The organism is Hymenobacter negativus (assembly GCF_016056375.1).
GTDB lineage: Bacteria > Bacteroidota > Bacteroidia > Cytophagales > Hymenobacteraceae > Hymenobacter > Hymenobacter negativus_A.
The window spans coordinates 1-56,277 of the sequence record NZ_JAEDAE010000007.1; the positions used below are offsets into that span (position 1 = coordinate 1).

Consider the following 56,277-nt stretch of genomic DNA (forward strand, 5'->3'; position numbering starts at 1 on the left):
GGAATAACCGATGCGGCCCCGGCTCCGGCCGGCGACTACACAAAAAAGGCCTTTCCCGCGCGGGAAAGGCCTTTTTTGCGTTAAAACCGGCGCATTGCCACAACCTGCACACCGGCATTGGGGTTAAACCAGCCGGCTACCACCTGTTGCTTATTATGGAATTGGAATACGATGTGTTGATTATTGGCGCGGGCAGCGCCGGGCTGTCGGCGGCCCTCACGCTGGGGCGCTGCCTGCGGCGGGTACTGGTGGCCGATGGCGGCCCGCCGCGCAACGCGGCCTCGCCCGGCGTGCACGGCTTTCTCACCCGCGACGGCATTCGGCCGGCCGAACTGCTGCGCCTGGGCCAGGAACAATTAGCGCCCTATGAAACCGTAGAAGTGCAGTGCCTCCACATCGATGCGCTCGCGCGGCAGGGCAAGGGCTTTCGGGCCGTTGGCCACGGCACTGCCGACGATACGCCCATCACCGTGACGGCCCGGCGGGTGCTGCTGGCCACGGGCGTGAGCGACATTTTGCCGCCGCTGCCGGGCTTCCGTGAGCTGTGGGGGCGGGGGGTGCTGCACTGCCCGTATTGCCATGGCTGGGAAGTGCGCAACCAACCGCTGGCCGTGTATGGCCAAGGCCGCACCGTGACGGGCCTGGCCCTGCTGGTGAGCCGCTGGAGCCGCGACGTAATGGTGGTGACCGATGGCCCCGGCCACCTCACGCCCAATGCCCGCCGCCGCCTGCGCCGCGAAAAAATCAGCATTCGGGAGGAGCCCATCACCCGTCTCATCGGGGCCAAAAACGGCGACCTGCGCTGCATCGAATTCGCCAACGGCGACCAGCTGGAGCGGGCCGCGCTATTTCTGCACGCACCCCAGCACCAGCGCACACCGCTGGCCGCTAACCTGGGTGCGCGCCTCACCAGCAAGGGCGCAGTGTGGGTCGATTCCAAGCTTCATACCTCAATCCCTGGCTTGTACGCGGCCGGCGACACCAAACCTGGTACCCAGCAAGCCCTGCTGGCCGCTGCCGACGGTAACCACGCCGCCATCGTCATCAACGAAAGCCTGACGCGGGAGGAATGCCCCCGATAATTGTAAATGGTTAATTGTTAATGGGTGACGTGTATTAGCCGCCACCCATTAACAATTAACCATTTACCACTAAAAAACTACTTCACCATCTGGCCCAGCACGACCAGGGCGGCGCGGGCGCGGGTTTTCACCGTGGCCAACGGGATGCCGAGCTGCTCAGCCGCTTCTACCTGAGTGCAGCCGCCGAAATAAAGCAGGTCAATCACCTCGCGCTGTTTGGGCTTGAGCTTGAGGGTGAGCTCGCGCAGGCCAATGTGCTCGGGGTTGAAGGAGGCCGGGGCGTGCGCCCGTTGCGCCCCGCCCACTTCCAGCGGCTTAGTGCCGCTGTTGAAACGGTGCCGGGGGCTGCGCATGGCATCGATGGCCTGGTTGCAGCACACCCGCACCATCCAGGTAAACAGGCGGCCGCGCGTGGCATCGTAGCGGGCTATGCTAAGCCAAACCTTGAGCAAGCCTTCCTGCAGTACATCCTGCGCCAGCGTCTCATCGCGCACCAAGCGGTTGATGACGGTCAGGAGGTTGCGTGAATACTGGTCGTGTAAGGTCCGCAGGGCTTGCTCGTCGCGCGCTAGCAGGCGTTGCACAAGAATCTCTTCGTCCGTTGCCGGGAGCAACGTCGGAGTGTTAGTCATACAGGGAAAAAATGAAGATGCCTGGCTAATAGCTTAATAACCGCAGTGCGGGCCAGCCACCGGAGGAGAGATAAGCGGGAAAGAACAGTAGTGTATACGTAATAAAGAGGAGCTTAGGGGTGATGAGTTGGTAATAAATAAAGAGCTAATAGGTAATTGAGTGAGAACCTACGGTGCATTCCCAAAACCGGATTGACCTAGCGGAGCTTAAAAGTGGGCTGGGGTGCTTTAACCGGAACCAATGGGAATGGATAACATTGTGATTTGTAGCGGTTCGAACTGCCAGCATTCCGCAGTACAAACTACCATCGCAACCCAATGGTCGACGGGCTACATAAGAAGGCCAAAGCGGGTGGCCTAAATTTCCAGCCGTTGCCTAAGCTCCTCCGTACACCTTGCTACATCGCCGCTTACTTATGTCTCCCACCATCATTGCCCTGCACTACTGGGCCGGCTCCGGCCGCGAGTACGACCTGCTGCGTCCGTTGCTACCCCAGGCCAACCTGCTGACGCCGGACCTGCCCGGCTTCGGTGCGCAGCCGGTGCCGCCGGGGTTCGACTACTCGGTGCGGGCCTATGCCGACTGGATAGCGGCCTACACTCAAGAGCAAAAAGTGACGGATTTCACGCTCATCGGGCACAGCATGAGCGGCAAGATGGCTTTGGCGCTGGCCGCCCGCCAGCCGGCGGGCCTGCGCCGGCTGGTGCTGCTCTCGCCCTCGCCGCCGGCCGGTGAGCCCATGTCGGACAAAGACCGGGCCGCCTTGCTGGCCGCCTATGGCAAGCGGGAGGAAGCCGAAAAGACCTTCCATAAAATTACCCGCCAGCCCCTACCTGCCGCCGTGCGCTCCCAGGTAATTGCCGATAACCTGCGCAGCACCGAAGCCGCCTGGGCTACCTGGCTGTTGCAAGGGGCTCGCGAAGACATCAGCGCCCTGATGCCGCAGCTGCGCGTGCCATGCCACCTGCTGGTGGGCGACGGCGACACGTCCATCACGCCCGATTCGCAGCGTCGCCTCACGCTGCCGCTGCTGCCGGCCGGTACCCCGTTTGAAGTGGTGCCAAATACCGGTCACCTGCTGCCGCTGGAAGCCGCCGCCGAGGTGCGGCGGGCGCTGGGTTGAGAACAACGGATATTCCGACCAAAGGGAGGAATCTGAGCAAAACCATTAAATAGGAATGCTCAAATTCCTCCCTTTGGTCAGAATGACGCTTTGGGTTGGATTCAGCTTTCTACTCCAGCGCCCGGCTGCGGAACAGCAGGTAGCCGAGGTGGCCGTAAATACCAAACCGCTCGGCGGGGTCGTCGTAGAAGCGGGCGTGCAGAGCCAGCGGCCCCACCGGCGTCTGGAAGATGAGGCCGGTGCTGGCTGTCACGCGGGGCCGGTCGAAGCCCGACTGGCGCACGGCTTGCTGCAGGTCGCCCTGTTTCAGGGGCTGGCCGTTGAGGTGCACATATAGCTCGGTGCGCCACTCCAGCTTTTTGAGGAAGGGCTGGGTGTAGCGCAGGCCCACGGCCGCGTAGCGCGCCGAGCGGTAAGAGTCCAGAAACAGCGTGCGCGAATCGGGCAGCGGTGCAAACACCGGCGCCATGGTTTGCGACGAGCGGTAGTTGGTGAACGTGGGCTGGCTGCTGGCCATCAGCTCGCCAAAATAGCCCCAGGCGTGGCGGTCGCCTTTTAGCGTGAAATAGCGCTCCACGGTGGCCCGGAACTGCAGCCACTCGCGGTGCTGCGAGCTGCCCGGCTGCTGGGCCGTGGAGCCCGGCGTGTAGTCCGACGAGCCCGTGACGCCGCGCAGCGTGTACACGTAGCGGTGGCCACTGGTGGAGTACTGTTTGCGGTTCAGGGTGTTGCGGGCCAGGCGCAAGGCTGCAGTAGCACCGCGAAACACGGTGGCATCGAGCACGTCGGAAGTGTTGATTTCCTTGGAATTAGTGTACTCGTCTTTGGTTACGAAGGTAGCCAGGTCGAGCAGCAGCCGGCTGCGAAACGTGGGGCTGACGCCAAACTGCCCGCCCAGCTTGGTGTCCTGCTGCCGCACCTGGGTGTTGATAACATCGCGCCCCAGCACGCCGCCCGTGTTCTGGTAATCCCACTGATTGTACGTGATTTCGGGCTCGAAGAAAAAGGGTATCCGCGCCGGAACATTGATGCGAAACGAGCCGTGCGCGCCGTTGTAAAAGCGGCCCAGGCTCACGTCGGCAGAGGCGGTGTAGAGCAGCCGGCGCAGGTAGCGGAATTCGAGCCCGAAAAACAGGTTGTCGATGGGCCGGTTGCTGAGCACGAAGCCGACCTCGGTGCTCACGTTGTTGTTGCGCTGGGCATCGACGCTGAAAATGTAGCCCTTGCGCGCTGCATCGTAGCGAATGCGCGGGTAGATGTTCTTGAAATAGTCGTCGGCGGCCAGTCGGTAGTAGCCTTCCTCGATGTCATCGAGCGAATACTCGCGGCCCGAACGCGGAAAGAAGCGGGCGGCGTAGTCGTTCTGGTCGGGCCGCAGGCCGCGCACCTGCACCTCAATAAAGCGCGGCTTGGGCGCCAGGCCCTGAAACGCCAGCCGCCGTTGCTGCAAGCTCGTCGAATCGACGCGTCGGCTGATGCGGGCCTTGATTTTTTCCATGTTGCGGCGTGCGGCCGTGTCACCTTCGGCAATGAAGTCCTTCACCCGGTCGAAATCGCCCACGCCCATGCCGTCCAAGTCGGGCTGAATGTAGATGCCGTTTTTGCCTACGCTGCCCGTGTCGGCCACACTGGTGCCCAGGAAGGCCACGGTGCTGGCCAGCAACTGGTCGTCGTTTTTGGGGTATTTCTTGAAGGCCACGTCGCCCACGTTCACCCCGATGATAATGTCCGGGGCGAAGGTTTTCTTCATGGTGTTGGTGGGGAAGTTGTCGTACACCGCGCCGTCGTAGTAATACTTGCCGTCGAGGTTGCGGATGGGCCGGAACGCCAGCGGAAACGACATGGAGTTGCGAATGGCATCGGACAACGTCCCGCTTTTCTGCTCCACCACCTGCCGCGTAAATACCTCCGAGGCCATGCAGCGGAAGGGCACGAACAGCTTATCGAAGTCGTAGTTGGCGCTGGCCGAGGCCGGGGCCAGCAGGCGGGCCAGGGCCAGGTTCAGGTTCAAATCGTTCACTAGGTTGGTGCTGATGCGGGCCTTGAACGTGGAATCGATGGCAATGCCCAGGCGCAGGGCCGAAGGCGAGGGTTCGGCAGTGAGGAAGTTGAACGTTTTGCTTTCCAAAGGCTTGCCCGACGTCCAGCGCTGGAATTCGGGGCTGAGTACAATCTGCTCAATCTCCTCGGGCGAGTAGCCGGCTGCGTACATGCCGCCAATCACCGCGCCCATGCTCGTGCCCACGATGTAGTCGATGGGAATGTGGTTTTTCTCCAGCTGCTTGAGCACGCCCACGTGCGCCAGGCCTTTGGCCCCGCCACCGCTGAGCACGAGGCCCACTTTCTGGGCCGAAACAGTGAAAACAGAAAATGCCGCCAGCAGCAAAGCCAGTGGTAAACGAGTGCAGAAGTGACGCATAGAAGGCCGTAAATAACCAGCGCCAGAACTGCGCCGCTGCCGCTGGTACGCCGGGCCGGGCCGCCGGGTTTTTTCGGGGCCGGCGGCCGATGGTTTCACGTCCTTTACCGTCGAGTAAAAGCGTTATAATTAGGCGGTATGGCAAGAGTTTTCATTCCGATGTAGGAGGGGCCTGGGTCAAAACGTGCAAACGACTTACTCCAGATTCCTCCTGCGCCGGAACGACAAATGCTACGCCGCCTGGTAGCCAATGCCGCGCACGGTTTGCAGAAAATCGGGCGGGGCAAAACGGGCCAGGGCCTTGCGCACGTTCATGATGTGCACGTCGATGTAGTTAGAGCCCTCCGTGCCCTTGCCGATGTGTGCGCCCAGCTGCTCGCGGGTGAGGGGCTGGCCCCGGTGCCGCAGCAAGTGGTGCAGCAGGTCGAACTGCGAGCGGCTCAGGTCCACGGCATCCGAACCGTGGCGCAGGCGGCGGGCGGCCAAATCCAGCTCAAACCCGGCCCCGAAGCGGATGCGCGGCCGGGGCCGTCCAAACCGCTGACGGGCAATGCTGCGCAGCCGCCGCTCCAGCTCAAGCAGCGAGGTGGAGCGGGCCACGCAGTCGTCGGCCCCGGCGGCGAAGCCGTGCAGGCGGTCCTGCACCGCATCGGTGGCCATGAGAAGGATAAAGGAAGCCCGCGTGCCGCGCCGCTGGGCTTCGTAAAGCAGCGTCATCCCGTCGCCGTCGGGCAGGTTTTGGGCCAGCAGCACAAATTCGTAGTGGCGGGCGGCCAGCTTGGCCGTGGCGGCGGCCAGGGTAGGGGCGAGGTCGGTGACGTAGCCGGCGCGCTGCAAAAACCGCTGCACGGAATTGCGGCGCGTGTCGTGGGCTTCGATGATGAGAATAGCCATGCCGCGCTTAGTTGGTGGAAGTGGCCAGCACGCGCACCTGGGCATGCATGCCGGGTTTGAGCAGGTGGCCGGGATTGGGCAGCGTGCAGCGCACCTTCATCACCTTGCTGTCGTGGTCAAGCACATGAAATACCTGATTGATGCGCCCTTGCAGGGGTTGGTCGGGGTAGCTCAGCGTGGTAATTTCCACGGCCTGGCCCCGGCGTACCTGCGCCAGGTCCGACTCGAACACGTTGGCCATCACCCACACGCTGTCGAGGTTGGCCACGGTGAAGGCAGCCGGCACGTTGGCGGCGTTGAAGCGCAGGCCCGCCGCCAGGTTTTTCTCGATAACGTAGCCCGCTACGGGCGCTTTCAGCTCGTACTTTCCGCCCTGGGCCATGCCGTAGGTGTCGAGCTGGCGGTGGTTGCGGGTGGCGGTGCCGGTGGCGCGGGCTAGCTCGGCGCGGGCCCGGAATACGTCCTGCTCGGCGGCGAGGCCGTTTTGGAGCAGCTCTTCGGTCACGGCCAGGTTCTTGCGGGCCACGGCCAGCTCGGCGGTGCCGGCGGTGCTTTGGTTTTGCAGCTCCGCAATTTCAGCGCTTTGCAGCACGGCCAGCACCTGGCCCTTTTTCACTTCGTCGCCCAGGTCCACGCCCACGCGCAGCACCTGCCCGCCCACGCGCGGAAACACCCGCGCCGTGCGGTTGGCATCGGCCGCAATTTCCCCGCTCAGCACGAGTCCTTCCGGGGCGGCTTCGGTGGCAGTTTTCAGTTGGGTTACGACGGCCTGCGGCGCGGGCTCATCAAGGACATCCGCATCGGAAGGGGTGCAGGCAGTGAAAAACAGCAACCCCAGTACAGCCGTGAAAGCAAAGGCTTTTTCGGAATAATGGGCGCCCCGACGGGACGCGGGTGACTGGTTTGGTAGCTTCATGGCAGTGCAGCAGTTAGTGAATCTGCTGCAAGGCTACCGGCAGGTCATTAGAATACGATTAGAAAACAGGAACGGGATTTTTAAGCAGAACGTCATGCCGAGTGCAGTCGAAGCATCTCTACCGCGTGACTAATTGATTTTAGTACTGCGGTAGAGATGCTTCGACTGCGCTCGGCATGACGTCTGGTTATTCAAAAAACCGCGCTACGCAGTGGGCAGGCGCACCAGCGCCGTGGTGCCGTGGCCCAGCTGCGAGGTCAGCTCCAACTCTCCGCCGTGCTGCTCAATAATTTTGCGGGCCAATGGCAGGCCCACGCCGTGCCCGGCCACCGGCCGCGCGTTGCCGGCCCGGAAAAACGGCTGGAACACCTGCGGCAAATCCGTTTCTGCAATGCCAATGCCCTCGTCCCGAATGCGCAGGCGCACGCCGCCGGGCTCGTATTCCAGGTCGACGGCCACGGGCCGGGGCTCCGAGTATTTCAGGGCGTTTTCGAGCAGGTTGACAAGGGCGCGGCTGAGCAGGGCGCGGTTGCCGGTAAGCTCCAGCTGCTCGGGCTCGGCGGGGAGACAGCCGGTGTGCAGGTGCAGGCGCGGGCGCTGAGCCGGGTCGATGGCGGCGCAGGCTTCGGCCAGCAGCTCGTCTACCCGGATGCGGGTGTCGTGCTCGGGCAGCGGGGTTTCGGCCTGGGCCAATTCCAGCAGGTGGTTGAGCAGGGCATTGAGCTGAGTGAGGTCGGTGAGCAGGGCGTGCAGCGCGGCGCGGTAGGCGGCGGGCTCCCGCTCGCGGGCCAGCGCCAGCTGCGCCTCGCCGATGCTGGCGGCCAGCGGCGTGCGCAGCTCGTGCGAGGCGTTGCGCACAAAGGCGCGCTGGCCGTCGAAGCTGCTTTCGAGGCGGTCGAGCAGGCGGTTGAAAGTGTGGGCCAGGCGCGACAGTTCGTCGCGCTCGCGGCCCGAGAGGTTTTCGGCCACGCGCCGGTGCAGGTCGTGGGCCGAGATGCTATCCATCTGGTCGTTCAGGGCCGCGATGGGGGCCAGCGCCCGCCCCGCGAACAGCCGCCCGGCCCCGTAAATCAGCAGCAGGCTAAGCACGAAAATCGTGGCCATAATCGTGGCCAGGTATTGTAGCCTGGCCTCGCCGCGGATGTTTTCGGCCCCGGCCACCACCACGTACTGGCCCTGGTTGTCGCGGTAAAAAATGCCCACCGCTTCGCGCGAGCCATCCTCAAAATACTCCTCGTGGCCCTGCCGAATGCGGGCCAGCACGTCGGGCGGCACCTCCAGGCGGGCATCCTCCCGCACAAAGCGCACCTCGTCCCGGGCATCGTAGAGTTGAATAATCTCCTCCGGCAGCGTGCGCTGAAACTGTTTCTGAAACGCCTGGAACGCCGAACTGCGCAGCTCATCCTTTTCCAGGTAGATGTAGGCCGCCACCACCGCCCGCTCGCGCAGGCGCTGCCGGAAATCGCGCCGGCTGTAGTCGGCTTGGAGCAGAAAAGCCGTGGTGAGCACCCCTAACAGAATAAAGGCCACCACGCCCACGAAGAGCCAGGTCAGGCGGTTGCGGATGGTCATTGAGAAGGGTTGAGGGTTAAGTTTTGAATTTATCTGTCATTCTGAGCGCAGCGAAGGATGACAGACGGATGGCAGGCAAATCCAAACGTTCACAAAAAAGCTACTCCTGCCGCAGCACGTAGCCCGCGCCCGTCACGGTATGAATGAGTTTGGTGGGAAAGCCGTGGTCTACTTTTTTGCGCAGGTAGCTCACGTACACATCAATCACGTTGCTGCCCGCGTCGAACGACTCGTCCCAGCCGTGCTCCGCTATTTCGCCGCGGCTCAGCACACGGCCGGGGTGGCGCAGCAGCAGCTCCAGCAGGCTGAACTCGCGGGTGGTGAGGCGCAGCGGCTGCCCGGCCCGCGTCACGGTGCGGCTGGCGGTGTCCATCAGCACGTCGGCGAAAGCGAGTCGGGTGCCGGGTGCCTGCCCGCTGCCGCGCCGCGTGAGGGCGCCCACCCGCGCCACCAGCTCAGCAAAGTCGAAGGGTTTCACCAGGTAGTCGTCGGCCCCGTTGCCGAAGCCCTGCAGCTTGTCGGTGGTGGTGCCCAGGGCCGTGAGCAGCAGCACCGGCACCCGCGCATCCTGCGCCCGAATGGCAGCCAGCACTTCCAGCCCGCTGCGGTGGGGCAGAATCACGTCGAGAATAATGAGGTCGAAGGGCTGGGTGAGGGCCAGCTCCTGGCCGCGCTCGCCGTCGGCGGCTACGGTCACGGTTAGTTGTTCTTCTTCCAGGCCCCGCTTGATGAGGGCCGAAAGCCGGGGGTCGTCTTCAACCAGCAGAATGTTCATGGGCGAAAAAAAGGAAGTGGCAGAAATCCCAAAGGTCGACAGCGAATCATTACGCCGGGAAACCTACCGCCACCACCAGCCGCTGCTGTTGCTCCTGAAATGCCAGCTGCAGGCCCAGGCCGAGGGCCAGCCGCCCGGCTATCCAAAGCCCCAGGCCAGTGCCGGGGGCCAGCGGGTCGGCCTGGTACCAGGCGGTAGTAAGCTGAGCCAGATGCTCACCCAGCGGGGCCGCCAGCTCGTTTTCGATGTTGATAACGGGACCACGGCCTGCTTCAGCAGCTTGCAGGCGCAGCGCCACGCCGGTGCCGGGCCGGGCGTGCTTGCGGGCATTGTCGAGCAGGTTCAGCAGCATCGTGATGAGTTGGTCGGTATCGGTTTCGGCCGTGAGGGCGGCCGTGAGGGCGTCATCAGGCAGGTCAATAGTGAGCGTGCGCCCCGCCGCCCGGAAACGCGGCAGCTCCCGGTCGGCCAGCGCCAGCAGCAGCTCGTCAAGCGCTACGGGCTGCTTACTAACCGGCAAATCGGCCCCGTTGCCCAGCCGGCCCACCAGCAGAAAATCATCCACGAGACGACCCAGGCGGGCCAGCTCGGCGTCGTGGCCGGCCAGGGCGGCGCGGGTGGCAGGCGGCAGGCTGGGGTCGCGCCCGCTCACGTCGAGGCCGGTTTGCAGGGTGGCCAGGGGGGTGCGCAGCTCGTGAGCGGCGGCGGCCAAGAAGTTGGCCTGGGCCGTGGCCTGCCCGCGCAGCCGAGCCAGCAACTGGTTCAGGGTTTCGGCCAGCTCCTGCACTTCGTCGCCAGTATCGGGCACGGGCAGCGGCGCAATGTCCTGGGCCTGCTGAATGCGGCGGGCTTGCGCAGCCATGCGCCGCAGGGGCCGCAGCACCACGCCCGCCACCAGCAGCGCCAGCGCCCCGGCCAGCCCGGCGCTGCCCAGCAGCCCCAGGGCCAGCGTGCGCCGCACCCGGGCCAGGGCCTTTTCGAGGGGCGCAGCGGGGTGGGCCAGCCACAGCGTGAGGCGGCCGGTGGGCTCGGCATTGTCGGCCCCCGGGCCGGGAGGCGCGGCCAAGCGGGCCACAGCCACCACGCGGCCGTGCTTCAGCTCATGGCCCGGCGCCGCGGGCCGAGGCAGCCCGCCGGTATCGCCAGCCAGCCAGCGGGCCGAGCGAAACAGTTCGCGGGGTGGCTGCCCGGGTTCTTCAAACACCAGCCGCATGGTTTCACCGGTTTGGTCAGGCAGGGGCAGGGTGGGCTCGGGGTCGAGGCTGACGCGGCTGAGCAGCTGGCTGGCGCGCAGGCGCAGGCGGTCGTCGTCGGCGCGGGCCAGGAGGCGGCCCAGGCTGCGGTACTGGTAGCTGCCCGCCGCCAGCGTGGCTAGCCCAAACACCAGCCCAAACACCAGCAGCAGCTGCCCGCGCAGGCCCAGGCGGAAGCGGCGGGGTTTTGGTGTGGGGGAGGAGGTAGGCATGGATTGGGCGGGGTAAATTTTGGTTGTCATCCTGAGCACAACGAAGGGCCTTCTCATGTTCGCGCCGTTTGCTTTACTGCAAGCTGTTCAATCGTGAGAAGGTCCTTCGCTGCGCTCAGGATGACAGATGTAAGTGTATGGTAATGACTATCCCGCTGCCCCCGGCTCGCGCAGCCGGTAGCCCTGCCCAATTACCGTTTCCAGCAGCGCTGGCGCGGGCGCAAAGTCCCGGTCGAGCTTACGGCGCAGCTGCGAGATGTGCACCTCAATCACGTTCGAGCCCATGTCGTAGTCCACGTCCCACACCTTTTCGGCCAGGCGGGTTTTGCTCACCAGGCGGCCGGCGTTGCGCAGCAGCAGCTCCAGCACCGCAAACTCGCGGTTGGTCAGACTCAGGGTTTTGCCGGCGCGCGTCACCACCCGGCCCAGTGGGTCGAGTACGAGGTCGGCCAGGCGCAGGGCTTCGGCCCCGGCCGGCCCGGCAGTTTTGCGGCCGATGATGTGCAGACGGGCCAGCAGCTCATCAAACGCAAAGGGCTTACGCAAATAATCAACGGCCCCGGCTTCGAGGCCCTTCACCACGTGCTGCGTATCGGTGAGGGCGCTGAGGATGAGCACGGGCGTCTGGATGCCGAACTCGCGCAGGTTGCGCAGTACGTCGAGGCCGCTCTGGCCGGGCAGCATCAGGTCGAGCAGCACAGCATCGTAGGGCGTGGTGGCGGCTTGCTCCAGGCCCTCGGGGCCGGTGGCGGCCACGTCGGCCACGTGCCCGGCCTGCGTAAGGCCCTGCTGGATGAAGCCCGCCAGCCGGGCTTCGTCTTCGACGATGAGAATGCGCATGAGTAGAAAGGGGAGAATGAAACCGTGGGCGTACTACGCAAAAACATCATGCTGAGCTTGTCGGGGCATCTCTACCGTGGAAGTAATTATTACTCTCGTGGCAGAGATGCTTCGACAAGCTCAGCATGACGGGTTGATATAATCAATCAACAAACCCTCAAACGCTACCGCACCAGGTACTTCACGCCACCGAGCGCCAGCGTCTGGGCATGCACCACGCGGGGGGCAGTGGTGCCGGCCACGCGGGCCTCGCCGGGCTGGGCAGTGCGCAGGTTGCCGGTGGCTTCCAGCGCCGCGCCCACCGTCAGCTTATCGCCGAGCTGCTCGAGGGCGTGGGGCGGCAACTGCACCACGGTCTGGTCGCTGAGCACCACGCCGCGGATGCGGCCTTTGGGGTCTCGCCGCAGCTCCTTGATGCTGCCTTTGGCGGTGGCTGTTTCGGGGGTGGGCGGGGTGGTGGGGCGCACGGGCGGCGCATCGTTGATGGTTTGGCCGCCGCTGGTCAGGCTCACGAAGCGGAAGTGGCTGCGGCCGTCGGGGCCGGTGTGGCGCACGCCGCTCACCGTCACGGCGCTGCCGGCTTTGGCAGCGGCCTGCAGCTGCTGGCCCAGGTGGCGCGGGAAGCGCACGGTGTCCACGGCGCCGGATTCAGGCTTCAGGATGAAGGCGTCGTATACCTGGTCGTCGTTGTTGGCCACGTAGCTGCTCAGGGTGCCGCGCACGTCGGTGATGGTTTGCAGGCCGCCGCGCTCGCCACGGGGGCCGCCGTGGGGGCCTTTGGGGCCGTGCTCGCCGCGCGGGCCACGGGGTGGGCGGGGGCCGTCCGGGCCGTCGGGGCCTTCACCCTCGGCGGGCGGCGGGGGCGGGGTGGCCAGGTTGCCGGCAGTGGCTTTGGCCGATTTCGAGGTTTTGGTTTTGACTTTGGTTACGGTCTGGGCATCGGCCTGAAGGTGACCGGCGAGCAGAGCGGCGGCCAGCAGGGCTACCGAATAAAAGGGCTTGTTCATGGGATTATCGAAAAAACTAGGAGGCATGAAAAGTTGCGTTGTCAGCGTCGGCGAACTCCGGTTGCTCTTCCGACGATACAAAATTTCTACCGCGCCCTGAAGCCGGCCTGAAGGTCACATTAATTTTTCTTCAGGTGAATAATCAGCAGCTCACACCGCCAAAAATCGGTTGGCATTTTTCTTTCAATATATTTATCTCCAGCTACCTGCGTCGCGCACCGTCGCACCCAACCTGTGCCATTCCTTCATTCCACAACCCATGAAACAGTTCTCCTCTTTGCTGGTCATGCTGGCCGCTGGCTTGTGCGCCACCACCGCCCGGGCGCAGGCCTACCGGCCTTTCCGCTTCGGCCTCAGCTACCAGCTCAGCGCCACCACGCCCGGCGATACCACGCACGTGCTACGCCTGGTCAGCCGGCAAGCGCAGGGTTCCGATTCCCTTTTCATGTTCGATAAGCGCACCAGCCGAGGACGGGGGCTGCCGCAACAGGGCAACTGCGGCTACTACGTGCAGCGCAACGACAATCTATTCGGTACATCCCTGACGCAGCGGCCCGGGGCCGAATACGTCCTCACGGCCGCCAACGGCCGCACCTTCACACTGCGCCCCCGCACCGCGCTGAACCAAGCTTGGGCTGCCACCACTGCCGGCCTCACGGCCCGCGTCACGGCCCGCACATTGGGCACGGTGCTGGGGCAACCCGATTCGCTGGCCACCATCACCTTGTCGGACGGGGCTGTTATCACGCTCGGCAAGCGCCTGGGCTGGGTAAGCGGCCCGGCGCTGGGGCACTACCTCAATGCGCGGTTGCCGCAGGCCACCCTCACGCTCACGGCCCTGCCGGAGCTGGGCCTGGGCACCAATCAGCTGGGCGCTTTTGCCGTGTATGATTTCCAGCCCGGCGATGTATTTCTACGCAAAAACGTGAACCAGTACGCGCTGGGTCCCGGGGCAATATGCCAGACCCAAATCTGGACCCGCGACAGCATCATCAGCCGCACCCTCAGCACCAGCGGCGATGCGCTGGACTACCAGCTGCAACGCCGCACGCTCACCCGCAACTGCTCCGGCGCGCCCGTGCTGAGCGCCCCAGTGGTGCAAACCCTGCACATCACACGCACCACCGACCACCTCGACCGGCCCACCGGATTCTGGGAAGGCACGCCTTCAGCGGGCACGGGCGGCCTGGTGCACCTGCCCGCCTGGCGCACCGCCGACTACAACGGCCGCCTCGTGCAGCACCATGCGCATTATATGCAGTGCGGAACGCCCACCGCCGACAGCACTTCGCTGCTCAACGGCAGCAACCTCGATGCCGGGTATTCCGTGCGCACGGCCGCCGGCCTGGGCCAGACGCAGGAGGAATATACCAGCTTCACCATCGAAACCACCACGCTGCTCGGCTACCGCAAGGGTACCGAAATCTGGGGCCAGCTCACCACTTTCGCGCAGCTGCTGCCCGTGCGCGCCAGCCGCCCGGCCAGCACTACTGTCGCTTTTCCCAACCCTTTTGGCGCCGAAATTCAGGTGGCCTTTGCCTTGGCCAGTCCGCAATCCGTGGGCCTGACGCTGCACGATGCGCTGGGCCGCCAGGTGCGGGAAATAGCCGTCGCGCCGCAGCCAGCCGGCGCGCGGCAACTTACCCTACCCACCGCCGGGCTGCCGGTGGGCGTGTATAGCCTTCATCTGCGCTTTGCCGGCGAAGGCCGCACCGAAGTGCTGCGGGTAGTGAAAGCCGAATAGCGCTACCGGTTTACCACTTTTTGAAAATAACATACACGGCCGCTACCAGCAGGATGAAGCCCACGATGTGGTTCCAGCCCAGCTTGTCGGTCTTGAACACGAACACCGCGCACAGCGTGAACACTGTGAGCGTAATCACCTCCTGAATCACCTTGAGCTGGAACAGGCTGAACGGACCGCCGTTTTCCTCAAACCCCAGCCGGTTGGCTGGCACCTGAAACACGTACTCAAACAAAGCCAGTCCCCAGCTCACCATAATGACACCAAACAGCCCCAGTTTGGCAAACCAAGCCATTTTTTTGAACAAATGCAGGTGCCCGTACCAGGCAAACGTCATGAACAGGTTGGAGATGGTGAGGAGCAAAAGGGAATAAACGCCTTTCATGTAGCGGGTTGGTGAGGTGGTGAATTAGTGAGATAAGAGATGTTTGAACGTCGTGCGCAGCTGGTGTCAATTTGTCGAAGCATCTCTACTGCTGAGGCTACCTAATCGTTGCCACGAAGTAGGAGAGATGCTTCGACTGCGCCCGGCATGACGTTCTTTTGTTTCGTCAATCCGCCAGCCCACCACTCCACCATCATGCCCACCCTCGACCCCGGCATCGGCGAAAAATTCTCGCGCCGCACCAAGCGGGCCATCAACCACGACGGCTCGTTCAACGTGCGGCGGCGCGGCGGCCCGCACCGCCACGACCCCTACCAATGGCTTATTCAAATGGATTGGTATCCATTTATTGGCCTGGTAGTGGTGTTTTTTACTGTGCTCAACGTGGCTTTTGCTCTCGCCTTCATGGCTCTGGGCCTCGAAGACCTGCCCGGCGTGGCCGCCCCGCACGACGGCGTGCAGGATTTTCTGAGCGCGCTGTTTTTCTCCATCCAAACCTTTACCTCCGTCGGCTACGGGCATGTGTACCCTGGCACCAATGCCACCGGCTTCCTCAGCAGCGTGGAAGCACTGGTGGGCGTGCTCACCTTCGCGCTGGCCACGGGCTTGCTCTACGGGCGGTTTTCGCGGCCCACGGCGCGCATTCATTTCAGCCGCACGGCCATCATCAGCCGCCGGGCCGACGGTACGCCCTGCCTGCAGTTCCGCATCGCCAACCAGCGCAACAACATTCTCATCGACCTGCAGGCCCGCGTGCTGCTCAAAACCACCGACCCCGCTACCAACGACCAGACCTACGCCTTGCTGCCGCTTGAGCGCGATGCCATCAGCTTTTTCCCCCTGAGCTGGACCATCGTGCACGACATCACCCCCGACAGCCCGCTCCACGGCCTGCTACCCATCGATTACGAGCGCCTCGATGTCGAAATCATCATCCAGCTGAAAGCCTACGACGACACCTTCGCCCAGGACGTGCACGCCCGCAACTCTTACACCCACGACGAGATTGAGTGGTACCGCCGCTTCATCCGCGCCTACGAGGTGGGCGACGACGGCATTGCCGTAGTAGACCTGGATATGGTGCACCAGACGGAGGCGCTTGCTGTGACTGTGTAACGAGTGACTGAGTGAGGGAGTGGCTGAGTTATATACTAAACCGTCACTCAGTCACTCGTTACTCGTCGTGGCCGGGGGCGGCTACCGCCGGCGCGGCGGCTGTTTCCCGCGCTTCGCGGTCGAGCCGCTGCTTTTCGGTTTCCGAAGGCTGGCGGGTCAATTTATTTAAGTCGGGCGAGCCGCCGTCTACCCAGCACGTGTACCAGAAGTCACCGATGAGCGCCGAAGCGTAGCGTAGCTGGCGCTCCACCTGGCCATTGAGCCGGGCGTGGTAGGCCTTGCTGAAATCGCGCGAGTAGGCCCGTACCGTCTGGCTGCCGCGCTGTTCGTAGCCGAATTTCTGGTCTTCCTGATACTCCGCCGTGAGCTGTTTCTCGAACCGCAGCACCGAATCGACGGCCGCGTGCGAGCGGATAACGGCTGCCCAAATCGCGTCGCTGGGCCGCTCCAAGTACTCGGCCTTGCCACTGAACAGGTCGTAGTCGGCGCTCAGCAGCTCGGGCAGGCGCGACTCCCACAGCCCGTGGATGCCGCGCTGGCCAGTGAGCTGCCCATTGTAGTTGCGGGTGGTGTGCAGCGGCACGCAGGCGTCGGCCACGTAGTGCCCCATGTCGGCCGAGAGGCTCAGAATGCGGTCGGTATCCTTGGCCTTGAAGGCAGCGGTGAGCTGGTTTTTCATGCTCACCACGTTCCAGGGCACAATGCCGTGGCGCAGCAGCGAGTCCTCGCCGTAGCGGGCCACAGCGTCGGCGTATTTGCGCGGCAGCTTAAACTCGGCGCTGTCGCCGTAGCGGTCCACGTCCAGAAAGTGCTTGGGGGCCTCGCCCGGTACTATCGTGCGGCGCGAGTCGGGCCGCGTGGCGTTCACCGTCAGGTAGTCGATATTGGCTTTGTAAAAGCCAATCATGCCCGGCGGCAGCGTGTACACCGCCAGCCGGTTCAGCAGCCGGTGGCCGAAAAATCCCCACGCCTGCGCCTGGCGGGCCACGAAGAGCAGGGGCAAACAAATCAGAAGCAGGTAGCCGTATTTTTTCACGGCTAACAAGGTACGGGTAAGGCACTAAATTTCAACTTATCTGTCATCCAGAGCGCAGCGAAGGACCTTCTCATACTGTAATGTTCTAACGTGATAAGGTCCTTCGCTGCGCTCTGGATGACATGCGAATGGAGCGCTCTACCGCCGCCGGCCGTCGCCCACGAATTTCATGCGGTAATCGTGCCGCACGTCGCCTTTGCTGATGCGGGCCAGCTTGCCCTTCAGCAGCTGCTTCTTGAAACCTGACAGCTTATCGGTGAATAAGATACCTTCCAAGTGGTCGTACTCGTGCTGAATGACGCGGGCCGCCATGCCCGAGAAGGCTTCCTCGTGCACCTGGCGGTTTTCATCCTCGTAGCGCAGCACGATGTCGGCGTGGCGCGTCACCAGCTCCCGCACGCCGGGAATGCTCAGACAACCTTCCTCGAAGCCCCATTCCTCGCCGGTTTCGCTCACCATCTGCGGGTTGATGAAGGCGCGCTTCACGGTTGGCTCAGGCACTTCGCCCTCTTCCAGCTCGGCCAGGTCTTCCTCGTCCAGCTCCACCATCGGGCCCGAATCCATCACGAACAGGCGCACGGCTTTGCCTATCTGGGGCGCTGCCAGGCCCACGCCATTGGCCGAATACATGGTTTCATACATGTCGGCAATCAACTGCTTGAGCTCGGCGGCAGGCAGGTCGGCGGGAATATTTTTGGCTTTGGTCTTGAGGACGGGGTCGCCGATGGCAACAATGGAGTAAATCATTTTTTTAATGGTTAATGATTAGCGGTCAATGGTTAATGAAAACTCTGTCTTGGTGATTAATCATTCATCATTAACCATTAATCATTGATTCAGACTTCCCGCATGAGCGGCGATTCGAGGAATGATTGCAGAATTAGGGTGGCACTGATGCGGTCCACGGTGGCCTTGTCGCGCCGGGCCTTCTGGCCAAGGCCGCCGGCCAGCATGGTGGCGTGGGCCATGCGCGAGGTAAACCGCTCGTCGAGCTCGTGAATGGGCAGCTCGGGCAACTCGCGGCGCAGCGTGCGCAGCAGGCCCACCACGGCACTGGTCACGTCGGTGGGCTCGTTGAGCAGCGTGCGCGGCATGCCCACCACCACGGCCCGCAGGGGCTCACGCTGGTGGTAGGCCTTTACGTAGGCCAGCAAATCCTTGCTGTGGACGGTTTCCAGCGGCGAGGCAATCAGGCACAGCGGGTCGGTCACGGCCAGGCCCACGCGCTTATTTCCGTAGTCGATGGCAAGGATGCGACCCATGTGGTGGCGGGGTAAAACGAAGAAATTGAAAAGAGCCAGCCTTGCGGCCGGGTGCAAAGATACGGCGGGCCGAAAGCTCCCAATCCGCCGGGCAACCCCGGCCGTACTTGTTCCGAGTTTGGACCGTATCTGCGCCCGATTTGGAAAAAGACTTATCCAACGGGCAAAGGGCCAGGTTGGTCGAAGAGCAGGCGCAAGCTTATGGGTATAGTCATAGTTTTGATTCGTGGCAAAGGAATGTATTAAGAACTGGCGAATTGTAATTTGCCAGTAAAAACCCCGATTATTTGCCCTTTTATTGTAAATTATTGCATTGATTGAAGAAATAAAGAAATGGCTACTTTTCTGCGTTTGTAACTGGGAAAATTTCAATAATTTTGAATCCTATTTACTATTATTCTATTGATTATTACCTCTACACTAACAGCTTATGCCCACTTCTACCCCTGCTAACCGGGCAACTGGTGTGCCCGCCGGCTCGCGGCGGCGCGGCTGGCTGCGGCAAAGCTTATTACTGGTGCTGGCCATGGGCTGCGGCGTGTTGGTGGCCAATAATCCCTTCCGGCCTTCGTCGGAAAACCCCGATGCTACGGCCCGGGGTTACCTGCGCTTCAAGGAAATCCTGAGCTACGTGGACCGCGACTACGCCGACTCGGTGGATACCGAAGGCCTGGCCGACTACGCCGTGACCCAGATGCTGGAAAAACTGGACCCGCACTCGGTCTACATCCCGGCCCGCGACCGCGAAAAAACCGACTCCTTTCTGCAAAGCGACTACGACGGCATCGGCGTCGAATTCAACACCTTCCGCGATACCGTGACGGTGGTAGCCCCATTAAGCGGCGGCCCGGCCGAGCAAGCCGGCGTACAGCCCGGCGACCAGATTCTGAGCATTGCTGGCAAGCGCGTTTCGGGCGCGCACCTCACGTCCGGGCAACTTTCGCAGCTGCTGCGCGGCCCCCGGGGCAGCAGCGTGGCCATCGAACTGCGCCGCCGGCATCAGGGCCAGCCCCTGCGCCTGAGCATTGCCCGCAGCCGCATTCCGAATAGCTCCATTGATGCCGCGTACCTGGTTGACGACCAGACTGGTTATATCAAAGTAAGCCGCTTTGCTTCGAATACTTACGATGAGTTTAAGGCGGCCCTGGCCGACCTGCGCCGGCAGGGCCTTAGCCGCCTGGTGCTGGACCTGCGCGGCAACCCCGGCGGCTACCTCGACCGTGCCACGCGCCTGGCCGACGAGTTCATTGCCGGCTCGCGCAAAATCGTGTACACCGACGGCAAAGGCGACCAATACGACTCGCAGACCTACGCCAAAGTAGCCGGCGAATTTGAGGAAGGCTCCCTGGTGGTGCTCGTGGACGAGGGCAGTGCCTCGGCGGCCGAAGTGGTGGCCGGTGCCCTGCAGGACCACGACCGCGCCACGCTGGTGGGCCGCCGCACTTTCGGAAAAGGCCTTGTGCAGCAGCCAATTGCCCTGAGCGACGGCGGCGAGCTGCGCCTCACCATTGCCCGCTACTACACGCCCGCCGGCCGTTCCATCCAGAAGCCCTACGGCGCCAGCTACGCCGAATACAGCGCTGAGCTGAGCGGCCGCTCGGCCCGCGGCGAGCTGCAATCGGCCGATAGCATTCATTTTTCCAAAGCCCTGCAGTTCCGTACCGACCACGGCCGCACCGTGTACGGCGGCGGCGGCATCATGCCCGATGTGTTCGTGCCGCGCGATTCCGTGGCCCATTCCTTGTACTTCACCCGCCTGCTGAGCCACGGCGTGGCCCGCGCCTTCGCCCTGAACTTCTACCAGAGCCACAAGGCGGAGCTGGAAGGACTGCGCTTCGAGCAGTTCAACGCCACCTTCCGCATCTCGGATGCGCAGCTGGCCAGCCTGACCGCCCAGGCCGCCCAGGATGGCGTGGCGGCCGACGCGGCCAGCGTGCGCCGTTGCGGGCCGCTGTTGCGCAACCAGCTAAAGGCCTACATCGCCCGCAGCGCCTATGGCAACGTGGCCTACTACACCGTACTGCGCGAGCAGGATGCCGAACTGCAGCGCGCCCTGCACGTGGTGAGCGACAACACCGCGCAGCTGGCGCTGCTGGGGAAGTAGGAAGTGGGGAAACGGAATAGGAAATAGGAGAGCAGAAAAGGGAAGTTGCGTAATAGCTTCCCGCCTGACGTTGTGCTCGGCAGCTTCTCCCTTATTCCCTATCCCCTTACTCCGTACCTTCACGGCTCCAATCCCACCCCCTTCGTTATGTCGCATTACCACCGCCTCGGCCAGATTCCGCGCAAGCGGCACACTCAGTTTCGCCAGCCCGATGGCTCCCTGTATTCGGAGCAGCTGGTGGGCACGCTTGGGTTTCACGGCGTGTCGTCGCTGCTCTACCACGTGCACCCACCCACCCAAATTAAGCACGTGGGCGCACCCAAGCCCTTCGCGCCAAAGCTGATTAAGGACCGGCCGCTCCAGCCCGAGCACCTGCGCACGCTGGCCCAGACCACCACCGGCGGCGACTACCTGGCCGCCCGCCAAACGCTGCTCGGCAACGCCGATGTGACGATGAGCATCTGCAACCCCACGGACAAGCGGATGGACTATTACTACAAAAACGCCCAGGCCGACGAGGTGATTTTCGTGCACGAAGGCCGGGGCGAGCTGTGGAGCCAGATGGGCAAAGTGGCCTTCGAGCCCGGCGACTATGTGGTGGTGCCGCGCACCGTTATCCACCAATTGCACTTTGAGGAAGGCCCTGTGCGACTGATGATTATCGAATCGTTCAGCCCCGTAGAAACCGTGCGACGTTACCGCAACCACTTCGGCCAGCTGCTGGAGCATTCGCCTTATTGCGAGCGCGACATGCGCCCGCCAAGCGAGCTCATCACCGAGGAATTTCCGGAAGGTGACTACGTGATACACACTAAGAAAGAAGGCATGCTGCACGAGCTCACCTACGCGCACTCGCCGTTCGACGTAGTGGGCTGGGACGGCTATTTCTACCCCTACGCCTTCAGTATTCACGATTTTGAGCCAATAACCGGCCGCCTGCACCAGCCCCCACCCGTGCACCAGACGTTTGAGGGGCACAACTACGTCATCTGCTCGTTCGTGCCGCGCCTGTTCGACTACCACCCGCTCAGCATTCCGGCGCCCTACAACCACTCCAACGTCGATTCCGACGAGGTGCTGTATTACGTGGCCGGCAATTTCATGTCGCGCAAGGGCGTTGACTTAGCGTCCTTTACCTGGCACCCCACCGGGCTGCCGCATGGCCCGCACCCCGGCACCGTGGAGGCCAGCATCGGCAAGAAGGAAACCCACGAGCTGGCCGTGATGCTCGACACCTTCCGCCCGCTCTACCTCACCGAAACGGCCCTGCAATACATCGACGCCCGCTACCCCATGAGTTGGAACCCCGGCTTCGTGCCCGACCCGCCCAAATCGGCGGATATGATGGACTAGTGAGTAATAAAAAGGCCCTTATGCTGAGCATGAGGGCCTTTTTATTTTAGGCAAAACCGTTATCCTACTTCACCACCGCCACGCGGTTGTAGTGGTCAATCATACGAGCCACGTCGGCGGGCTGGTCGTATTGCAGGTGCTGGGCGTTGGCGAAGGTGCTGATTTCGTTGTCGCGCTTCCCAAACAGGCGCAGCACATCGGCCTGGTTGAGGGTGATGGGGTGCAGGGGTTCCGTGGGCTCGTTGCCGACGCCGACCAGCAACAGGGGCGCCATGGAAAGGCGGCCGGCTACGGCATCGGCCCCCGATGAATAGAGGCGGGCCAGCAGCAGCGGGCCCGCATCCACGGCCGTGAGCACTTCCACGAATTCGCGGCGGGTGCCGGCGCTGCCTTCCTTCACCAGGCGGGGGCGGAAGCGGCGCAGGGCATCGGCCCCGGTGCCGCCCATCTCGCCGATGTCGAAGCCGCGTAGGCTGCCCACAGGCCACAGGTGCGTCGAATCGGTGTTGATGGAATCCTGGGCTTCGAGCAGGCGCATGCCGGCGTGGAAGCGCAGGCCCGGCACGGGCCGGTAGCGCCCGTCGAAGGTGCGCAGAGCCCCCGGCTGGAAGGCGCCATCGCCGAGGAAGCCGGTGGCCTGAGTTTTGAGGCCGGCCCGCAGGGTGGCGGCGGTGGGGTTGCGGTTGCTTTGGGCGTAAATAGTGCGGGCTTCAGCTTGTTCCTTTGCGGCCTGGGCATTGGCCTGCTGTGCGCCGGCAAGCAAAAAAATGGCAGATAAGTAGAGGTGGGGTCTCACTAAAGGCACTAAAAAATGGTGAATGGAACAGGGGGCGTCAAAAATACGATAATTAGGCGGTTGCGCACCAATCAGACCCGTTTTCAAGCACCGTGCCATCCTTGGGGACTCCCTTCTGATTAAGGCTTCTTAAATGATACCTGGTTATAGTATTCCACCATGCGCAGCACCTGGCCCAGGTCAGTATAGCTTAACCCTTGATTGGCGGCCCAGGCAGTTATTTCGGGAGCCCGCGAGCCAAATAGCTCGCTCACGCTCTTTCGGTTGAGGGATATTGCCCGCAGGGGTTCTTTGGGCACCAGGTCGGTGCCGGCCAGTACCGTCTGGCCGATTTCGGTGCTTTCTGCCTTGGTTTCGGTGCGCAGAATGGGGTCGAGCTGGGCATCCAGGTGGCGGTAGATGTGCTGCACGGCCAGGACCAGGGGGCTGTTGTCGGACTGCGTCAGCACTTCTACAAAGTCGAGCTTGGTGCTGCCATTGCGTACCAGCTTGCTGCGGAAATGCCGCATATCGCTGCCCTTGCCCAGGTAGAAGCCGTCGAGGCTGCCGGGCGGCCACACGTGGCTGCCGGTCGAGTCGCGCACTTCCAGCAGGCGCAGGGCCACGTTGTATTTCATCGCCGGTACCCGCACGCGGCGCTTGTCGAGCAATACCAAAGTGCCGGGCAATTCCACCCGCTCCAGGTAGGCTTCGGGGGCATTCACCAGGTCTTTGCGCATCCGGGCCAGGGCTTCGGGCGAGTTGGCGCGCTGGTAGAGGTCCATGCCGAGTTCGGCGAGGTCGCGCGAGGACTGCATCTGCGCTCGGGCAGATGCGGACAGCAGCAGGCCGGCCAGTAACAGGCCGGTCCCAAGTTTTTGGGCAGTAGTCATGTAGATGAGCAATGGAAAGGTGACCAACGGGCAGGCCCCGTTGTGTTTAGCGGTTGCGGCCGTACTGCTCGTGGCTGCTCACCCAGTCGGAGCTCGAAATGGCCGCACCCAGGCTGAGCTCGCCGGCCAGCACCACGCCGGCCACAATTTCGGCAAACTTGCGCACCGTGCCCCGACCCACGCAGCCCAGCATTTGCAGGCACTCGTTTTGGGTGGCCAGGCCGGTGCCACCGCCGTGCGTGGCCACAATCAGGCTCGGAATGGTGATGCTGATGTACAAATCCCCGTCCTTGTTCACTTCCGAATACAGGATACCGGCCGACGATTCGCTCACGTTGGCCACGTCCTGCCCCGTGGCAATGAACATGGCCGTAATGCCGTTGGCCGAGTGCGCGCCGTTGTTATTGGCCCCCGAAATGAATGCGCCCACGTTGCTCACCTGCCCGTGGTAGGCCAGCTGCTCGGGCGTTACGCGCATGCGCTGCATCAGAATGTCGCGCTTTATCACGGCTTCGGCCACCACGCGCTTGCCCCGGGTCCGCATCACGTTGATTTGAGAGGCTTTTTTGTCGGTGGCAAAGTTCGATTCGAGGTAGAAGTGCTCAATTTTCGCGCCCTTGTAGTTCTCCAGAATCCAGGAGCAGGCGGCGAAGGTGGCGCGGCCCACCATGTTCTGCCCGGCCGCGTCGCCGGTGCTGAAATTGAAGCGCAGGTAGGCGAATTTATTGCTCAGGTAGGTATCGATGTACTGCAGCTTGGCCACGCTAGAGGTGCTTTCGGCTTGCGGCCGAATCTGGTCGATGCTTTCTTCCACCCACTTGCCAAAATCCCGCGCCCCGCGCGCATCATCAAACACAAACACCGGCGCCCGCTGCATGGCATCGCCAATGACGGTGCATTTCACGCCGCCGCACAGGTTCAGCACCTGAATGCCACGGTTGTAGCTGGCCACCAGCGTGCCCTCGGTGGTGGCCATCGGAATCAGGAAATCGCCCTGCGCGTGCTCGCCGTTCACAGTCAGCGGTCCGGCCAGGCCCACCGGAATCTGGGCCACGCCCATGAAATGCTCGCAGTTGCCCTGCAGCTGATGGGCATCAAAGGAGTAGTGCTTGAGGTGCTTAAATTCTTTCTCCGAAAACTGCTCGGCAAAGCGCTGACGGGCCGCAATGGCCGCCTCGGAGTAGTCGTCTTCCTCGGAGCGCGGAATGCGGGGCTTGGAGTTGGCCACGCCCACAATGGCGTCTTCCACCTCTACGTGCAAATCGCCGAAGGCATCGGTCGAAAACCACATCTGCACCGGGTGCATGCCTTCGGGCAGAGCCGGCATGTCCAGCATCACCGTGATAGCGCGGCCCACGGGCAGCTCCACGGCCTGTCCGTCGGCATCGATGGACGTGGCGGCGCGCTGCTCGCCGTTGCCCAAATCAACCCGGATTTTCTCGGCCGGCACCACCATCTCGCCCACCTGTACCTGCTTGAAACCGGTCACCTTCACGGTGTCGAGCCGGTTTTTGAGGCTGAAGGCCACGCCCGCGTTGTCGGGCAGGTTGTGCAGGCTGCCGCGGGTGTACAGCAGCTTGAGGAGCATGGGGCTGGGCGTGAAAACCATAGGGCGGGGAGGGTGGGGGTTAGCGTGGAAAGGTGAAGGTGGGGAATTTTGGCCGGAATGCGCAAGCAGGCCACGCTTATTTCAGCTTGAAGGTAATTGGCAACGTCATTCCCACGGGTACAGGAAGTCCATTTTGCAAGCCAGGAGTAAATGGTGGTAGCCTTCGCACCACAAGCAGCACCGCTTCATCGAAACGTGGATTGAAAGTTTTAACAATTTTAGCGTCGCACACCTGGCCATCAATGCCCACAGTGAAAGAAACGAAAAGCCGGCCTTCCGTCGCCACGATTTTGCCATTTTCTTGGGGCCATTTTATTCGCTGCTGGATGTAATCAATTACTTCACGATTGCTACCCCCATGCTGAAATATGGGCATTTGCTCGCCCACCATTCCAAAAGAAGGTAGCGGGTTCGTATCTGCAAATGTTGCCGAGTCGCGCTTCGTTGCGGCAAGCCGCTCCCGTTCGGGCTTGGCGGCTTGTTGCACATAGTCCATTGTAGTCCGCCGCACCTGCGCCAGGGCCTCGTGCGCCGTCAGGCCCTGGCCCACCACCAGCACCAGCGCCACCACAAACCACTTCAGGCGCCGCGTTAGCGTCGGCCGGGGCTGCAACACCTGCGCGGCCCAAAAGCGGCCGCACACTCGGCCATCGGGCGCGGTGGCGCGGGCGGCGGCCAGGTCGGCCACGGAGTTGGTTGAGTGGCTGAAATCCTGCACTACCCGCTGGCAACTGCTGCAAAAATGACCTTGCGCGTGAGCCCGAAATGCGTCGGGCTCAACGGCGCACGGCTGCAAAACGGCTTGAAAAGTGGGCAGTAGCAGCATGGAAGGCTGGAAAGAAGCGGGAAAAGATAGAAACTTTTGCGGTTGGCGCGGCTTCTGCAACGGCTGGGTTTGTTTTTTCTTGTGCGGTGGCACTCCGGTGCCGGTGGCCTGCTGCGGGAAGCAGCCTCAGAATACAGACTGACCATTAAAGCATTGCGCGGCGGTAGCCGTCAGTGTGGGCGCGCACTGTGGCGGTAGTTCACCTTCTGTTCACTTGCCAAACGCGTATTTGCCTTCCCGAAACTACCGTGCGGCGGCGCGGTTATAGCCGCCGTGCAACCGGGATGCTCCCGCCTAAAAACCGGCAGGGGCCACGCCGGACGTATTACCTTTGTGTGTCGCCCGGGAATACCCGGCGGCCGCCAATTTTCTGTTATGGCCCTATCCTCTGACTATCCACGCTTCACGCTCGGCAGCACCCTCACCGCCGAGCAGCGGGCTTTTTTTACCAAATACGGTTTCCTTCACTTCCGGCCCTTCGCCTCGCCCGAATACGTCCAGCAAATCCTCAAAGCAACGGAGGAGGTGCAAGCCAAGTGGCTGGCCGAGGGCGTAGAAAAAGTGAACGGGGTGCCCATCAAATACGGCCACGACGTGGACGGCTCGCGCATTGTGCAGCGCTTCGCCTTCGCTTCGCAGCACCACCCCGTGTTGCACGAATTGCTACAGGACGAGCGTTTCAAAGCCCTTTTCCCGCTCCTCGAGGCCGAAGGGGGCCGCGTGGGCGAAAACGAAAAAGACGGCCTCGTGGTGAACCACTACGTGAACGTGCCCGGCTCCGAATTCAGCCAGATGGGCTGGCACACCGACTCGCTGCGCGACGTGTTCTACGGCAAGCGCATAGGCCCCATGCTCAACGTGGGCCTGCACCTCGATGGCACCAAGGCCACCAACGGCGGCCTGCGCGTGATTCCCGGCACCCATCGCCAAGGCCTGCACAAGATGCTGTTTCGCAAGAAATACTACAAGGACGTGTTCTACGACCCCAACGAGGTGGCCATCGAAACCGAGCCCGGCGACCTCACCGTGCACGACGGCCGCATGTGGCACCGCGTGGCGCAGTCGCCGCTGGTGGGCCCCGAAAGCCGCCGCCGCGTGATGTACGTGCCCATCATCTCGGGCAAGTACCAGCCCAAGAGCGAGGACAGCCCCACGCCGTTTTACCTGCGCTTTTTGCACCTTGTTAAGTAACCAATGGGTGAATGGCTGAATGAGTGAATGGGTGAATGGGGTAGTATGGCCTGTCTCTCAATCCATTCACCCATTCACTCATTCAGCCATTCACTCATTGCATCTATGTACGCTCTCGTTACCGGCGCTTCGCGCGGCATTGGCCGTGCCATCTCGCTCCAGCTGGCCCAGCGCGGCTACGACCTGCTGCTGGTGGCGCGGTCCGAAGACCAGCTCACCAACCTGGCGCTGGAAATAGGCACCCGGCACAAGCGCCAGGCCCACGTGCTGGCCACCGACCTGGCTGCCCCCGCCGCCGCCGAAACAGTGGCCGCCTGGGCAACGCACCAAACCGAGCAGCTGGCTGTGCTGGTGAATAATGCCGGCTACGGCCTCTGGGGCCGCTTCGAGCAGCTTAGCCTGGTGGAGCAGCAGAACATGATGCAGCTAAACATGCACCTGCCCGTGGCCCTCACCCACGCCCTGCTGCCCGCCCTGCACAAGGCCCCGAAAGCGTATATTCTGAACGTGGCCAGCACCGCTGCATACCAAGCTGTGCCCTCGCTCTCGCTCTATGCGGCCAGCAAGGCGTTTTTGCTGAGCTTCAGCCGGGGACTACGCTACGAGCTCAAAACCAGTAATATATCGGTAACCTGCCTGAGCCCCGGCGCTACCACCACCAACTTTGCCGACCGCGCCGGCATGGGGGCCGAGCTGCAAGCCACTGCCAATAAAGTTTCGATGACGCCCGAAGCCGTAGCCCAGGCCGCCGTAAACGGCCTGCTGGCCGGCGAGGCCGAAATTATCCCCGGCGTGCTCAACAAGGTTTCAGCCGGCCTCACCAGCGTGGTGCCCAAGGGCATTGTGGAGAAGATTGCAGCCGGGATTTACGAGAAATATCTGTAGATAAACGCTGTCATTGCGAGCGTAGCGAAGCACCCGGAGGACAGCGTAGCTAATTCGTCCTGTTCTCAGCGACAAACTTGCTGATATAACCCCCCCCCAAACCTGCTCAGATTTGGGGGGGGTTATTGAGCAGAGCTGCTAACAGGCATTCGTTGCTTCGTAGTCCGCCCGGCCAGCCAGTAGGCGGCCCAGGCAAAGAATGGCGCGGCCAGTACATCATAGGAGTAGTGCACGCGTTGCACCAGCACCAGCAGGCCCACGGCCACGCTCATCAGGCCCAGTGTCCAGCGCCACTTGCGGCCCCGGCCGGCCAGTGTGAGCAGCACCATAGTGGCGGTGTGGCCCGAGAAAAACAAGTCGCGCACGATGGGCTGAGTGGTTACTTCAAAAATGCGGTCCATCACCGGGTCGCGCAGGATGACCAGGGCGGCGGGCGGCTCCAGCGGCAGTAGCCAGAGCGTGACCATGCGCATGAGCTGCAGGAAATAATAGGCCCACAGCGCCTGTAACAGCCGTTGCGGGCGGGGCAGCAGGTAGGCCAGCGTGGCCGCGATGGCACCGTAGATGAGCGCAAACGTGAGGGCCGAAACGTCGTGCACCGGCAGCAGCGCCAGCAGCGGGTCGGCCAACCGCTGGCCGGGGCGCGCCTGAATGAAATGGTAGAAGCCCGGCACCACCGGCAGCAGCCCCAGCAGGCCTAACACTACCGCGCCCAGCCGCAGCCGGAAACTCATCGAAGCCCAGGCCGCGGGCCAGGACCCCCGGCGAAACGGCGGGCGCGAGGAATCAACGGGCCGGGGCAGGGGAGGAGGAGTTAAAATCGTAGCCACAAATAATAATGGGTTCAGCTAATGGAAAGGCAATAAAACAGGGCGCAAAATTACGTTCCAGCCTGAACAGTAGCGCGCTGGTTGGCAACGGCGACGTAACATTGCCCACCGGCCAAAACGTGCCGCCCGGCTTTTATTCCTTACCCTTGGTTTTATGACGCGCTTTTTACTTTCTGCTTTGCCGGCCGGCCTTGTGCTGGCGCTGGCCGCTGTCCCGGCCGCCCACGCCCAGAATGCGGCCCTCGACGCCCGCATCGCTCAACTGGCCACCCAGGAAGAACCCAAAGTCATTGCTTGGCGGCGCGACATCCATGAGCACCCCGAACTGGGCAACCAGGAAACCCGCACCGCCGGCGTCATCGCCGCGCACCTCAAAAAGCTGGGCCTGGAAGTGCAAACCGGGGTGGGCCGCACCGGCGTGGTGGGCGTGCTGCGCGGCGGCAAATCCGGCCCCGTGGTGGCCCTGCGCGCCGATATGGACGGCCTGCCCCTCACCGAAAACAACGACCTGCCCTTCGCCTCCAGGGTGAAAACCACCTACCTGGGCCAGCCCGTGGGCGTGATGCACGCCTGCGGCCACGACACCCACGTGGCCATGCTCATGGGCGCGGCCGAGGTGCTGAGCCAGGTGAAAGCCGACCTGCCCGGCACCGTGAAGTTCATCTTCCAGCCCGCCGAGGAGGGCTCGCTGCCGGGCGTGGAAGGCGGGGCCAAGCTTATGGTGAAGGAAGGCGTGCTCGATAAGCCCAAGGTGGATGCTGTATTCGGCGTGCACATCAACGCCCAGACCGAAGTGGGCAACCTGACCTACCGCCCCGGCGGCGAAATGGCCTCTTCCGACCGGTTCACTATCAAGGTGCACGGCAAGGGCTCGCACGGGGCCTACCCGTGGAACAGCGTGGACCCGGTGGTGACCGCCGCCCAAATTATCGTGGGCCTGCAAACCATCGTGAGCCGGCAGGTGAAGCTGATTGACGACGCGGCCGTGGTCACAGTGGGCACCATCAACGGTGGCGTGCGCTACAACGTCATTCCGCCTGATGTGGAAATGTCGGGCACCATTCGGGCCCTAAATCCTGAGGCGCAGAAGCAAATCTGGGCCAGCATCCGCCGCATTGCCACCAACATTGCCGAGAGTGCCGGGGCTACCGCCGACGTCAGCATCGACCCCTACGTGCCCGTGACCTCCAACGACCCCGCCCTCACGGCTCAGATGCTGCCTACACTGCGGTCAGCGGCTGGCCCCGACCACGTGCGGGAGATAAAAGCTGTGACTGGGGCCGAGGATTTTTCCTTTTATCAGGAGAAAGTGCCCGGCCTGTTTCTCTTCGTGGGCGGCATGACCAAAGGTCAGGACCCCGGCACCGCCGCCGACCACCACACGGCCGGATTTCGCATCGATGAAAGCGGCCTCACGCTGGGCGTGAAGACCTTAGCGACCCTGGCCGCCGACTACCTCAGCGCGGGAATTGTTAGCAAGAATCAAACCAAATAATTATTCAGGCTAAAGGAATATTGCAATTTGATTAAGTGCAATTACTGCTTCATGGTTTGTTCATGAAACGTACAAGATTTCGGTTTTATTGCTAAATTAATGGCAAATGGCTCATTGGGCTGATAAAGTTGTCTAGGTTGCGGCTGCTTAGATGCAAAATAGTTAAAGTTTGCACTGGCTTCGAGTCCCACCAACAACCTATTTAGTTACATGAGAAAACAATACTCAGCTGCAGCATTACTGATGCTCGGCGGATTGGTCGCCACCACGGCCAATGCTCAGGACGCCGCCCGCGTTCAATCCTCCAAAGTGTTGGGCGAAGACAACCAGCCCGTGCTGGTGCAGCTCAGCGCCGAAGCTAAAATGGCCTCCCGGGGCATGAGCAGCGACCAGGTGCTGCGCCAGCAGCTCGCCCTCACCAACGCCGACCAGATGGTGCAGCGTGCCGCCGAAACCGACCAGCTCGGCTTCGTGCACCAGAAATTTGCCCAGTATTACCAGGGCATCCGCGTGGAGCACGCCGACTATACGGTGCACTCCAAAGCCGGCACCGTGGAAAGCATCAGCGGTGATTTTGAGAAAATCTCGGGCCTGAACACCACGCCGTCGCTGGGCGAGAGCGCCGCGCTGGACCGCGCCCTGGCCCACGTAGGTGCCCGTCAGTACAAGTGGCAGTCCAACGAGGCCGATGCCAAATCATACCTGCCCAAGGGCGAGCTGGTGATTGTGCGCGACGCCCGCGTGAGCTCCGAAACCGGCCCGCTCGTGCTGGCCTGGAAATTCAACGTGTACGCCTCGCAGCCCATCAGCCGCGCGTTCATCTACGTGGATGCCCGCACCGGGCAAGTGGTGTTGCAGGACAACATCATCAAGCACACGGCCGGCACGGCCACGTTTGCCACGGCCTACAGCGGTACTCGCTCGCTGGCCAACGAAACCACCACCGGCGGCTGGCACCTTAAGGAGTACACCCGCGGCCTGGGCATCGAAACCTATAACTGCAAAAAGAGCAACAGCTACACCGCCGCCACCGATTTCGTGGACGCCGACAACAACTGGACGGCCGCCGAGTACAACAACGCCAACTACGACAACGTGGCCGGCGATGCTCACTTCGGTGCCCAAGCTACTTACGACTACTGGAAGAACGTTTTCGGCCGCAACAGCTACGACAACGCCGGGGCCAAAATCAAGAGCTACGTGCACTTCGATGACGTGCCGGGCGGCGCGGGCTACGAGAATGCCTACTGGGATGGCGTGGAAATGACCTACGGCGACGGTGCCAGCACCTTCAAGCCCCTGACGGCGCTGGACGTGTGCGGCCACGAAATCGGCCACGCCGTGTGCGAAAAGACGGCTAACCTGACCTACGCCAACGAGTCGGGCGCTATGAACGAAGGCCTGTCCGACATCTGGGGTGCCAGCATCGAGCAGTACACCTGCGCTGCCCTGGGCCTCACCAAGTCGACCTGGGACATTGGCGAAGACATCATGAAAGCCGGCGGCGCGCTGCGTTCCATGAGCAACCCCAACCTCTACGGCCAGCCGGCTTACTACAAAGGCCAATACTGGGCGGCTACCACTTCGTCGCCGTCGAACGCCAACGACCAGGGCGGCGTGCACACCAACTCGGGCATCCTCAACTACTGGTACTACCTGATTTCGGTGGGCAAGAGCGGCACCAACGAAAAAGGCTTCGCCTACAACGTGGGCGGTATTGGCATCTCGGACGCGGCTAAAATCACCTTCCGTATGGAAAGCGTGTACATGACGGCCAGCTCGACCTACGCCAACGCCCGTACCTACTCCATCCAGGCCGCTACGGACCTGTTCGGCGCTACCTCGGCCCAGACGCAAGCCGTAACCAACGCCTGGTATGCCGTGGGCATCGGCGCAGCTTACAGCGGCGGCGGTACCGGCGGTGGCACCACCTACTGCACGTCGCAGGGTGCCAGCGTGGCCTACGAGTACATTGCCCAAGTGGCCCTCGGCAGCATCAACCGCACTTCGGGCGCTGATGGTGGCTACTACGACGGCACGGCCCTGACCACGAGCATCGCCCAGGGTTCGGCCCAGACCGTGACCTACAAGGCCGGCTTCGTATCGAGCGCCTACACCGAGTACGTGAAAGTGTACATCGACTACAACAAAAACGGCGTGTTCACCGATGCCGGTGAGATGGTTGCTTCGGGCACGGTTGCTTCGACTACGGCCGCTACCGGCAGCTTCACGGTGCCCGCTACGGCTACCGTGGGGGCCACCCGCATGCGCGTCGTGCTGAGCGACGCCAGCGCTACCACCAGCTGCGGCAGCTACAGCTACGGCGAAACCGAGGACTACACGGTGAACATCACCGCTGCCAGCGGTGGCGGCACCACGCCCACTTACTGCGCCAGCAAAGGCACCAGCGTGGCCTATGAGTACATCGACCTCGTGAACCTCGGCAGCATCAACCGCACTTCGGGTGCTGATGCCGGCTACTACAATGGCACGGCGCTGAGCACCACGGTGGCTGCCGGCTCGGCCCAGACCATCAACTTCTCGGCCGGCTTCACGGGCTCGGCCTACTCGGAGTACGTGAAAGTGTACATCGACTACAACCAGAACGGCGTGTTCACCGATGCCGGTGAACTGGTGGTGAATGCTGCCGCCAGCACCAGCGCGGCCACCCGCTCGGCCTCCTTCACGGTGCCCACTACGGCCAAGAGCGGTGCCACCCGGATGCGTGTGACGCTGAGCGATGCCAGCGCTACTACCAGCTGCGGCACCTACAGCTACGGTGAAACCGAGGACTACACGGTGAACATCACCGGCGGCACCGGCATCGCGGCTCTGAATGGCAACGCGGTTACCAACAGCTCGAAGCTGCTGTCCGTGTACCCCAACCCGGCCACCGACGTGCTGAACCTGATGCTGCCAGAGAATGCTGAAATCAAGAGCGTACTGGTGACCGACGTGCGCGGTGCCCGCGTGGAAGGCCTCTCGCTGAACAACGGCGTGCTGAGCATCGGCCGCCTGGCCCATGGCATGTACACCCTGACCGTAAGCGACGGCAAGCAAGTGTACCACCAGCGCTTCGTGAAAGAATAGTTCTCTTTCTGAGCCAATGAGAAAGGCCCGTCAGCATTGCTGGCGGGCCTTTTTTTATTTGGTGCAGAAGTCTGATGTTCAATTGATTTACTATTTGACCAATTTTATCAGTCTGCAGTGCAAAATTCGTTGTAATTCGCAATTAAATTTGGTTGTATGTGAAATAATAAAACTATTATTGAGCTTTTAATGAAAATATTGTTAAGTTGCGTAGCGGTTAATGGAGAAAATAACAAATCCTGAATCCGCGAATAATTTCCACCATCATCCTCTCTTTTTTTATGATTAACAAATACTCAGCTGCCACAATGCTACATACTCGGCGCATTGGCTACCAACGCCCAGGCCCAGGAGGCTCGCCGCATCCAAACCAAAGTATTAGGCGAAGACAACCAGCCCGTGCTGGTGCAGTTCAGTGCCGAAGGCAAAGCCGCCTACCGCGGCGTGGAAGGCAGCCAGGTGCTGCGCCAGCAACTGGCCCTGACCGATGCCGACCAAATGCGCTCGGCCCGTGTGAAAACCGACCAGCTTGGCTATACGCACGAGAAATTCTCGCAGTATTACCAAGGCATCCGTGTGGAGCACGCCGAATACACGGTGCACGCCAAAGGCGGCACGGTAGAAGCCATCAGCGGTGATTTTGAAAAGCTTTCGGGCCTAGACACCACGCCCAGCCTGAGCGCCTCGGCCGCCCTGACCCGCGCCCTAGACTACGTAGGTGCTCAGAAGTACATGTGGCAGGACCTGGGCGAGGAAACGCTGCTGAAGCAGGAAACCGGCAAGTCGTCGGCCAGCTACTACCCCCAGGCTGAGCTGGTGATTGTGCGCGCCGCCCGCACCACCAAATCGGAGAAGCTGAACCAGCCAGTGCTGGCCTGGAAATTCGACGTGTACGCGCAGGAGCCGGTGAGCCGGGCCTACATCTATGTGGATGCGCGCACCGGCGAGGTGGTTCTGCAGGACAATATCATCAAGCACACCAGCGCCACAGGCTCGTTTGCCACGGCTTATAGCGGTACCCGCTCCATTGGCGATGGCACCACCACGGGCGGGTATTTCCTGCGCGAAACCGGCCGCGGCCAGGGCATTCAAACCTTCAATATGAAAAAGGGCACCCAGTACGCCCGCGCCGTGGACTTCATCGACGCCGACAACAACTGGACGGCTGCCGAGTACAACAACGCCACGTTCGACAACGTGGCCGGCGATGCCCACGTGGGTGCCGAAGCCACCTACGACTACTGGAAAAACGTGCACGGCCGCAACTCCTACGATAACGCGGGGGCCATCATCAAGAGCTACGTACACTACAGCCGCAGCTACGAAAATGCCTACTGGGACGGCACGCGCATGACCTACGGCGACGGCGCCACCCGCTTCCGCCCGCTGACGGCGCTGGACGTGTGCGGCCACGAAATCGGCCACGCCGTGTGCGAAAACACCGCTAACCTGACCTACTCGAACGAATCGGGTGCGATGAACGAAGGCCTGTCCGATATCTGGGGAGCTTCGATTGAGGCTTACGCCGTGGCCAACCTGGGCTTTACCTCCAGCGGCCCGAAGGCCAAATCGACCTGGCTCATTGGTGAGGAAATCGACAAGCAGCAAGCTGCTTTGCGCTCGATGAGCGACCCCAAATCGCAGGGCCAGCCCGACTACTATAAAGGCATCAACTGGTACACCGGCACCAGCGACTACGGCGGGGTGCACACCAACTCGGGCGTTATCAACTATTGGTACTACCTGATTTCGGTGGGCAAGAACGGCACCAACGAGAAAGGCGTGGCCTACTCGGTAACCGGCCTCGGCCTGGATGCCGCCGCTAAAATCACCTTCCGCATGGAAGACGTGTACATGGTGGCCGGCTCGACCTATGCCCAGGCCCGCACCTATTCAATCCAGGCCGCTACCGACTTGTTCGGGGCCGGCTCGGTGCAAGTTCAGTCGGTGACCAACGCCTGGAACGCCGTGGGTGTAACCACCGGTGCCGCCCTGGTAGCCCAAACGGGTTCTACCAGCACCCCCGCCATCAGCAGCGGCGCGGCTTCGCTCACGGGCATGGCCTCGGCGCACGCCCTGAGCCTGTACCCGATGCCCGCTACCAACGAGTTGCACCTGCTGCTTGACGGCGGAGCCGAAATCGTGAGCGTGACCGTGAACGACCTGCGCGGTGCTGCCGTGGCTACCACCCGCTACGACGGTAACGGCACGCTCGACGTGAGCAGCCTGGCCAAGGGCATGTACGTTATCAACGTGAGCGACGGCACGCAGACCTTCCACCAGCGCTTCGTGAAAGAATAGTCCTTTTTCCGAGTTAATCAAAAAGGCCCGTCAGCAACGCTGACGGGCCTTTTTGCGATTAATGCTCAGGATGAAAGTCGTGGACTTTACTTCAGCGAGTAGTCCAACTTGAGCATCACTGTGCCGAAGCCGTCGTTGTTGGCCGAGGCGCCGCCGAGACGCAGGTTGATGTCGTCGAGCTGGTCGGTGGTGGTGAAGTAGTAGTTGCCTTCAAGGTTGGCGCGCAGCTTGTCGGTGAGGCGCACGCTGAAGCCGGCCCCGGCGGGGAAAGCCATGGCCATGGCCGGATAGTCGTTGCGCTCGGTGGCCAGGAAGGTGGTAGCGTCGTTAGCACGCTCCGTGCCCACGTAGGCGTGCGGGTTATACAGTAGCAGGCCCGCGCCGCCCTGCACGAACACCTGGAAAACCGGCGCTTCGGCCATGGAAGCCGCGAAGATGGACTCGTCGGGCAATAAATCGAACCGGAAGAAAACCGTGCCCAGGCCGTTGGTGCTGGTGAAGGCCAAGCCGCGCTCCCTGGCCTTGTCGCGCGCGCCCATTTCCACGTAGGAAAATTCGCTGCCCAGGTGCAGGTGTGGCGTGAGGCGGTAAAGCACGCCCAGGCTCAGGGCCGGGCCCAGGAAATTGTCGCCGGGGCTGCTGCCCAGGTCGCCGTTGTACAGGGCCGTGCCGCCGCCGAGCGTGACGTGCAGCGGCCCCCGGAAATAGGCCCGCTCCTGGCGGTTGTAGTGCCGCACCGGGTGATGGTACTGGGCCTGGGCGGTGTGGCTGCCAAGTGCGCCAACCGCCAGGCCTCCAAAAATCAACGAGCGAAACCGCATATTATCAACTAAGGTGAAACAAAGACCTACTATACGGAGCCCAACGCGCAAACCGCTGGAATCCGTCTGCCGGGCGGGTTTTATTTGAAGGTGCCCTGCGGGTCGGGCAGCTTGGCCAGCAGGTCGGTGATGAGGTCGAAATCGAGGCTGCTAACGTTGGCGTTCTGGCCTTTGTGCACGGCATCCCAGGCTTCGGCATACTTCTCCTGGTAGTAGAGGCCGCGGGCCAGCTGCTGCCAGGCGTTGGCGTTGGTGGGGTCGGCGGCGGTGGCACGCTGCAGCAGGGTGAGGCCCATGGCGAGGTCCTTTTTCTTCTTGGTCTGCCCGTAGCGGATGAGGTAGCTCGCGCCCAGGTCGCTCATGAGTAGGGTGCTGGTGGGGGCAATGCCGAAGCCCTTGCTTAGGAGGGCAATGGCGGCATCGGGGGTGGGCTGGCTGCTGGCAATGATACCCAGGCCGCGGTAGGCTTCGGCATTCTGGGGGTTGAGGAGCCAGGCCAGGTTGAAGCGGTAGGTGGCCGTATCGGGCTGGTTTTCGCGCAGGTACTCGTATCCCTTGTTGGTGAAAAACGTGCTGGCTTCGGCCGTCGAAGCAAAACTAGCGGCAATGGCTTTGAGCCGGGCCTCGCCGAGCAGCTGGGTGGCCTGCGTGGGGTTGAGGCCACCGAACAGCGGCTGCAGGCGCATGGGCTTGCCCGGGGCCGGGGTAGCCAGGCTGCCGTCGGGGTTCACGGTTGGGGCAGGCGCGCCCTTGCGCTGGGCCTGGGCGGGCGCGGCGCTCAGCAGGCTTGCCAGCAGCAGGGCAGCCAGGGCCGGCGACGTATTCTTAAGCAAAGTAGAAATCGACACGGGTGCGAAATAAATAAATGAGGAAATCCCGGCCCGGCAAAAAGCCAGCCCGTAGCCATTCTGACAAAGATAAAGCCAATGCCGCCAAGGCTCCGGCTCCGGGGCCGCGCCAGTAGTGGACAAACTGCCGGCCCGGCCCGGGCGTAGGTGAGGTGCTGGCGCCGGGATTCGGCCGCCGGCCTTTCCGCTTAATTCCCGCAGATGCGTCGTTTCTTTTTGCTGACTCCCGTGGCCGTGCTGCTGGCCGCCGTGGTAGTCGTTCTGGCCACCGAATACGTGGTGGCCCGCCCAAGCACCCGCACCAAAGACGTGGCCTACGTACCGGCCTCGGCTCCCGATTTTGATAAGGCGCGCCACATTCTGGACGTGTATTCGCCCAAAAAAGCGGCTCCGAACGGGAAGGGCTATCCGGTGGTGCTGTTCATCCACGGCGGGAGCTGGACGAGTGGGAATAAGAACATCTACACCTTCATCGGGCGGCGGCTGGCTAAGCAGGGCGTGGTGGCGGTGCTGATTAATTACCGCCTCGCGCCGCCAGTGCACGTGCCCGAGCAGGCGGCCGACTGTGCCCGCGCCCTGGCTTGGACGGTGCAGAACATCCGGCAGTACGGCGGCGACCCGCAGCGCGTGTTCGTGATGGGCCACTCGGCCGGCGGCGGGCTGGCGGCGCTGCTGGCTACGGACGATGCTTTGCTAGCCGCCAACGGCCTGCCTCAGAATCCGGTGAAAGGGGCCATTATGGACGACCCGGCGGGGCTGGATATGTACTCTTACCTCAAGGAAATGAAGTATGAGGGCGATGCGCAGTACAAAGTGCCCTTCGGCAACGACCCGGTGGTGTGGAAGGAAATGTCGGCCATCCACAAGATTAAGCCGAACCTGCCGCCGTTCATTTTCTACATCGGCGGCGAGACGTACCCAAGCATTAGTGGGAGCGCGGGGCGGTTTCGGGATAGGCTGAAGGCGACGGGGCAGGCACCGGCGTACACAATTATTCCCGGCCGGCACCACATTCCGATGGTGTTGCAGCTGTACTGGCAGCACAACGTTATTTACCAAGGGCTGCTGAAGCTGGTGGAGGCGGAATAGTGGGTTGGTGGAATAGTGGAGTGGTGGATTGGTAATCTCTAAGAAATCCACCACTCCACTATTCCACCAACCCACTACTTACCCAAACAACCCACCCTGGCGGGTGGGCTGCTCAAATTCGAGCAGCCACTTTTTGCGGTGCATGCCGCCGACGTAGCCCGTGAGGCTGCCATCGGCCCCGATGACGCGGTGGCAGGGCCAGACGATGGCCAGCGGGTTCTGGCCATTGGCGGCGCCCACGGCCCGGACGGATTTGGGGTTGTTCAGCAGTTTGGCCACGTCGAGGTAGGAGGCCGTGCGGCCGTAGCCAATGCCAGTGAGGGCCTGCCACACCTGGCGCTGGAAATCGGTGCCGAAGGTGGGGGCGTAGGTGAGGTCGAACTCGCGCAGCTCGCGGTTGAAGTAGGCCTGAAGCTGCTGGTGGGCCGGGCGCAGGCAGGCCGGAATGTTGGCTTCGGCAGTGGCTTCGGCGGCTTCGTTGAGAAACGTGACGGCGCTCAGGCCCGCATCGGAGCCGGTGAGGGCGAGTTGGCCGAGGGGCGTGAGGAGGATGACGGTAGCCATGTGCCAAAGGTAGAGACGCATACTTGCGTCTCGTCGTTGGACGAAATATTAACTGGCGCCCACGCGAGCTGTTCAACGACGAGACGCAAGTATGCGTCTCTACACCAATATAGCCCGGGGCTGGCGCACGGGTACGGCTTGGGTTATCACTGCCTGGGCCTGGAGCAGGGCTTCGGCGCTGGGCTGGTGCAGCACGCGGGCGGGGCCGGGCTGCGAGAGGTCAGCATCCCAGAGACCGGACCGGTGCCACTGGTCGAGGTGGTCCCAGTCGGGGCGGTCCACGATGGGGTAGAGGCAGATACCTTGCAGCGGCAGGCCTTCGCGGAGAATGGCGGCGCATTCTTCGGCAATCATGCGCAGCCACACGGGGCGGTCGATGCCGGGATGGCTGGTTTCGGTGAGGGCGAAGGGGCGGCGGTAGCGCTTGTAGGCCGAGCGCAGCAGGTTGCGCAGGGGCACCCAGCGCGGGTCGGGCACCTGGTCGTTCCAGCCCAGTTTGTGGGGGGTGCCGTTCTGCCACTGGTTGTCGTAGTAGTAGTTGAAGCCCACAATGTCGAGCAGGTCTTCGCGGCCGCCCAGCTCGGGGCACTTGCGGCCCGCGAGTATGTCGGTGGCCTGAAACTGGTTGTCGTGGGCTTCGCGGGCCCAGCGGCGCTCGCGGGGCGTGGCGTGCAGCGGCGGCACAATGTGCACCAGCGGCTCGGTGCTGAGCATGCGGATGCTGGGGTCGGCCTCACGCAGGGCGTTGGCACCTTCGATGTAGGCGCGCATGAGGCCGTATTTCACGTCCCAGCCCTGGTGATGGCAGTAGGGCGATGTGCCCCGCGCATCGCCCCCGAGCCAGGAAATGAAGCTGACTTCGTTGATGGGCGTGACGATAAGCACATCATCGGGCCGCACGGAGCGGTAGAAATCGACAAAGGCGCGGCAGAGCGCGGCAAAGCGCCGGGCAAACAGTGGGTGCAACGGTGTAAGGTCGTCGGGGTAGCCGAAGTGGCACAAGTCCCACACCTGCTGGATGCCGTGGCGCTGGCCGGCATCGAGCATGGTTTTCACCGTACTGAAATCGTAGTGGTAAGGCGTTTTCTCAATTTGGGCCCAGCGGATGCCTTCGCGCACGGTGCGCACATTGAACGGGTTGAGAGCGGTGTAGTCTTCGTCAATCAGCTGCAAATGGCCGGTGAGGGGCAGGAAATCGACGCGGTGGCCGAAGCAGTTGAGCTGGTCGGTGCACTCGTAGCCGCCCCACCAGAAGGAGCGAAACGGCGAGGCGACAGGGGTAGTAACTTTCATAGCGAGGGGCTGCGTGGAACAAGCGGCCGCCCGCATCAGCCCGATAGCTGTGGCGGGCGCACCCTTCCTTTACCCAAAAACCGGCGTTTTTGTTAATGCCGAACTTATTTAGATGGCGTTTGGGCAGGCTGGGCCAGGTTCTTGGCTTCAATAAAAATGCGCTGCACCTCGGGGTGCTCGGCCCGTATGGCGTCCTGCAATTCCTCTACGGCCGCTGCTACCTGGGTAGCGCTAAGGTCGTCGGCAAACTGCACGTCGAGGGCCAGAATCACGTCGTTCGGGCCGAGATACATGGACAGTGGCGAGCGGATTTCGCACACTTGGGGCTGGGCGCGGGCAATGCGTTCCAGGTTGGCCAGCGTGACGGCGTCCACGCCGGTGCCCACCAGCAGGCCCTTGGTGCGGCCCACCAGAAAGATAGCCACGCCCATTAGCAACAGGCCGATGGCAATGGACGCGCCGCCATCGAAATAGGGGTTGTTCAGCAAGTGGCCCAGAAACACACCCAGCCCGGCAATGGCCAGGCCCACCAGGGCGGCTAAGTTTTCCATCACCGAAGCAAAAACGGCCGGGTCGCGGCTGGTGCGCAGCATCTTCACAAAGCCCACGTTGCCGGTGGATTGGGCCAGCAAAGCCTTCACCGAAAGGTAAAAGGCGATGCCCTCAAAGAGAAAGGAGAGGCCCAGCACCACGTAGTTCCAGCCCGCGTCTTCGATGGGCTCGGGGTGCTGGATGTGCTTGATGCCCTCGTAGAACGACATGCCGCCGCCGATGGCGAAGATGAGCACGGCCACAATCAGGCCCCAGAAATACAGCTCCTTGCTGTGGCCGAAGGGATGCTCGGCATCGGGCGGGCGCTGACTCTGGGCGGTGCCGTAGAGCAGCAGGCCGCTGTTGCCGGTGTCCACCAGCGAGTGAATGCCCTCGGAAAGCATGGCCGACGAGCCGGTGAAATATGCCGCTACAAACTTGCTGATGGCAATGGCGACGTTGGCGGCGATGCCACCGTAGAGGGAAAGTTTAGAGGCGTTAGCGTCGGCCATAAGGCGGGGTAATGATGGTAGGAAAGCCCAAAGAAAAGCCGGACGGTTACGCCGCGCGGCTCGACAGCGACTTGGCTTCGATAAAAATGCGTTTCATTTCCGGGTATTTCGCCCGAATCACATCCTGCATGCTGTCAATGGCCTGTTCAATTTCCTCGGAAGTGAGGTGGTGGTCAAATTCCACATCGAGGGCCAGAATCACATCGGCCGGGCCGAGGTAGGAGGTAAGGGGAGGGCCCACCTGGTCGATGTTGGGCTGGGCGCGCACCAGGGCTTCGATGGCGTCTACGGTTTCATCATCGACGCCGGTGCCCACCAGCAGGCGTTTGGTTTTGTAGATAAGGAACAGCGCTACCAGCACCAGCAACAGGCCGATGGCAATGGAGGCTGCGCCGTCGAGGTAAGGATTATTAAGCAAATGGCCCAGGTACACGCCGACCAGCGCAATCACCAGGCCCAGCAGCGCGGCCAAATCTTCGAGCAGAATGGCGAACACCGACGGGTCTTTGCTGCGGCGTAGGGTGTCCCAGAAGCCGGCATCGCCGCGGTCGGCGTTGAAAGCCTTGAAAGCCAGAAAGCAGGAAATGCCCTCAAAAAGCAGCGACAAGCCCAGCACCCAGTAGTTCCAGGTGGGGTCGGTGATAGGGGCGGGGGACTTGAGGTGCTCGATGCCTTCGTAGAGCGACATGCCGCCGCCCACCGAAAACACCAGAATGGCCACAATCAGGGCCCAGAAGTACAGCTCCTTGCTGCGGCCGAAGGGGTGGCGCTTGTCGGCGGGCTTCTCGGCCTGGCGCACGCCATAAAGAATCAGGCCGCCGTTGCCGCTGTCCACAAGGGAATGAATGCCCTCGGAAAGCATGGCCGACGAGCCGGTGAAATACGCCGCCACAAACTTGCTGGCGGCAATGGCGACGTTGGCCGCAATAGCCCCGTAGATGGCCAGCTTGGAAGAAGAACCCGGTGAACTCATGGCCCGGCTTACGCGGCGGGCGGGGCCGGGGTTGGTGGGCCGCTACCGCCGCCGGGCCCGCCGCAGTGCCGCCGCCTGCACCACCCGTACCCCAAGCAGCCCCACCAGCAGCCCTGGCAGTAGTAGCAGCAACACCCAGGTATTGGCTTCGGGGTAGCTGCTACGGCTGAGGTTGGCCAGATTGACCATAAAATCGACGCAGTACCAGAAGGCGACGTGCACCAGCCGGTCCACCAGTTGAATGAGCCCGCTCATGCCCGCCGCTGCTTTAGCTGCCGCAGCGTCTGGGCGTTGCGCAGGGTGCCATACGTGAGCCACAGCAGCACGGCGGGCACCAGCAGCAGGTAAAACACCACATTGACCAAACCGTACCGCCCCCTGCCGCCCAGCGACAGCGCCGCGATGGTGAGCCGGTACAGCGGCCGGAGCCGGACGTAGGCCGGGCTGTTGGCCGCCGTGGCGTGTGGGCAGGCATGGGCGTAGCAGTAGCGGGTGCAGCGCGTGGCCACGTAGGCGGTGGTGGGCGGGTGCGAAGCTGTTTCATTCACCCAAAAGCCGAAAAGCAAGGGGAGGGCAGCAAGGCAGAAGGTGAGGATAAATGGACGCATAGAGCAATGTAGGACTGACGGGCAGAAATAGGCGAAAGTGGCGCGGACTTTTAAACCGCACACCGGTTCACTCACCGGCGCGGACTAAAAGTCTGCGCTACTTTCGCCCCATGTCCGCACCTACTCTGCAGCGCCGTCTCGGCCTGGTTCAAGCTACCGCCCTCAATATGATTGACATGGTGGGCATAGGCCCCTTTGTCACCCTGCCGCTCGTGATGGGTTTTATGGGGCCGAATTTCCTGCTGGCCTGGCTGGTGGGCGCGGCCCTGGCTTCGGTCGATGGCCTTATCTGGAGCGAGCTGGGCGCGGCCTATCCCGAAGCCGGCGGCAGCTACCGCTTCCTCAAATTGGCGTATGGCGAGCAGAAATGGGGGCGCTACATGTCGTTTCTCTACGTCTGGCAAACGCTCATTCAGTCGCCGCTGGTGCTGGCCTCCGGGGCCATTGGCTTCGCCCAATATTTCGGCTACCTCGTGCCGATGACCGAGTGGTGGCAGCCCAAGGCCGTGGCCGGCACGGTGGTTTTGCTGCTGATAATCCTGCTCTACCGCCGCATCGAGGACATTGGCAGGCTGGGCGTGGCCCTGTGGGTGGGCGTGCTGAGTCTCATGGGCTGGCTGATTTTCGGTGGCGTCACGCACCCCAACCACCACGTCGATATACTGCCGGCGGGCGGTTTTTCGGCCTTGCCGGGCCTGTTAGTTTCGGCGGCTATGGGGCAGGCGGCGGTCAAAACCATTTATTCTTACCTCGGCTACTACAACGTATGCCACCTCGGGGCCGAAATCAAAGGGCCGGAGAAGGTAATTCCGCGCAGCATTTTCCTGAGCATTCTGGGCATTGCGGCGCTGTATCTGCTCCTAAACTGGAGCGTGGGCACGGTCATCGGCTGGCAGGAAGTTCAGGGCTGGCAGGCCAGCGCCGGCGACAAGTCGCAGTTCATCATCAGCGTATTCATGGAGCGGCTGTACGGGCCCACCGCCGCCACCGTGGCCACGGCCATGGTGCTGCTGGTAGCGTTTGCGTCGCTGTTTGCGGTGCTGCTGGGCTACTCGCGCATCCCTTACGCAGCGGCGGCCGATGGCGAGTTTCTGCCCGTGTTCGGCAAGCTGCACCCCACCAAGCAATTCCCCTACATCTCGCTGCTGTTGCTGGGCGGCGTGGGCTTCGTGTTCAGTCTATTGTTTCGGCTGGGCGAGGTGATTTCGGCCATTTTGGCCATGCGCATTCTGGTGCAGTTCGTGGGCCAGGCCGTGGGCCTGATGCTGCTGCGGAAGCGGCGCGGCACGAGCGCGCTGCCGTTCAAGATGCCGCTCTACCCGCTGCCCGTCATTGTGGCCATCATCGTGTGGCTGTTCGTGTTCGTGGGCATCGCGCCGGCCGAGGTGACGTGGGGCGGCGTGCACTTCAAACTCTATTTCCAGCTGGCCGCACTGGGCATGATGGCGCTGGGCACGGCAGCCTTCCTGCTCTGGAGCCGGAGCTTGAAGCGCTGGCCGTTTGCGCAGTAGGAAATGAATCCAGGAAGTTGATTGCAAAAACAGCTAATGTAGAGACGCATAATTGTGTCTTGTCGTCTGCATTACCTGCACAATTACTGTTCAACGACAAGACGCAATTATGCGTCTCTACGCCGTTCTGGCGACTTCCTAAACGGCTTATTAACAATCGAAACTAGCCCAGCCAATGCCCCAGCCCGCCGGCCACCATCGCCCCAGTCAGGGTATTGATGAAATTAACCGCGTTGTTGCTCAGTACACCGCGCCGCTCCAGCGTCGCGCCCAGCACCGAGTCCATCAGGTTGCCGGCCGTGCCCGCCACTAGCAGCCAACCAAAGGCCAGCCCCCAGCCGAAGCCCAGGCAGTAAGTGGCCGCCAGCACTGCCGTGCCGGCCAGCCCCAGGGCCGTACCCTCTAGGCTTACCACGCCGTTGAGGCCGCGCGCATCGGGTCGTAGCGTGAGGATGTTGTAGTAGCGGCGGCCATACACGTTGCCCAACTCAGAGGATAAAGTGTCGGCGGTGGCGGCGGCGAAGCTACCGGCCAGCATGAACTGGACCAGCGGCGCAGCGGGTGGGTATTGCCAAGCCAGCAGGCCCAGTAAACCCGCCACGCCGGCATTGGCCACCACCTGGCCAGCAGTGCGGCGGCCTTTGTTTTCTTCGGCCAGCCCAAGGCGGCGCTTATCGGCCACGCGCCAGCCGGAAGCGGCGGTGCCCAGCCCGAAAAACAGAGCCAGCAGCGCCAGCCCCGTAAAGCCACTGCCGAGGTAAATCAACAGCCCCAGCGCCCCACCAGTGCCGGCAGCGGCCGTAGTCAGCTTGCCCGCACGCACGCTGTAAAACATGCCTGAGCCGAGCAACAACGATACCAAGCCAAGCCGGAATACATCCATTACCCCAGCCGCTTCTCGTAGCAAAAGAACCGCAGACCCGGCCGAAACGCCAGCGTAATCTCGCCCGCAAACCGGTAGCCCAGCTTTGGAAACAGCCGCTGCGTGGCCGCGTTTTCCGAGTTGGTATCCACACGCAATGTCCTCAAACCCTGCGCCACGGCCTGCCGCTCGGCTTCGGCCATTAGCGCCAGCGCCACGCCTTTACCCTGGGTGGCGGGGTCCACGGCCAAACGGTGCGTGACGAGGGCGGGCTCGGTCACGTCCCAGTCGGCCTGAGCGTATTCGGCGTCCTGGTCCTGGGTGAGGGCAGCTACGCCGGCCACCGCACCATCCAATTCGGCCACCCAGAGGTGATTTTGCGCGATGTCCGCCGTAAACACGGCCTCGTTTGGGTAATCGGCCGACCATTGGAAATTACCGCTGGCCTGCATCAGCGGCACCACCCGCCGCACCAGGTCCAGAATGGCAGGCACATCGGCCAGAGTGGCGCGGCGGGTGGTGAGCATATTCGTAGCCAATTGATTAGCCCCGACGCAGCACAGCGGCTGCTTCCTTGGCGAAGTAGGTCAGAATCGCATCGGCCCCGGCCCGTTTGATGCTGGTGAGCACCTCCATCATCGTGCGCTCGCCATCAACCCAGCCATTTTGGGCGGCAGCTTTAATCATGGCGTACTCGCCGCTCACGTTGTAGGCCGTCACGGGCAGGTGGGTGTGGTTTTTTACTTCCCGAATGATGTCGAGGTAGCTAAGCGCAGGCTTTATCATCACCATATCCGCGCCTTCGGCTTCGTCCAGCGCCAGCTCGCGCAGGGCCTCAAGCCGGTTGGCAGGGTTCATCTGGTAGCTTTTCTTGTCGCCTTTCTTGGGGGCCGACGACAGCGCATCGCGGAACGGGCCATAGAACGCCGACGCATACTTGGCCGTGTAGCTCATGATGCTGACGTGTGAGAAGCCATTCTCATCCAACACCCGCCGAATCCAGGCCACGCGGCCGTCCATCATGTCGCTGGGGCCGATGATGTCAGCGCCGGCGCGGGCCTGCGCCAGGGCCATCTGGCCCAGCACTTCGAGGCTGGGGTCGTTGAGAATTTCGCCCGAATCGGGGTCCACCACGCCGTCGTGGCCGTCGGAACTATAGGGGTCCATCGCCACATCAGTCATGATGACGACCTCCGGAAACTGGCGCTTGATATCGGCCACGGCTTTCAGGTACAGGCCTTCGAGGTTGGTGCTTTCGCGGGCCATCGGGTCCTTCAGCACCTCGTTGATGTTGGGGAAGGGCGCGAAGGCTTTCACGCCCAACTCCACGCACTGCCCGATTTCGTCAATCACGCGGTCGGCCGTGAAGCGCACGATGCCCGGCATCGACTTGATTTCCTCGGTTTTATTCTGGCCTTCGGTGATGAAGACGGGGTAGATGAAATCGTGGGCAGTGAGGCGGGTTTCCTGCACCATATCACGAATGACGGCGGACTTGCGGTTGCGGCGGGGGCGGTGGGTTGGGAGCATATGGCGGGAGCCCAACGCTACCGCGCGGGCCGAAAAATTTAGAAAAAAACGTTTGCTACAAAGCGAAATCAGCCTGCAAAGTTCGCCCGAAACCTCAAACTACCGCCCAAACGGGTCGAGGTATGCCACCAGTACCGCCAGCGCCGCCAGCCCGCCCACGATTATCCAGCCCAGCCCGCCACCGCTCAAAATCAGCCCGACGGCGGCAATGGGCAGCACCACCAGCCCCAGCACGCCCAGCACCGTGGTGCCCAGGCCGGCCTCGGCCGTGGCGCGGGGCCGGGCCAGCAGCGGCCGGCGGTGCAGGGCCGTTCGGCGCATTACCGGGAGCGGGCTCGCTACCGCAGTTTGAGTTGACGCTAGCACTGGCGCAGAATGTCGCAAGGCGTGGCTTTGCTTCCGGGCAATAAGTGGCGAAGTGGCTGCCTGCACATCCTGTTGAGCGGTTGACGTAGCCGCGGGCACTGGGGCAGATTCTTGCGTGGCGGTCGTTGCTGCCGCCGGCTTCACCTCCCGCACCCGCCCCGGCATCGGCTGAAACGAGAAGCTGGGCCGGCTGCTCTGGCAGCCACTGGCCAGGCCGCCGGCTACCACCAGCAAAGCCAGCAAACGGGAGTGAAACAAACGAGGGCGCGTAGCAAAAAGCATAGTGAGAAGCCGGAGGTGAGGTCTGAGCAGGGCTGTACGAATATTAGCCGGTTTCCGCTACCCCGTGGCCAGCTTTTGCGCCGCCTGCCAGCCGATGCCCGCCCCCAGGGCCACGCCCATGCCGTTGCAGCGCACGGCGGCCAGCACGCCCGGCCGCACCCAGTCGATGATGGGCGCCAGCGCCGGCCCAAACCCCATCACCCCGCTCCAGCGGTAATCAATGCGTGTCTGCTGGCCGGGCAAAATCACCTCTCGCAGCAGGTTTTCAAGATAGTGCTGCACGGTGCGCGTGAGGCCAGGCGCGGTGGTTTCTTCGGCCGAGAAATCCAGGTTGCGCCCACCGCCGAGCAATACCCGGTGGTCGGGCAACTGGCGGAAATAAGCGTAGCCGTGGTCATAATGGAACGTGCCGGGAAGCTGCACGTCGGGCAGCGGCTCGGTCACCAGCACCTGACCGCGGCCGGGCGTCACGGCCAGCTCGGGCAGCAGTTCGGTGGCGAAGGCATTGGTGGCCAGCATTACTTGGCCGGCCGCCACGGTCGCGCCGTTGGCCAGGTGCAGGTGGTGGCCGGCGGGGATGCTTTCCACGTTTTCCACGGCGCAATTGGTAAGCACGGGCACATCGGCAGCCCAGGCGCGGGCCAGCAGGGCGCGCATCATGCGGCCGGCATCGAGGCTGCCTTCGTGCTCGTTTTTGAGCAGTGTGACCACGCCGCCAAAACCGAACTGCCCAGCCTCCGCACTGGCATCACGGAAGGTGCGGGCATGGCCAATCACCGGGGCCAACAACACGTTGAAATAGTCGATTTTGTCGCGGCACTCGGCTGCCAGCCCGGCTTCTTCGTGCCGGAAAAGCTCGTAGCCACCCACCGGCCAGTAGTCCAGCGCGGTATCGCCCAGCAGCGCACGCAGCCGCGCCAGACCAGCCCAGCGGGCGGCCACTATAGCCTGCAAGTCGCCGCGCTTTTCCTGTTCTATCAATTCCGAAATCGACCCAAAACACGCGAATCCGGCGTTTTTGGTCGAAGCACCGCTGGGCAGTGGGCCGCGTTCCAGCACTACCACGCGCCAGCTGGGCCGTTGCTGCTTGAGATAGATAGCCGCCGTGAGCCCCACCAGCCCCGCGCCGATGATGGCCACATCGGCCGGCCCGAAGAAGGACTGGTGCTCCCAATAGGAGAGGTTGGCGTTGGGCATAAGAAAAACGTCTGTCATTGCGAGTGAAGCGCAGCGAAACGCGGCAATCCGTCCTCTCTTAGCGACCAGCCCTGAGATGTGACAATACTTTTTTCTAATCAGCAGCCTTAGTATTACACAGGATTGTCACATTGTCAGGTATTTACAGGGCATATTGCCGCATTCCACTCGCAATGACAACAGTTGATTAAAACGCCAGAATCACCTCCGCAATCACGTCGCAGGCTTCTTGCAACTGTGCCTCCGTAATCACCAGCGGCGGGGCGAAGCGGATGATGTCGCCGTGCGTAGGCTTGGCCAGCACACCGCGCTCCATCAGCGTTACGCACACGTCCCAGGCGGTGCGGCCGTCATCGGTGGGGTTGATGACCACGGCGTTGAGCAGGCCCTTGCCGCGCACCAGGTCCACTAGTTCGGGACGCTGGGCCTGCACTTGGCGCATCCGCTCGCGGAAGATTTCGCCCAGCGCAAACGCCTTTTCGGCCAATTTTTCCTCGGTTAGCACGTCCAGCGCGGCGCGCATCACGGCGCAGGCCAGCGGGTTGCCGCCAAACGTGGAGCCGTGCTGCCCGGGCTGAATGGTGAGCATGATAACATCATTCGCCAGCACCGCCGACACCGGCATCACCCCCCCACTCAGCGCCTTGCCCAGGATGAGAATATCCGGGTCCACGCCTTCATAGTCGCAGGCCAGCATGCGGCCCGTGCGGCACAGCCCGGTCTGGATTTCATCGGCAATAAACAGCACGTTGTGCGCCTGGCAAATAGCCGCCGCCTGCTTCAAATACCCTTCCGACGGTACCATCACGCCCGCCTCGCCCTGAATGGGCTCCACCAGAAACGCGCACACGTGCGGCTCCTTCACGGCTTCTTCTAGGGCCGCCAAATCATCGTAAGGAACCACTTGGTAGCCGGGCATATACGGCCCGAAACCGCCCGTGCTGTCCCCGTCAGTACTAAAGGAAATAATGCCCGTGGTGCGTCCGTGAAAGTTGTGCTCGGCCACAATGATGCGGGCCATATTCGGCGCAATGCCCTTCTCCTGGTAGCCCCACTTGCGGGCCAGCTTCAGCGCGGTTTCCACGGCTTCGGCTCCGGAGTTCATCAGCAGCGCCTTGTCGTAGCCAAACAGCTCGCACAGCTGCTTTTCGGCCGCACCCAGTTGGTCATTAAAAAAAGCCCGCGACGTGAGCGTGAGCTGCTGGGCCTGCTTCGTGAGTGCACCAATAATGCGCGGGTGGCAATGCCCTTGGTTAACAGCTGAATAAGCCGAAAGAAAATCGAAATACTGCTTGCCGTCCACGTCCCACAGCAGCGGGCCTTCGCCGCGGCTCAGCACCACGGGCAGCGGGTGGTAGTTGTGGGCACCGTACTGGTCTTCGAGCTGCATGAGCTCGGCGGCGCGGCTGGACGTGGCGGTGGGGGAAGCGGTGACGGACATGGCAAGGGCGGGAATTGGTGAGGCCCGAAATTACGGATTTTCGCCCCGCCCGCCGTGCGGCCTTAACGCAGCCGCATCCCTTCTACTTGGTGCGCGGTGTCGGTGTAGCGGCCCACGTAGTTGCCTTCTTCACGGCCGCTGGCTCGCAACAGGGTCCAGTCCACCACGGCGGTTTCGGGGAAAGTTACCGGCGTAGGCTCGGCCGGAGTAGCCGAAGCGGCGGTGGTTTCGGGCAGCAGCAGCGCCTGCACTGTGTTGCCGTGCCAGCCCAGCACCCGCGCCGACGCCTGCCGGAAGCTCGTGTCCGTCGCAATCACCCGCACCGACAGCAAAAACTGGTCGCCAATGGGCAGGCCCGCCAAAAATTTCTTCTTGGCCTGGGGCAGCGTACGCAGGGCCTCGCGCACCGGGTCGGCCAGGGCCGTTTCTTCGCGCGCCAGTGCCGGACGCACCCCGGCCGGGGCCGTATCTGCCGTCAACACCACCGGCGTGGGAGCCTGAGCAACGGTGGGAAAGGCAAACAGTAGGGAGGCCCCTAGCAGGAGCGACAATGTGAAACCGGTAGGCATTTTCATAGAATCGATTGCAAATTTCAGTAACACAAGGTACAACACCCCGGCCATTGAACGCCACCGGCTCTAACTTTGATTCACCGATGCCCGCTCCCGTTCCCCAGTCGCTCCAGCCCGGCGATTTTTACTACACGCCCGAAGGCTACCTCGTCTTCACCGAGCAGTACCACCGCCGCCGGGGCAGCTGCTGCCAGAGCGGCTGCCGCCACTGTCCCTGGAAATTTCGGCCCAAACCAGGCACTCAGGGCGCATCCGACGGGAAATAAGGGCGGGGTGTTTGGTGAATGCCAGACTTTTGCCGATATTTGCGGCCCGTTTCCCTGCTTTGTAAATAATTTAACCCTCCGATATCATGGCCCGTGTTTGTGATTTGACCGGCAAGCGTACCCGCGTTGGTAACAACGTTTCGCACGCTAACAACAAGACCAAGCGCAAGTTCTACCCGAACCTGCAGAAAAAGCGCTTCTACATCCCCGAGCAGGATGCTTGGGTGACCCTGAAAGTTGCTACGTCCACCATCCGCACCATCAACAAGAACGGCATCATGTCGGTCCTGAAGAAGGCCAAGGAGCAGGGCTTCATCGTTTACTAGATTAAAGTGATGTTGCGGCGAAATGTTGGCTGAAAGGCTGATTCTTCGCTTCAAATTTTCAAAGCCAGCGCCGATACGGTTGTCTTTCCAGGCAACCGTATCGGCGCTGGCTTTGTCTGTTGGCCGCTACCTTGTCTGGTAATCTGATTGTTCCCGCCAAATCCTGATGCTTATGCCGCTCCGGTTCTCTTCCCATTTCCTGTCGCCGCGGCCGTGGCCACAAGCTTCGTCATTGGTTTTTATCGGTCTGCAGGGGCTGCTGACCCTCTCGGCCCAAGCCCAGGCCCCCACATCCATCCCCGAGCCGCTGACCAATAATGCGGCCCCGGCCCGGCCTACCGATTTCCTCTCGCCCGCCTTCCACAGGCAGCGCCGCGAACTGCTCCGGTCCCAAATGCCGGCCAATAGCGTGGCCGTGGTGTTTGCTGCGCCCGTCCGCAACCGGGCCAACGACGTGGACTACATCTACCACCAAAACCCCGATTTTCACTACCTCACCGGCTACGAAGAGCCCGATGCCGTGCTGCTGCTTTTTAAAGAGCCGCGCACCGTGGGTGGCCAGCCCGGCGTGACCGAGGCCCTCTTCACCCAGCCCCGCGACCCGCGCCGCGAATCCTGGACCGGCCGCCGCCTGGGCGCGATGGGCACCAAAAACCAGCTCCTGCTCCAGTTTGCGGCCGATAACAAAGACTTCGAAGCCGCTGGCATCAAGTGGAATGACTTCGACAAGGTGCTATTCGACGGCTTACCCACCGATGCCCGCGACGATGCCGAGAATCCCGCCGACCTTTTCAGTCTAGTTAATACCTTCCGCCAGCAGGCCGGCCTGACCAACAATTACAATCCCACGGTTTCGGAGGCCGAAAACATGACCCGCCGCTACGGGCTGCGCAACGGCAAAGAGGCCGCCGGCTACCTCGGCGAAGCCGTAAAAAAGAATCCGGCCCTGGCAACCTCGCCTCTGCTCAAGGATTTCTTGGCCGCTACCAACGATGCCGCCCGCAAAGCCGCCATCGAAGCGCACCCGCCCGGCCGTCTCGACGATGCCACGCTGGGCGAAAAGCTCGGCGACCTGCGCGCCATCAAAACCCCTGAGGAGCTGGCCTTACTGCGCCGCGCTATCCGCATCAGCGCCCAGGGCCAGCGCGAAGTGATGAAGCTGCTGCGCCCCGAGATGGGCGAAATGGAAGTGCAGGGCCTGCACGAATACGTGTACCGCCGCTACGGCGCCGAGTTTCAGGGCTACCCCAGCATTGTGGGCGGCGGGGCCAACGGCTGCATCCTCCACTACGAAACCAACGACCGCCAGCGCCTCGACAACGACCTTGTGCTCATGGACTGCGGGGCCGAATACCACGGCTACTCCGCCGATGTCACGCGCACCGCGCCGCCCTCCGGCACCTTCAGCCCCGCCCAGCGCCAGATTTACGAGCTGGTGCTGGCTGCCCAGGAAGCCGGTTTCGCCGCCTGCCGCCCGGGTGCCAATTTTGATGCCCCCAACAAGGCCACTCAGGAAGTAGTGGCTGCGGGCCTCGTCAGGCTTGGCATCATCAAAAAGAAGGAGGAATTCCGCAAATACTACCCCCACGGCGCCAGCCACTACCTCGGCCTCGACGTGCACGACAGCGGCAGCTATGGCCCGCTGGTGCCCGGCAATGTCATCACCGTCGAGCCCGGCATCTACATCCCCGCCGGCTCGCCCTGCGACCCCAAGTGGTGGAACATCGGCGTGCGCATCGAAGACGACGCCTTGATTACCGCCACCGGCTACGAGAATCTCTCGGCCGAAGCCCCGCGCACGGTGGCCGATATTGAGAAGCTAATGGCCGAACCAAGCGCACTGGAAGGCTTCAAGCTGCCGGAATTGAAGTGACCAAGAGCATGAACTAGCAATTATGCTCCATTCGTTTATGCGACAGGTACTTTGCATTTTCCAAAATTCCCCGTACCTTTGCAGTCCTAAATTTTAAAACACACACCCCCGTCGAGATGGCCAAGAAAGGAAACCGGGTGCAGGTTATCATGGAATGCACCGAGCATAAAACCTCGGGGATGCCGGGCACCTCGCGCTACATCACCACCAAGAACCGCAAAAACACCCCTGAGCGCATCGAGTTGAAGAAATTCAACCCCATCCTCAAGAAAATGACCGTTCACAAGGAAATTAAATAACCTGAACAATGGCTAAGAAAGTAGTTGCTACGCTGAAAACCACCGAAAACGCCAAGAACTGGGCTAAGGTGATTCGTGCCGTGAAATCGGAGAAGACCGGTGCTTACACTTTCCGTGAGGAAATGGTACTGCTCGACAAAGTGCAGGATTACTTGGCTACCGGCAACAAATAGTTGCTGGCCGGGTTCGGCTTTGTAAAAGTTTAAAAAGTCCCACCTTCGTGGGACTTTTTGCGTGTAGGGGTATCACCCCGCTCCAATATCTTCCCTCCCTATGGGCCTCTTCGATTTTTTTAAAAAGGACAAGGAAACTCCTGCCCAGCAAGCCTCGCTTGATGCCGGCCTGGAAAAGACCAAAACCAACTTCTTCGAGCAGCTGAGCAAGGCCGTGGTGGGCAAAAGCACCGTGGACGAGTCCGTGCTCGACGACTTGGAAACGCTGCTGGTGCACGCCGATGTGGGCATCGAAACCACGGTGAAGGTTATTGACCGCATTGAGGGCCGCGTGGCCCGCGACAAATACGTGAGTACCGGCGAACTCGACCGCATCCTGCGTGAGGAAATCGCGGGCCTGCTCGAGGACAATAAGTCCGGCTCCATGGCCGTGCTGGACCGGGCCGGTAGCACCGGCCAGCCCTTCGTTATCATGGTAGTGGGCGTGAACGGCGTGGGCAAAACCACGACCATCGGCAAGCTGGCCCACCGCTTTCACTCAGCCGGCAAAAAGGTGGTGCTGGGCGCGGCCGATACCTTCCGCGCCGCCGCCGTCGACCAGCTCATCATCTGGGGCCAGCGCGTGGGCGTGCCCGTGGTAAGCCACGGCATGAACACCGACCCCGCCTCTGTGGCCTTTGATGCCGTGAAAACCGGCGTGGAAATGGGCGCCGATGTCATCATAATCGACACCGCCGGCCGCCTGCACAATAAGGTGAACCTGATGAACGAGCTGAGCAAAATCAAGCGCGTGATGCAAAAGATGATTCCCGACGCGCCGCACGAGGTATTGCTGGTGCTGGACGGCAGCACCGGTCAGAATGCCTTTATGCAGGCCAAGGAGTTCACCAAAGCCACCGAAGTCACGGCCCTGGCCATTACCAAGCTCGACGGCACGGCGCGCGGCGGCGTAGTGATTGGCATTTCAGACCAGTTCAGCATCCCGGTGCGCTACATTGGGGTGGGAGAGAAGATGACCGACTTGCAGTTGTTCGACCGCCACACGTTTGTCAATTCGCTGTTTAAGAAATAAGCACGGCCGGCTAGCGTTGGTGAGGAGCGAGTGGGCCGGGAATTTTGCGTCCCCGCAAATGCTTAGTAAGCCATGCTTCGTTCTAATTCCCTTATGCAGCGCCTCCCACTCTTTCTGATTTTATGCTTGCTGCTGGGCGTGGCGGCGTGCGGCGCCAAAAACGACGACCAGCCCCTCATTCCCTACGCGCCGGTGAACCTAAGCCTGGTACTCACCAACCAGGAATACGTGAACCTGCGCGCCAATAATGGAGCCGTGACGCTGCCCGTGAAAGGCCCGGCTGGTACCGGTGGGGTGAAGGGCGTAATTGTGGTCCGCCAAAACGCCAGCACCTATCTGGCCTTCGAGCGCAACTGTCCTTACCGTCCCTACGACGCCTGCGCCACGGTCAGTCTGGACAAATCGAGGCTCTTTATGCGCGATTCTTGCTGCAATTCGCAATTTGATTTACAGGGCCAGATAACCGGTGGCCCCACGCCCCGGCCGCTTAAACAGTACAGTACCAGCCTGCAAGGCAATATTCTCAACATTACCAACTGAGTTGCCGCAGATTTTTTTGAAAAAAAACAGATTGGGGCTTGTGTATCTTCAAAAGCCCGTTGTAGATTTGCACTCCGAAACAACAACAACCGGGTTTCGGACTAGAAAAAAGCTTCCTTAGCTCAGCCGGTTAGAGCATCTGACTGTTAATCAGAGGGTCCCTGGTTCGAGCCCAGGAGGGAGCGCTACAAGGCCACTTACGATACCGTGAGTGGCCTTTTTTATTTATTGCCCTCGGCTTAGCCCCCGGTTGATATCGAGAGCTTACTAAAACATCGCCTCGGTGCACCGGGCCAGGGCCGCCGGAGTGATGCCCAGCCCGTGTAGCTTGGTGGCGTACTGCTGGCCCATGCCCCACACGCCTTCCACTGCTACCAGTTGCCAGTCGCTGCCAGGCACAATACCGGTGCAAATTGCGTAGCCCGGTCGCCGGTGTGCTCTCCCCATTAAGCGTCAAAAAGCCCGTCGCGGCGAACGACGGGCTTTTCAACTTGGATAAAAAGATTAGGGGCCTTACTCCACCGTGAGGCGCAGGGCTTTGCTGCCGGCGCGCACCACGTACACGCCGGTGGGTAGTCCGGCGGGCAGCACCAGCGCCGCTGTGCCATTGGCATCGGCCGTAGCGGCCAGCACCTCGCGGCCCAAGGCGTCGTACACGCGCACCGTGGTACTCGGCGCCGCGCCCGTGAGGGTGGCCGCGCCGCCGTGCGTCGGGTTGGGGAATAGCGCCAGCGTGGCCGGGCCGCCCACTGTCACGGTGCGCGCAGGCGAATAACTGAAAGTGCCGTCCAAGTCCACCTGCCGCAGGCGGTAGTAGAGATGGTTAGTTTCGCCGGGGTACTGGCGGTCGAGGAAGTCGTAGCGGCGGACGCTGGTGCTGCTGCCGGCGGCAGCCACCTGGCCGATACGTTCGAAGCTGCGGCCGTCGCGGCTGCGCTCCACCTCAAACCGGTCGGAGTTCTTCTCCGAGGCCGTGGCCCAGGCCAGCGCTACGGTAGTGCCGCGCTTTTCGGCCGTAAAGCTCAGCAACTCCACGGGCAGCGGAGTGGGGCTGCCGGTGAGGTAGAACTCGGAGAAGTGGTCGGTCACGGCCAGCTCGGCCGCAAA

Annotated in this window: 55 protein-coding genes and 1 tRNA gene (1 of these 56 only partly in view); 21 read left to right on the forward strand and 35 right to left on the reverse strand. The window is 62.2% G+C overall.

Going from position 1 to position 56,277, the window contains the following annotated elements:
* Positions 1–155 precede the first annotated feature (155 nt).
* On the forward strand, positions 156–1,082 hold the full coding sequence (locus I7X13_RS14725) for an NAD(P)/FAD-dependent oxidoreductase (RefSeq protein ID WP_198076078.1): 927 nt from the start codon (positions 156–158) through the stop codon (positions 1,080–1,082).
* Between the two features lie 77 nt (positions 1,083–1,159).
* Here I7X13_RS14725 and I7X13_RS14730 read toward each other — a convergent pair whose 3' ends face one another.
* Positions 1,160–1,714 (reverse strand): RNA polymerase sigma factor, encoded by a 555-nt coding sequence (locus I7X13_RS14730; protein ID WP_198076079.1) that lies wholly within the window; start codon positions 1,712–1,714, stop codon positions 1,160–1,162.
* 416 nt (positions 1,715–2,130) lie between these two features.
* On the opposite strand from I7X13_RS14730, the gene I7X13_RS14735 reads away from it, so the two are divergent.
* Positions 2,131–2,838, forward strand: coding sequence for an alpha/beta fold hydrolase (locus I7X13_RS14735; protein WP_198076080.1), 708 nt, complete (start codon positions 2,131–2,133; stop codon positions 2,836–2,838).
* A gap of 109 nt (positions 2,839–2,947) precedes the next feature.
* Here I7X13_RS14735 and I7X13_RS14740 read toward each other — a convergent pair whose 3' ends face one another.
* From I7X13_RS14740 to I7X13_RS14775, 8 genes are all read right to left on the reverse strand, one after another.
* Positions 2,948–5,257, reverse strand: a complete 2,310-nt coding sequence (locus tag I7X13_RS14740; protein WP_198076081.1) for a patatin-like phospholipase family protein — start codon at positions 5,255–5,257, stop codon at positions 2,948–2,950.
* 231 nt (positions 5,258–5,488) lie between these two features.
* Entirely contained in the window at positions 5,489–6,151 is a 663-nt protein-coding gene (locus tag I7X13_RS14745) for a response regulator transcription factor (RefSeq protein ID WP_198067332.1), read from the reverse strand.
* A gap of 7 nt (positions 6,152–6,158) precedes the next feature.
* On the reverse strand, positions 6,159–7,067 hold the full coding sequence (locus I7X13_RS14750) for an efflux RND transporter periplasmic adaptor subunit (RefSeq protein WP_198076082.1): 909 nt from the start codon (positions 7,065–7,067) through the stop codon (positions 6,159–6,161).
* A 204-nt stretch (positions 7,068–7,271) separates the two neighbouring features.
* The gene (locus I7X13_RS14755) at positions 7,272–8,639 is read right to left on the reverse strand and encodes a sensor histidine kinase (RefSeq protein ID WP_198076083.1); all 1,368 of its coding nucleotides are present in this window, start codon (positions 8,637–8,639) and stop codon (positions 7,272–7,274) included.
* A gap of 100 nt (positions 8,640–8,739) precedes the next feature.
* A complete protein-coding gene (locus I7X13_RS14760) occupies positions 8,740–9,414 on the reverse strand; it encodes a response regulator transcription factor (RefSeq protein WP_198067335.1) in 675 nt (224 codons plus the stop codon).
* 49 nt (positions 9,415–9,463) lie between these two features.
* Complete coding sequence (locus I7X13_RS14765) at positions 9,464–10,879, reverse strand: HAMP domain-containing sensor histidine kinase (protein ID WP_198076084.1); 1,416 nt, start codon at positions 10,877–10,879, stop codon at positions 9,464–9,466.
* 147 nt (positions 10,880–11,026) lie between these two features.
* Entirely contained in the window at positions 11,027–11,719 is a 693-nt protein-coding gene (locus tag I7X13_RS14770; protein WP_198076085.1) for a response regulator transcription factor, read from the reverse strand.
* Between the two features lie 164 nt (positions 11,720–11,883).
* Positions 11,884–12,726, reverse strand: a complete 843-nt coding sequence (locus I7X13_RS14775; RefSeq protein ID WP_198076086.1) for a hypothetical protein — start codon at positions 12,724–12,726, stop codon at positions 11,884–11,886.
* Between the two features lie 259 nt (positions 12,727–12,985).
* Between I7X13_RS14775 and I7X13_RS14780 the strand changes: the two genes are divergently transcribed.
* Positions 12,986–14,470: a T9SS type A sorting domain-containing protein gene (locus tag I7X13_RS14780; RefSeq protein ID WP_198076087.1), complete on the forward strand. Its 1,485-nt coding sequence runs from the start codon at positions 12,986–12,988 to the stop codon at positions 14,468–14,470.
* A gap of 10 nt (positions 14,471–14,480) precedes the next feature.
* On the opposite strand, the gene I7X13_RS14785 is transcribed toward I7X13_RS14780, so the two are convergent.
* The gene (locus tag I7X13_RS14785) at positions 14,481–14,855 is read right to left on the reverse strand and encodes a DMT family protein (RefSeq protein WP_198067340.1); all 375 of its coding nucleotides are present in this window, start codon (positions 14,853–14,855) and stop codon (positions 14,481–14,483) included.
* A gap of 195 nt (positions 14,856–15,050) precedes the next feature.
* On the opposite strand from I7X13_RS14785, the gene I7X13_RS14790 reads away from it, so the two are divergent.
* Positions 15,051–15,971: an ion channel gene (locus I7X13_RS14790; protein ID WP_198076088.1), complete on the forward strand. Its 921-nt coding sequence runs from the start codon at positions 15,051–15,053 to the stop codon at positions 15,969–15,971.
* A 58-nt stretch (positions 15,972–16,029) separates the two neighbouring features.
* Here the strand turns inward: I7X13_RS14790 and I7X13_RS14795 are convergent, their stop codons facing one another.
* From I7X13_RS14795 to ruvX, 3 genes are all read right to left on the reverse strand, one after another.
* Positions 16,030–17,007, reverse strand: a complete 978-nt coding sequence (locus I7X13_RS14795; RefSeq protein WP_317191581.1) for a zinc dependent phospholipase C family protein — start codon at positions 17,005–17,007, stop codon at positions 16,030–16,032.
* 138 nt (positions 17,008–17,145) lie between these two features.
* On the reverse strand, positions 17,146–17,754 hold the full coding sequence (gene def, locus I7X13_RS14800) for a peptide deformylase (RefSeq protein ID WP_198067342.1): 609 nt from the start codon (positions 17,752–17,754) through the stop codon (positions 17,146–17,148).
* Between the two features lie 89 nt (positions 17,755–17,843).
* Complete coding sequence (gene ruvX / locus I7X13_RS14805; RefSeq protein WP_198076089.1) at positions 17,844–18,269, reverse strand: Holliday junction resolvase RuvX; 426 nt, start codon at positions 18,267–18,269, stop codon at positions 17,844–17,846.
* Between the two features lie 430 nt (positions 18,270–18,699).
* Between ruvX and I7X13_RS14810 the strand changes: the two genes are divergently transcribed.
* Together I7X13_RS14810 and I7X13_RS14815 are read left to right on the forward strand one after the other, a co-directional pair.
* Positions 18,700–20,373, forward strand: a complete 1,674-nt coding sequence (locus I7X13_RS14810) for a S41 family peptidase (protein WP_198076090.1) — start codon at positions 18,700–18,702, stop codon at positions 20,371–20,373.
* A 147-nt stretch (positions 20,374–20,520) separates the two neighbouring features.
* Positions 20,521–21,726 carry a homogentisate 1,2-dioxygenase gene (locus tag I7X13_RS14815; protein WP_198076091.1) on the forward strand — a complete coding sequence of 402 codons (1,206 nt, stop codon included), beginning with the start codon at positions 20,521–20,523 and terminating at the stop codon, positions 21,724–21,726.
* A gap of 64 nt (positions 21,727–21,790) precedes the next feature.
* On the opposite strand, the gene I7X13_RS14820 is transcribed toward I7X13_RS14815, so the two are convergent.
* From I7X13_RS14820 to I7X13_RS14835, 4 genes are all read right to left on the reverse strand, one after another.
* Positions 21,791–22,489: a hypothetical protein gene (locus I7X13_RS14820; RefSeq protein ID WP_198076092.1), complete on the reverse strand. Its 699-nt coding sequence runs from the start codon at positions 22,487–22,489 to the stop codon at positions 21,791–21,793.
* A gap of 152 nt (positions 22,490–22,641) precedes the next feature.
* A complete protein-coding gene (locus tag I7X13_RS14825; RefSeq protein ID WP_198076093.1) occupies positions 22,642–23,394 on the reverse strand; it encodes a hypothetical protein in 753 nt (250 codons plus the stop codon).
* Between the two features lie 46 nt (positions 23,395–23,440).
* Positions 23,441–25,003, reverse strand: coding sequence for a hydroxymethylglutaryl-CoA reductase (locus I7X13_RS14830; RefSeq protein WP_198076094.1), 1,563 nt, complete (start codon positions 25,001–25,003; stop codon positions 23,441–23,443).
* 76 nt (positions 25,004–25,079) lie between these two features.
* The gene (locus tag I7X13_RS14835; RefSeq protein ID WP_198076095.1) at positions 25,080–25,691 is read right to left on the reverse strand and encodes an energy transducer TonB; all 612 of its coding nucleotides are present in this window, start codon (positions 25,689–25,691) and stop codon (positions 25,080–25,082) included.
* A gap of 513 nt (positions 25,692–26,204) precedes the next feature.
* Between I7X13_RS14835 and I7X13_RS14840 the strand changes: the two genes are divergently transcribed.
* Positions 26,205–27,020 carry a phytanoyl-CoA dioxygenase family protein gene (locus I7X13_RS14840; protein ID WP_198076096.1) on the forward strand — a complete coding sequence of 272 codons (816 nt, stop codon included), beginning with the start codon at positions 26,205–26,207 and terminating at the stop codon, positions 27,018–27,020.
* Between the two features lie 105 nt (positions 27,021–27,125).
* A complete protein-coding gene (locus tag I7X13_RS14845) occupies positions 27,126–27,905 on the forward strand; it encodes an SDR family NAD(P)-dependent oxidoreductase (RefSeq protein WP_198067351.1) in 780 nt (259 codons plus the stop codon).
* Positions 27,906–28,027: 122 nt separating this feature from the next.
* On the opposite strand, the gene I7X13_RS21940 is transcribed toward I7X13_RS14845, so the two are convergent.
* Entirely contained in the window at positions 28,028–28,735 is a 708-nt protein-coding gene (locus I7X13_RS21940; RefSeq protein ID WP_198076097.1) for a phosphatase PAP2-related protein, read from the reverse strand.
* A gap of 154 nt (positions 28,736–28,889) precedes the next feature.
* Between I7X13_RS21940 and I7X13_RS14855 the strand changes: the two genes are divergently transcribed.
* The 3 genes from I7X13_RS14855 (at position 28,890) to I7X13_RS14865 (ending at position 35,621) form a co-directional block, all read left to right on the forward strand.
* On the forward strand, positions 28,890–30,230 hold the full coding sequence (locus I7X13_RS14855) for an amidohydrolase (RefSeq protein ID WP_198076098.1): 1,341 nt from the start codon (positions 28,890–28,892) through the stop codon (positions 30,228–30,230).
* Positions 30,231–30,440: 210 nt separating this feature from the next.
* Entirely contained in the window at positions 30,441–33,320 is a 2,880-nt protein-coding gene (locus I7X13_RS14860) for a M4 family metallopeptidase (protein ID WP_198076099.1), read from the forward strand.
* Positions 33,321–33,647: 327 nt separating this feature from the next.
* The gene (locus I7X13_RS14865) at positions 33,648–35,621 is read left to right on the forward strand and encodes a M4 family metallopeptidase (RefSeq protein ID WP_198076100.1); all 1,974 of its coding nucleotides are present in this window, start codon (positions 33,648–33,650) and stop codon (positions 35,619–35,621) included.
* Between the two features lie 86 nt (positions 35,622–35,707).
* On the opposite strand, the gene I7X13_RS14870 is transcribed toward I7X13_RS14865, so the two are convergent.
* Positions 35,708–36,442, reverse strand: a complete 735-nt coding sequence (locus tag I7X13_RS14870; protein ID WP_198076101.1) for a hypothetical protein — start codon at positions 36,440–36,442, stop codon at positions 35,708–35,710.
* Between the two features lie 80 nt (positions 36,443–36,522).
* On the reverse strand, positions 36,523–37,290 hold the full coding sequence (locus I7X13_RS14875; RefSeq protein WP_198076102.1) for a tetratricopeptide repeat protein: 768 nt from the start codon (positions 37,288–37,290) through the stop codon (positions 36,523–36,525).
* Between the two features lie 201 nt (positions 37,291–37,491).
* On the opposite strand from I7X13_RS14875, the gene I7X13_RS14880 reads away from it, so the two are divergent.
* Positions 37,492–38,379, forward strand: coding sequence for an alpha/beta fold hydrolase (locus I7X13_RS14880; protein ID WP_198076103.1), 888 nt, complete (start codon positions 37,492–37,494; stop codon positions 38,377–38,379).
* Between the two features lie 78 nt (positions 38,380–38,457).
* On the opposite strand, the gene I7X13_RS14885 is transcribed toward I7X13_RS14880, so the two are convergent.
* The 6 genes from I7X13_RS14885 to I7X13_RS14910 form a co-directional block, all read right to left on the reverse strand.
* Complete coding sequence (locus I7X13_RS14885; RefSeq protein ID WP_198076104.1) at positions 38,458–38,943, reverse strand: methylated-DNA--[protein]-cysteine S-methyltransferase; 486 nt, start codon at positions 38,941–38,943, stop codon at positions 38,458–38,460.
* 99 nt (positions 38,944–39,042) lie between these two features.
* Complete coding sequence (locus I7X13_RS14890) at positions 39,043–40,236, reverse strand: amine oxidase (protein ID WP_198076105.1); 1,194 nt, start codon at positions 40,234–40,236, stop codon at positions 39,043–39,045.
* A 104-nt stretch (positions 40,237–40,340) separates the two neighbouring features.
* Positions 40,341–41,279: a cation diffusion facilitator family transporter gene (locus I7X13_RS14895; RefSeq protein ID WP_198076106.1), complete on the reverse strand. Its 939-nt coding sequence runs from the start codon at positions 41,277–41,279 to the stop codon at positions 40,341–40,343.
* 46 nt (positions 41,280–41,325) lie between these two features.
* Complete coding sequence (locus I7X13_RS14900) at positions 41,326–42,252, reverse strand: cation diffusion facilitator family transporter (RefSeq protein WP_198076107.1); 927 nt, start codon at positions 42,250–42,252, stop codon at positions 41,326–41,328.
* Positions 42,253–42,294: 42 nt separating this feature from the next.
* The gene (locus tag I7X13_RS14905) at positions 42,295–42,507 is read right to left on the reverse strand and encodes a hypothetical protein (RefSeq protein WP_198067363.1); all 213 of its coding nucleotides are present in this window, start codon (positions 42,505–42,507) and stop codon (positions 42,295–42,297) included.
* Positions 42,504–42,860: a hypothetical protein gene (locus I7X13_RS14910; RefSeq protein WP_198076108.1), complete on the reverse strand. Its 357-nt coding sequence runs from the start codon at positions 42,858–42,860 to the stop codon at positions 42,504–42,506. The genes I7X13_RS14905 and I7X13_RS14910 overlap by 4 nt, the downstream gene beginning before the upstream one ends.
* Before the next feature lie 110 nt (positions 42,861–42,970).
* Between I7X13_RS14910 and I7X13_RS14915 the strand changes: the two genes are divergently transcribed.
* The gene (locus I7X13_RS14915; protein ID WP_198076109.1) at positions 42,971–44,371 is read left to right on the forward strand and encodes an APC family permease; all 1,401 of its coding nucleotides are present in this window, start codon (positions 42,971–42,973) and stop codon (positions 44,369–44,371) included.
* Positions 44,372–44,534: 163 nt separating this feature from the next.
* Here I7X13_RS14915 and I7X13_RS14920 read toward each other — a convergent pair whose 3' ends face one another.
* The 7 genes from I7X13_RS14920 to I7X13_RS14950 all read right to left on the reverse strand — a co-directional run bounded on the left by I7X13_RS14920 (position 44,535) and on the right by I7X13_RS14950 (position 50,624).
* Entirely contained in the window at positions 44,535–45,206 is a 672-nt protein-coding gene (locus tag I7X13_RS14920; protein WP_198076110.1) for a DUF92 domain-containing protein, read from the reverse strand.
* Positions 45,207–45,253: 47 nt separating this feature from the next.
* Entirely contained in the window at positions 45,254–45,760 is a 507-nt protein-coding gene (locus tag I7X13_RS14925; protein ID WP_198076111.1) for a GNAT family N-acetyltransferase, read from the reverse strand.
* 16 nt (positions 45,761–45,776) lie between these two features.
* Entirely contained in the window at positions 45,777–46,763 is a 987-nt protein-coding gene (gene hemB, locus I7X13_RS14930) for a porphobilinogen synthase (protein WP_198076112.1), read from the reverse strand.
* Between the two features lie 99 nt (positions 46,764–46,862).
* Positions 46,863–47,411: a hypothetical protein gene (locus tag I7X13_RS14935; protein WP_198076113.1), complete on the reverse strand. Its 549-nt coding sequence runs from the start codon at positions 47,409–47,411 to the stop codon at positions 46,863–46,865.
* A 57-nt stretch (positions 47,412–47,468) separates the two neighbouring features.
* Entirely contained in the window at positions 47,469–48,626 is a 1,158-nt protein-coding gene (locus tag I7X13_RS14940) for an NAD(P)/FAD-dependent oxidoreductase (RefSeq protein ID WP_233454806.1), read from the reverse strand.
* Between the two features lie 169 nt (positions 48,627–48,795).
* Positions 48,796–50,049, reverse strand: a complete 1,254-nt coding sequence (rocD, locus tag I7X13_RS14945) for an ornithine--oxo-acid transaminase (RefSeq protein ID WP_198076114.1) — start codon at positions 50,047–50,049, stop codon at positions 48,796–48,798.
* Between the two features lie 62 nt (positions 50,050–50,111).
* Positions 50,112–50,624 carry a hypothetical protein gene (locus I7X13_RS14950; RefSeq protein ID WP_198076115.1) on the reverse strand — a complete coding sequence of 171 codons (513 nt, stop codon included), beginning with the start codon at positions 50,622–50,624 and terminating at the stop codon, positions 50,112–50,114.
* 80 nt (positions 50,625–50,704) lie between these two features.
* On the opposite strand from I7X13_RS14950, the gene I7X13_RS14955 reads away from it, so the two are divergent.
* From I7X13_RS14955 to I7X13_RS14990, 8 genes are all read left to right on the forward strand, one after another.
* Complete coding sequence (locus tag I7X13_RS14955) at positions 50,705–50,887, forward strand: DUF5522 domain-containing protein (protein ID WP_198076116.1); 183 nt, start codon at positions 50,705–50,707, stop codon at positions 50,885–50,887.
* A gap of 86 nt (positions 50,888–50,973) precedes the next feature.
* Entirely contained in the window at positions 50,974–51,213 is a 240-nt protein-coding gene (rpmB, locus tag I7X13_RS14960; RefSeq protein WP_044003635.1) for a 50S ribosomal protein L28, read from the forward strand.
* Between the two features lie 172 nt (positions 51,214–51,385).
* Positions 51,386–53,086, forward strand: coding sequence for an aminopeptidase P family protein (locus tag I7X13_RS14965; protein WP_198076117.1), 1,701 nt, complete (start codon positions 51,386–51,388; stop codon positions 53,084–53,086).
* A 116-nt stretch (positions 53,087–53,202) separates the two neighbouring features.
* A complete protein-coding gene (rpmG, locus tag I7X13_RS14970) occupies positions 53,203–53,385 on the forward strand; it encodes a 50S ribosomal protein L33 (RefSeq protein ID WP_035567317.1) in 183 nt (60 codons plus the stop codon).
* Between the two features lie 8 nt (positions 53,386–53,393).
* The gene (locus tag I7X13_RS14975) at positions 53,394–53,558 is read left to right on the forward strand and encodes a DUF4295 domain-containing protein (protein WP_083320826.1); all 165 of its coding nucleotides are present in this window, start codon (positions 53,394–53,396) and stop codon (positions 53,556–53,558) included.
* A 100-nt stretch (positions 53,559–53,658) separates the two neighbouring features.
* Positions 53,659–54,630: a signal recognition particle-docking protein FtsY gene (gene ftsY, locus I7X13_RS14980; RefSeq protein ID WP_198076118.1), complete on the forward strand. Its 972-nt coding sequence runs from the start codon at positions 53,659–53,661 to the stop codon at positions 54,628–54,630.
* 93 nt (positions 54,631–54,723) lie between these two features.
* Positions 54,724–55,170 carry a Rieske (2Fe-2S) protein gene (locus tag I7X13_RS14985; protein WP_198076119.1) on the forward strand — a complete coding sequence of 149 codons (447 nt, stop codon included), beginning with the start codon at positions 54,724–54,726 and terminating at the stop codon, positions 55,168–55,170.
* A gap of 111 nt (positions 55,171–55,281) precedes the next feature.
* A tRNA-Asn gene (locus tag I7X13_RS14990) sits at positions 55,282–55,355 on the forward strand.
* Positions 55,356–55,437: 82 nt separating this feature from the next.
* Here I7X13_RS14990 and I7X13_RS21770 read toward each other — a convergent pair.
* Both I7X13_RS21770 and I7X13_RS14995 read right to left on the reverse strand, forming a co-directional pair.
* Positions 55,438–55,569: a hypothetical protein gene (locus I7X13_RS21770; protein WP_262895110.1), complete on the reverse strand. Its 132-nt coding sequence runs from the start codon at positions 55,567–55,569 to the stop codon at positions 55,438–55,440.
* 114 nt (positions 55,570–55,683) lie between these two features.
* A protein-coding gene (locus I7X13_RS14995; protein ID WP_198076120.1) for an RCC1 domain-containing protein crosses the window boundary here: on the reverse strand, positions 55,684–56,277 show its final stretch. Its footprint extends 8,310 nt past the window's final position; the window shows 594 of its 8,904 coding nt (coding positions 8,311–8,904); its start codon lies beyond the right edge, outside the window; the stop codon is at positions 55,684–55,686.

Bases quoted from the DNA above. Each gene is read 5' to 3' on its own strand.
- I7X13_RS14870 (WP_198076101.1), bottom strand. From the start codon at position 36,442: ATGCGGTTTCGCTCGTTGATTTTTGGAGGCCTGGCGGTTGGCGCACTT.
- ftsY (WP_198076118.1), top strand. From the start codon at position 53,659: ATGGGCCTCTTCGATTTTTTTAAAAAGGACAAGGAAACTCCTGCCCAG.
- I7X13_RS14770 (WP_198076085.1), bottom strand. From the start codon at position 11,719: ATGCGCATTCTCATCGTCGAAGACGAAGCCCGGCTGGCGGGCTTCATC.
- I7X13_RS14955 (WP_198076116.1), top strand. From the start codon at position 50,705: ATGCCCGCTCCCGTTCCCCAGTCGCTCCAGCCCGGCGATTTTTACTAC.
- ruvX (WP_198076089.1), bottom strand. From the start codon at position 18,269: ATGGGTCGCATCCTTGCCATCGACTACGGAAATAAGCGCGTGGGCCTG.
- I7X13_RS14810 (WP_198076090.1), top strand. From the start codon at position 18,700: ATGCCCACTTCTACCCCTGCTAACCGGGCAACTGGTGTGCCCGCCGGC.
- I7X13_RS14860 (WP_198076099.1), top strand. From the start codon at position 30,441: ATGAGAAAACAATACTCAGCTGCAGCATTACTGATGCTCGGCGGATTG.
- I7X13_RS14975 (WP_083320826.1), top strand. From the start codon at position 53,394: ATGGCTAAGAAAGTAGTTGCTACGCTGAAAACCACCGAAAACGCCAAG.
- I7X13_RS14780 (WP_198076087.1), top strand. From the start codon at position 12,986: ATGAAACAGTTCTCCTCTTTGCTGGTCATGCTGGCCGCTGGCTTGTGC.
- I7X13_RS14965 (WP_198076117.1), top strand. From the start codon at position 51,386: ATGCCGCTCCGGTTCTCTTCCCATTTCCTGTCGCCGCGGCCGTGGCCA.
- I7X13_RS14890 (WP_198076105.1), bottom strand. From the start codon at position 40,236: ATGAAAGTTACTACCCCTGTCGCCTCGCCGTTTCGCTCCTTCTGGTGG.
- I7X13_RS14950 (WP_198076115.1), bottom strand. From the start codon at position 50,624: ATGAAAATGCCTACCGGTTTCACATTGTCGCTCCTGCTAGGGGCCTCC.
- I7X13_RS14760 (WP_198067335.1), bottom strand. From the start codon at position 9,414: ATGAACATTCTGCTGGTTGAAGACGACCCCCGGCTTTCGGCCCTCATC.
- hemB (WP_198076112.1), bottom strand. From the start codon at position 46,763: ATGCTCCCAACCCACCGCCCCCGCCGCAACCGCAAGTCCGCCGTCATT.
- I7X13_RS14985 (WP_198076119.1), top strand. From the start codon at position 54,724: ATGCAGCGCCTCCCACTCTTTCTGATTTTATGCTTGCTGCTGGGCGTG.
- I7X13_RS14830 (WP_198076094.1), bottom strand. From the start codon at position 25,003: ATGGTTTTCACGCCCAGCCCCATGCTCCTCAAGCTGCTGTACACCCGC.
- def (WP_198067342.1), bottom strand. From the start codon at position 17,754: ATGATTTACTCCATTGTTGCCATCGGCGACCCCGTCCTCAAGACCAAA.
- I7X13_RS14840 (WP_198076096.1), top strand. From the start codon at position 26,205: ATGGCCCTATCCTCTGACTATCCACGCTTCACGCTCGGCAGCACCCTC.
- I7X13_RS14735 (WP_198076080.1), top strand. From the start codon at position 2,131: ATGTCTCCCACCATCATTGCCCTGCACTACTGGGCCGGCTCCGGCCGC.
- I7X13_RS14725 (WP_198076078.1), top strand. From the start codon at position 156: ATGGAATTGGAATACGATGTGTTGATTATTGGCGCGGGCAGCGCCGGG.
- I7X13_RS14880 (WP_198076103.1), top strand. From the start codon at position 37,492: ATGCGTCGTTTCTTTTTGCTGACTCCCGTGGCCGTGCTGCTGGCCGCC.
- I7X13_RS14900 (WP_198076107.1), bottom strand. From the start codon at position 42,252: ATGAGTTCACCGGGTTCTTCTTCCAAGCTGGCCATCTACGGGGCTATT.
- I7X13_RS14815 (WP_198076091.1), top strand. From the start codon at position 20,521: ATGTCGCATTACCACCGCCTCGGCCAGATTCCGCGCAAGCGGCACACT.
- I7X13_RS14910 (WP_198076108.1), bottom strand. From the start codon at position 42,860: ATGCGTCCATTTATCCTCACCTTCTGCCTTGCTGCCCTCCCCTTGCTT.
- rocD (WP_198076114.1), bottom strand. From the start codon at position 50,049: ATGTCCGTCACCGCTTCCCCCACCGCCACGTCCAGCCGCGCCGCCGAG.
- I7X13_RS14740 (WP_198076081.1), bottom strand. From the start codon at position 5,257: ATGCGTCACTTCTGCACTCGTTTACCACTGGCTTTGCTGCTGGCGGCA.
- I7X13_RS14765 (WP_198076084.1), bottom strand. From the start codon at position 10,879: ATGCCTACCTCCTCCCCCACACCAAAACCCCGCCGCTTCCGCCTGGGC.
- I7X13_RS14785 (WP_198067340.1), bottom strand. From the start codon at position 14,855: ATGAAAGGCGTTTATTCCCTTTTGCTCCTCACCATCTCCAACCTGTTC.
- I7X13_RS14750 (WP_198076082.1), bottom strand. From the start codon at position 7,067: ATGAAGCTACCAAACCAGTCACCCGCGTCCCGTCGGGGCGCCCATTAT.
- I7X13_RS14940 (WP_233454806.1), bottom strand. From the start codon at position 48,626: ATGACAGACGTTTTTCTTATGCCCAACGCCAACCTCTCCTATTGGGAG.
- rpmB (WP_044003635.1), top strand. From the start codon at position 50,974: ATGGCCCGTGTTTGTGATTTGACCGGCAAGCGTACCCGCGTTGGTAAC.
- I7X13_RS14855 (WP_198076098.1), top strand. From the start codon at position 28,890: ATGACGCGCTTTTTACTTTCTGCTTTGCCGGCCGGCCTTGTGCTGGCG.
- I7X13_RS14755 (WP_198076083.1), bottom strand. From the start codon at position 8,639: ATGACCATCCGCAACCGCCTGACCTGGCTCTTCGTGGGCGTGGTGGCC.
- I7X13_RS14775 (WP_198076086.1), bottom strand. From the start codon at position 12,726: ATGAACAAGCCCTTTTATTCGGTAGCCCTGCTGGCCGCCGCTCTGCTC.
- I7X13_RS14790 (WP_198076088.1), top strand. From the start codon at position 15,051: ATGCCCACCCTCGACCCCGGCATCGGCGAAAAATTCTCGCGCCGCACC.
- I7X13_RS14920 (WP_198076110.1), bottom strand. From the start codon at position 45,206: ATGTTTTACAGCGTGCGTGCGGGCAAGCTGACTACGGCCGCTGCCGGC.
- I7X13_RS14905 (WP_198067363.1), bottom strand. From the start codon at position 42,507: ATGAGCGGGCTCATTCAACTGGTGGACCGGCTGGTGCACGTCGCCTTC.
- I7X13_RS14745 (WP_198067332.1), bottom strand. From the start codon at position 6,151: ATGGCTATTCTCATCATCGAAGCCCACGACACGCGCCGCAATTCCGTG.
- I7X13_RS14825 (WP_198076093.1), bottom strand. From the start codon at position 23,394: ATGACTACTGCCCAAAAACTTGGGACCGGCCTGTTACTGGCCGGCCTG.
- I7X13_RS14845 (WP_198067351.1), top strand. From the start codon at position 27,126: ATGTACGCTCTCGTTACCGGCGCTTCGCGCGGCATTGGCCGTGCCATC.
- I7X13_RS14915 (WP_198076109.1), top strand. From the start codon at position 42,971: ATGTCCGCACCTACTCTGCAGCGCCGTCTCGGCCTGGTTCAAGCTACC.
- I7X13_RS14895 (WP_198076106.1), bottom strand. From the start codon at position 41,279: ATGGCCGACGCTAACGCCTCTAAACTTTCCCTCTACGGTGGCATCGCC.
- I7X13_RS14885 (WP_198076104.1), bottom strand. From the start codon at position 38,943: ATGGCTACCGTCATCCTCCTCACGCCCCTCGGCCAACTCGCCCTCACC.
- I7X13_RS14925 (WP_198076111.1), bottom strand. From the start codon at position 45,760: ATGCTCACCACCCGCCGCGCCACTCTGGCCGATGTGCCTGCCATTCTG.
- I7X13_RS14935 (WP_198076113.1), bottom strand. From the start codon at position 47,411: ATGCTTTTTGCTACGCGCCCTCGTTTGTTTCACTCCCGTTTGCTGGCT.
- rpmG (WP_035567317.1), top strand. From the start codon at position 53,203: ATGGCCAAGAAAGGAAACCGGGTGCAGGTTATCATGGAATGCACCGAG.
- I7X13_RS14730 (WP_198076079.1), bottom strand. From the start codon at position 1,714: ATGACTAACACTCCGACGTTGCTCCCGGCAACGGACGAAGAGATTCTT.